Here is a 57,671-nt window from a genome sequence, read left to right as displayed (position 1 = left end):
AGGCTACATATTGATATGGCTTATATGGAAATAATATAAATGGTTATTTTAAGATAGCAGTGAATTACCGCAAGGCTAGAGGGAGAAATTTCACCCTCTACTCTTACTGTTGTTGATGCTGTCTTAAGGTAAATAGATAATATTAATATTTAAGGAGTCGTAATTTACGACTCCTTAAATATTGCAGTTATATGACTTCCAGGTATAGACATGAACAAGCAATATGGTATAAAGTGTATATTATAATAAAATTAACTACATAAAATAAGTTTTAAGAGGTGGTAGCAATGAAAAAAATAAATATTGGTAATAGTACATTAAACGCTTCCCAGATTTCACTTGGCTGCATGAGAATAGCAAACATGCCTATTAAGGAAGTGGCTAAGCTTATAGACACTGCTTTGGAAAACGGCATAGATTTTTTTGATCATGCAGATATTTATGGCGGGGGAAAGTCTGAAGAGGTTTTTGCTGAAGCTGTTAATATGAATCCTAGTGTTAGAGAAAAATTCATCATACAAACAAAGTGTGGAATTAGAAAGGGATTTTTTGATTTTTCCAAGGAGCATATTTTAAATTCAGTTGATGGAAGTCTTAGAAGACTAAAAACTGATTACATAGATGTACTTCTTTTGCATCGCCCAGACACACTTATGGAGCCGGAGGAAGTTGCTGAGGCTTTTGATATTCTTCATAAAAGCGGAAAGGTTAGACACTTTGGAGTAAGCAATCAAAATCCAATGCAGATGGAGCTTTTAAACAAATATCTAAAACACAAAATAATAATAAACCAGCTTCAGTTCAGCATAATGCATACTGGAATGATTGATGCTGGTCTTAATGTAAATATGAAAATAGAGCCTTCAATAAATAGAGATGGAAGCGTGCTTGAATACTGCAGGCTTAAGGATATAACAATACAAGCTTGGTCTCCTTTCCAATATGGCTTCTTTGAAGGACCGTTTTTAGATAATGAGAAATTCCCAGAGCTTAATGCAAAAATAAATGAAATAGCAAGTGCTAAGGGTGTTATTAACACAGCTATAGCTGTAGCATGGATATTAAGACATCCGGCTAAAATTCAAACTATTGCAGGAACTACAAACAGCAGTCGTTTGAGAGATATATGCAAGGTCTCAGAAATAAGCCTTACAAGAGAAGAATGGTACGAAATCTATAGAGCGGCTGGAAACAAACTTCCATAATGTCGAAAAAAACTAGCCTCTTTCAATGCGAACGAGTGTTTACTTTTTGAAATTATAGCAGTATAATAAATATACGAACAAGCGTTCAATATTGTATTTTAGCTATAATTTTTTACATACAGAGTACACATTTGATGTAGCCAATGAACTAAAAAGGGGATAGGTAAATATGACAAAAGGTTTAGTAATGAACACTGAAGAACTAAAAATACTGGCTGCTTTTTTTAGAAAGCAAGGTATTTCACCAACCATTAAGGAACTATGCAGCAGGACTCTGTATTTCAATCATTTTAGTAAAAAAGCATCATAAAATAAAGCCGGCGCAAATATATAAAATAGGCTTAAGACTTCTTTCGGGGTCATGAGCCTAGGAAGATATTTTATGTATTTGCGCGGTGATTTTAGTATAAAGTTTTTCCTAACATAATGCTATAGTTTACTAAAAAGCTTGATTTGAGCACTTATACACTCTTTTTCAAGCTCAAGAACTATAACTGAATACCAGCGTTCCTTTCTTTTGCTTGTGGCAGAGCCGGGATTAATCATAAGAATTTTATTTACTGTCTTTATGATTGGTATATGACTGTGTCCGAATATTATTACATCAACCTTGTCTTCTTTAAACAGGTTGTATGCCTTATCTATTGTGGTCTTGCCTTCTACTTCGTTATGACCGTGGCATATGCCTATTTTATAGCCGTTAACTTTTAAAATTTCCTTTTCCTTTATCATTTCTCTTACTTCAGCTCCATCGTTGTTTCCCCACACACCAGCAAATTTTTTCCGGCTTTTTATAAGTTCAATGACCTTTGGGTTCTTAAAGTCTCCTGCATGTATAATCATGGCTACATCTTTTAAATACTTTTTTATAAGCTCATCTATTTTATAAATGTCCTTTGATATATGAGTGTCTGATACTATTCCAATCTTTATTTTGCCCACCTCCAAAATAAGTCTCTATATATAAGGTATTCTAAATAGAAGCTTAATGACCTATGCAAATGTTAATATTATTTATTATTCTCTTAGTTTAAACTAATTCCTTTTGGATAAAATAAAGATGAAAATAAAAGTTCAGAAAACTTAACATTAAAATTGTTAGGTTGAAAACAGCAATGCAGGAGGGTCAAATATGATCGAAAACATGGTTGAAACTGATATTATTGGTACTAACACTGTCTATTTAAGCATACCTGAGGAAGACTATTTTTTTAGCTATGATAGTGTTACTGTTGATGCTGCTGAAGAGATTACTAGAAATTATTTTTTGATGAGAGGAAGAGAAGGAAGACCTACTGTAAAGGACATAAGCTTTGATGAACCACTGCACAGAGTTAAAATTACTCTTGAGGTTGAACAGGATTACGAAACCGACAAGAAGGGTTATGCAGTTCCTACCCATTTGAACATAACTAGAAACAATGAAGTGAACCATGATCCCGAATAAACCCATAGTCTTTTATGCTGTCAGTTTCTATATTTCATGTATAAGCTATGTAGTTTTTGACAGCAACAGTTTATTAGGTGCAGTAACAGCTGCATCTTTTTTAATTATAATCCTTCTTACAGTAGATAAAAGATTTTCTGTAATCATTGGAGGCTTTTTCATAGCTGGTGTAGTTGCAATTCATGCTTATTACAGCTTTGCTGTTATGGATAAGCTTGAAACCATTAGAATAAGCAAAATAAAGGATTATTATTCTGTGGGAAGTGCAAAGGGAAGAAATATAATAATCAAAGGAAATCTGGAGGGCTTGGAGGAGGGGGACAAAGTACTTGCTAAGGGCAAGTTTGAAAAGCAGACAGACTACAATAGGGGGACTATTGGAAGTTTTTATGTAGAGGATTTTAGGCTTTATAAGCCTGATATGGTTTCAAGACTTCAGACAGTAAAGAGAAATGCCTATGAGAAATTTGAAGAGCACTTAGGCAAAGAAAAAGCTGCTTTAGTAATGTCTATGTGCTTTGGGGAAACTGCCTACCTTTCAGAGGAACAGAAGTATGATTTTCAGGAATTGGGTGTGGTACATGCAATAAGCGTATCAGGCTTTCACATGGCTGTTATATATAAAATTTTAGAAGGAGTAATGGGCCTTTGGCCATCTATACTTGTTTCTTTATTATATATGATTTTTACAGGAGCTCAGTCTGCTACCTTGAGAGCATTTTTAATGATTTTAACCTTAAAGCTTTCTAAAAAGTTTTTTAGAAACTACGACAGCTTATCGGCATTAAGCACCTCTGCACTAATAATTTTAGTATTCAGGCCTTACTATGTGCTGGATGTAGGTTTTATACTTTCATATCTTGCAACCTTAGGAATAATACTGTACTACAATAAAATAAGGAGAGCTTTGTTTAAGCTTCCTAAAATTATTAATGAAAGCTTAAGCTTAACTCTAAGCGCTCAGACTTTTTCAATGGCTTATTCAGGCATGGTTTTTAACAACATAAGCTTTGGCTTTTTACTTGGAAACATAGTTCTTCTACCTATGTATACAGTCTTAGTTGCAGCAGGAAACATGGCCTTACTTCTGCTTAAAACAAATTATATTTTTGGTTTAGTGTGCAGAGGTATAAATTTTATAAGCACTGCTATAGAGGGTGCTTCCTATTTGCTTTTAAAGCTTGTTCCACCTGTTGCAGATATATCCTATTTAAGCAGTCTTGCTCTTCTAATTATAATAGCTTGCTTTATTTTATCTAAAAAGGGCTTTGAAAAGTGTAAATTTGTACCTATTTTTGTGTTAGGCATAGTAATGCTTGAAAATTATAATTTTTTTCCTAGAATTGATTACCTTAATTTAGCAGGTAAAGATGGTATAATACTAAGCTACAAGGATGAAAGAGTGCTGGTTCATAATTTAAACGAGCCTATAAGCGAAAAGGATAAATTAAAGTTTAGCAAGGTTATTGAAAATACAGGCGGAGAGTTTGTAATAAGGCTTGGAAAAAACTATAGCGTGAAGCTAATAAATTCAAAAGGTTATAATAGTAAATCCGTTGATTTAGAGGTTGTTGGGCATAATAGAAAAACTGTTTTAACCAGAAATACAGAGAATTTTATGGATATGGATTTGAAAAAATATGATATAATAAAAATGCCCAAGCAGGAGTATTATCCTTTCAAGGGCAAACTTACAAATAAAATTCCTAAGGATAGCTACACTGTAGTTTTTACTAAGGTTTATGCCTTACATAAGGATTAAAAGCAAGGGGGAGCCCAGTTGATAGAATATATTGAACTTGAAGAAAAAATTAAAAGCTCTAAATTTGATAATTGCTATGTATTCTGCGGTGCAGATGAAGCTTTGATGAAGGAAAAGGTGAAGGCTATTCACGGCAAGGTGCTTCAGGGAGCTTTTGCAGATTTAAATTATATGCAGTTTGACGGTCTCACCGCCGACATGGAGGCTGTAGTAAATGCCTGTGAAACTATACCTTTTATGGATGAGAAAAAGGTGGTTGTGGTATTTAGAGCAACCTTTTTAGGTGAGGGAGAGGACAGAGATTCGGCAAAGAAGTATGCAGCTGTTTCAAAGTATATTGAAAACCCTGCAAGCCACTGCATTTTTATAATGTATCATGTATTTGAAAATGATAGAGAAAAGCCAAGCAGCAAAATAAAAAAGCTTGAGAAAAAGGCTTGCGTAGTTAAATTTGACAAGCTAAAAGGATTTAATCTTGAAAAAAAGGTAAAATCCATGTTTGAGGAAAAGGGAAAAAACATAGGAAAGATTGAACTAAAGCTTTTTTGCGACAATCTTGAAAACAATATGCACATAGTTCAAAATGAAGTTGAAAAGCTATGTACCTATGCCTACGACAGAGAAATAACCAAAGAAGACATACTGCTTATGCTTCCTCAAAAAAGCGACAACGACATTTTTAATTTAGTAGACACCATATCTCAAAAGAAGGTGGAAAAGGCTATAGATATTCTAAATGAGCTTATCTTCAAAGGAGAGAAGGTACCATATATTCTATATATGGTAGAAAGACAGTTCAACCTTATACTTCAGCTTAAATACGGTCTTGAAGAAGGCAAGAACAAGGATGCCTTGGCAAAAGAACTCAAGCTTAACCCATATATCTGCGAGAAAATGATAGCCCAAAGCAGAAAATTTACCATGAAAGGCATAAAAAAAGCCGTTCAGTACTGTCTAAACACCGAAGAAGCCCTAAAAAGCTCTTCAGTAAACAGCAAAACAGAAATGGAGCTATTAATATTAAATACAATAACTGCATAAAATATAAGCTAGGTTTGAAACAGTGATAATATTCCTAGGTATCATAGAACCTGAGTTGCTTAACGCTCTTATTAAATATATCAACAAAAAAATAAAAAACCGGTTTTTATAACCGGTTTATTTATTATGCGTTTAGCGCATTTAATTTTACAGCAAGTCTTGACTTCTTTCTTGAAGCCATATTCTTGTGGATAACTCCTTTAGAAGCAGCCATATCAAGTTGCTTAACAACGTTAACGTATGCTACTTTAGCTTCTTCAGCGTTTTTGCCTGCAAGAGCAGCTTCAAACTTCTTTATTGTAGTCTTAAGTGATGACTTTATCATTTTGTTTCTAAGAGTCTTTACTAGTGTAACTTTTATTCTCTTTTGTGCTGACTTTATGTTTGCCATGGTTTTTCACCCCCTTATAATATTATAGGGTCTCAGCAGTTTGGGGAAATCTGCGTTCGAGTTCTATATTAACAAAGGTTATTATAGCACTAATTTTTAGGCACTTCAAGTAGAATTTGCAAAAATAGTGCTAATAGTAGACTATTTTGCATTTATTACCTTAAAAATAATAGCTATTTATATTATAACTCAAATCCTGTCTGTATAGTATGTGCTTTAGTGGAAAAACTATTTTCAAAGAACTGATAAAGGAGTGAAATGCTCTAATGAGAAATGTAAGAACTGACTTAGCTATAGAAGCAAAGGAAATATATCAAAAAGAGAGCAACGGTAAAATTCAAGGAGTAAAGGTTGAAGAATATGAAGAAGGAGACGTTAGAATCTCCAAGGTCAGAATTACTGACGAGGTTGCAGAAAGGGCGATGGGCAAACCTATAGGCACTTATGTAACCATAGATATTCCACAGGTTACACACTACGATGGAGATACTATGGACGAAGTAAGCGAGGCCATGGCAAAGGTTTTAACGCCTATGGTAAAGCTTCAAAAAAGCATGACTGCATTAGTAGTAGGGCTTGGAAACTCAAATATTACCCCAGATGCTTTAGGACCAAAGGTTATCTCAAAGCTTATGATAACAAGGCATTTAAAGGAGCTTGTTCCTGACAGCATAGATGAAGATATAAGGCCTGTAGCTGGAATATCTCCAGGAGTTCTTGGAACAACAGGTATTGAAACTGGAGAAATAATTAAAGGCGTAGTGGAAAAAATTAAACCTAATCTTATAATATGTATAGATGCTCTTGCTTCAAGAAAAATGGAAAGAGTTAACAGAACAATACAAATAGGAGATACAGGAATATCTCCAGGTTCAGGAGTAGGCAACAGAAGAATGGAGATAAGCGAAAAAACCTTGGGCATTCCTGTAATAGCTATAGGAGTTCCGACTGTTGTAGATGCTGCAACTATGGCAAATGATACTATTGACTTGGCTATAGATGAAATGGTTAAGCAGGCTACAAGAGGTGGAGACTTCTACAATATGCTTAAGTCCATAGACAAAAGTGAAAAGCAGAGGATGATTGAGGAAATCTTAAATCCATATATAGGGAACCTGATGGTAACTCCAAAGGAAGTGGATTTAGTTGTTGATTCTTTGTCTAAGGTAATAGCAAATGGTATTAACATAGCTCTTCAGCCAGCTCTAGGACTTGAAGATATAAACAGGTATATGAACTAACATAGAATATATGGTAATAATTGAATAAAAAACATAAAAAAGTACATCCTTAAAATGAGGAGGTGCTTTTTTATGCGTAGAAAACTAGGTCACTTAACAATATTTATACTGTTTTTGGCTATCTTAGCCTGCGGTTTTGTTAAGGTCGCCAATGAGATAACCCCATACGTAAAGGAAAAGTCTGCCGTTAAGGTTTACTATACATCTAAACCCTTTGATGTTACTATAGACATAGGAAATTATATTATTTATATTAACGATAAGTTTTTTTCAAATTTAAAGAATTTTATTAAGGAATTATAGTATTTATTGACAGGTTATGAGATTGTTGTGGTATAATCTATTCTGATTTATTATATATCGGGGGTAAAAGTTATGCAGACGGATAGGCAAAAACATATAAGAAATTTTTCAATTATTGCACACATAGATCACGGAAAGTCTACTCTTGCCGACAGATTACTTGAAAGAACAGGAACTTTAACCCAAAGAGAGATGGAAGAGCAAGTTCTTGACAACATGGAGCTTGAAAGAGAAAGAGGAATAACTATAAAAGCACAGGCTGCAAGACTTGTGTATAAGAGAGAAAATGGCGAGGAATACATTCTTAATCTTATAGATACTCCAGGACACGTAGATTTTAATTATGAGGTTTCAAGAAGCTTGGCTGCCTGTGAGGGTGCTATACTTGTTGTGGATGCAACTCAGGGTATTCAGGCTCAGACTTTGGCTAACTGTTACCTGGCAGTAGACCACAATCTTGATATTGTACCTGTAATAAATAAAATAGACCTTGCAAGTGCAAGACCTGATGAAGTAAAGCAGGAAATTGAGGACGTTATAGGAATAGAAGCTCATGAAGCGCCTATGATATCAGCAAAGTCAGGCTTAAACATTCAGGATGTATTAGAAGCTGTAGTAGAGAAGGTTCCTGCACCAGAGGGAGATGAAGAAGCTCCTTTAAAAGCACTGATTTTTGACTCCTATTATGATTCCTATAAGGGTGTTGTTTGCCATATAAGAGTTATGGAAGGTACAGTGAAGGCTGGAACTAGGATTAAGCTTATGATAAGCGGCAAGGCTTATGAAGCTACAGAGGTAGGGGTGTTTGTTCCTCAGATGATTCCTATTAATGAGCTTAGAGCTGGAGATGTTGGATATTTGGCAGCTTCAATAAAAAATGTAAGGGATGCTAGAGTTGGAGATACCATAACAGAGGCAGACAGACCTGCAGCAGAAGCTCTAGAAGGCTACAGACCAGCAGTACCTATGGTATTCAGCGGTATTTATCCAGTAGACGGTGCGGATTACGTAGAGCTTAGAGAAGCTCTTGAAAAGCTTCAGCTTAATGATGCTGCTCTTAATTTTGAGCCTGAAACCTCTATAGCCTTAGGTTTTGGTTTTAGATGCGGCTTCTTGGGACTCCTACACATGGAAGTTATCCAGGAAAGAATTGAGAGAGAATTTAATTTAGACATAATTACAACCGCTCCATCTGTTATATATAAAATAACAGGTACAGATGGGGAAACAATTGAGCTTACAAATCCTACAAACATGCCTGAGCCTTCAAAGATAGATTATATGGAGGAGCCTATTGTTAAGGCTTCCATAATAACTCCTACAGATTATGTTGGAGCTGTAATGGAGCTTTGTCAAAACAGAAGAGGCGTGTTTAAGGATATGCAGTACATGGAGGCTACTAGAGCAGTACTTCATTACGAGATACCATTAAATGAAATAATCTATGATTTCTTTGATGCGCTTAAATCAAAAACAAGAGGTTATGCTTCACTGGATTACGAGTTAATAGGTTACCAAAGAAGCAAGCTTGTTAAGCTGGATATTCTTCTAAATGGAGACATAGTAGATGCTTTGTCTATGATTGTTCCTGAAGAAAGAGCTTATTCAAAGGGAAGAAACATGGCTGAAAAGCTTAAGGAAATAATACCAAGACAGCAGTTTGAAATTCCTATACAGGCTGCTATTGGGGCTAAGGTTATAGCAAGAGAAACTGTTAAAGCGCTTAGAAAAGACGTTCTTGCAAAGTGCTACGGTGGAGATATTTCAAGAAAGAAGAAGCTTCTTGAAAAGCAGAAGGAAGGAAAGAAGAGAATGAGACAGGTTGGTTCCGTGGAAGTTCCACAGGAGGCTTTCATGTCAGTATTAAAGGTTGACTAGTAAATTGTTTAATTCTTAACTTTTTAACTTCTTAAATTTTAAAATTGTTAACTTTTTATATTTTTAAATTTTTAATTGTGAGGAAAACAGTATGGATAAAAATACAGCACTATATATACATATACCCTTTTGCAAAAGAAAGTGCGCCTACTGTGATTTCCCATCCTTTGCAGGCAAGGAAAGCCTGATGCTGGACTATACAAAAGCTTTGTGCGAGGAAATAGATTATAGAGTGGACAAAAAAATAGACACTATATTTATAGGTGGGGGAACTCCCACCTATTTGTCTTTAGAGGCACTAAAGCTTTTGAAAAACTCTATGGATAAACTTGATAAATCTAAAGATTTGGAGTTTACTGCAGAAGGCAATCCAGAGAGCTTCAGCATAGAAAAGCTTCAGCTTTTTAAAGAGATGGGAGTAAACAGATTGAGCATTGGTCTTCAAGCCTCTCAGGATACTCTACTTAAGGCTTTAGACAGGGTACATAATTTAGAGCAGTTTCTTAAAGCTTATAATTCTGCAAGGGAATTGGGTTTTAAAAACATAAATGTAGATTTAATGTTTGGGCTTCCAAACCAAACAGTGGAGCAGTGGAAGGAAACTTTAGAAAAGGTAGCTGACCTAGGAGTGGAGCACATATCCTGCTACAGTCTTATAATTGAAGAGGGAACACCATTTTATAAAATGAATTCAAAGGGAAAGCTTTTGCTGCCTGAAGAGGAAAGCGAAAGGCAGATGTATGAGTATGCAATTGAATTTTTAAAAAGCAAAGGTTATGAGCAGTATGAAATTTCGAACTTTGCTAAAAAAGGCTTAGAGTGCAGACATAATATGATTTATTGGAATTTGGAAGACTATTATGGCTGCGGTTCAGGAGCAAGCTCTTATCTAAACAGTATAAGGTATAGAAATACTGACAGTATAGAAAAATATATTTATATGATGGAAGAAAAGAATAATGCTTGTATAGAAGAACATAAAAATTCCACAGAAGATGATATGGAAGAGTTTATGTTCATGGGGCTTAGAAAGCTTAAAGGTATAAGTGAAAAAGAATTTGAAGAAAGATTTAGTGTACCAATAGAGTATATATACAATAAAGTTATCAATAAATTTACAAACAATAAATTACTGATAAGAGAAAAGGGAAGATTGTACTTGTCTAAGGAAGGCATACAGCTTTCAAATCAGGTTATGTGTGAATTTATATTGTAAGAGCGAGTAATGAAGAGAAAATCAGAGTAAACACAATCTAAAAAAATATATTGAGCTAATAGGATTTATTTATAGGCTATATGCTAAATTGACAAAAAACAATCATAATGGTATGTTTTAATCATGATGATTAGCACTCATCGATGGTGAGTGCTAACAACGTCAAAGTAGCGATGGGAGGATAGTATGGATATGGATGAAAGAAAAATAAGAATACTTCAGGCAATCATCAATGATTATATAAATACTGCTGAGCCTGTAGGGTCCAGAACCATAGCTAAGAAGTACAATCTTGGTATCAGCTCGGCTACTATAAGAAATGAAATGGCTGATTTAGAAGAAATGGGATACCTTGAACATCTACATACTTCTTCTGGAAGAAAACCTTCCGACAAAGGCTACAGACTCTATGTTGATAAGCTTATGCAGCTGCCTCAGCTTACTTTGGAAGAAGAAAACCTGATAAAGGGACAGCTTTTAAATGCTGCACTTTTTGAGGTGGATAAAATAGTAAAGCAGGCTACTCAGCTTTTATCAGAGCTTACGAAGCTGACCTGCATAGTTAAAACTCCTTCTGAGAGCTTCAGCTATATTAAGTCAATTCAGCTTTTAAATGTTGACAGCAGCAATGTTTTGGCTGTTATCATTACGGACACCGGTTTTATAAAAAACACTATAATAAGAGTGAAAAAACCTGTAAGTACTGATATGCTTGTTAAGCTTTCCAATATATTGAATGCAAGACTTAATAATCTTACTGTGGAAGAGATTAATCTTTCGGTAATTAACAGTCTTAAGAATGATTTAGCTAACCACGAAGAAATATTCGATGCTATAATACCAGCTCTTTATGAGAGTTTAAGCACTCCGCAAAGCTCAGAGGTTTACCTTGAAGGAACAACAAATATCTTCAATTATCCTGAGTATAACGATATCGAAAAGGCAAGAGAGTTTCTTTACCTCTTAAACAATAAAGAAAGTGTTAGAGGCTTACTTGCTAATACTAATAACATTTCAATAAGCATTGGCGGAGAGAATGATATTAAGGGTGCTAAGGATTTAAGTATTGTTTCAGGTGTGTATAGTATAGGCGGCAGACCTTTAGGAGCTATAGGGGTTATAGGCCCAACTAGAATTCCTTATTCCAAGGTAGTTTCAGTACTAACTAAGATTGTTAAGGAAATTAACGACTCGCTTAATCAAGCCTACCTAGATGATAGATAAGCTATGTTTACAATTAGCTTTTATATAACCAAGGATTTACATTTGAAGGGAGAATAAAGGCATGGAGATGAATAAGGAAAATAACAGAGAAGAAACTCTAGAGGATGCAGAAATACTAGAGGATCAAGAGTTTGAAGGTATTGATAAAGAGCAGATAGCTTCTTTGGAGGGGCTTTTGGAAGAACTTCAAGCTTCAAACAAAAAGCTTCAGGAAGAAAAAGCTAAGTTTGAAAATGAAGCTGATGCTTATAAGGATAAGCTTTTAAGGTTAAATGCAGAATATGACAATTACAGAAAAAGAACTGCAAAAGAAAAAGAAGGAATATATACAGATGCCTGCGAGGATGTTCTTAAGCATATGCTGCCTGTTTTAGATAATCTAGAGAGAGCAGCAGTTGTTAATGGAAGTGCAGAGGACATTAAAAAAGGTATTGAAATGACAATAAGACAGTTTAAAGATAGCCTTGAAAAGCTTCTTGTTGAAGAAATACCTACAGAAGGCTTTGACCCTAATTTGCATAATGCAGTAATGCACGTTGAGGACCCAAACTTTGGTGAAAAAGCTGTAGTTGAGGTTTTCCAAAAGGGTTATAAAAGAGGAGACAAAGTACTTAGACACAGCATGGTAAAAGTTGCTAATTAACAATTATAGTATAGAAAGATTGTATTGATTTTAAGGAGGAATAAAAATGGCTAAAGTAATAGGTATTGACTTAGGTACAACAAATTCATGTGTTGCGGTAATGGAAGGTGGAGAACCGGTTGTTATCCCTAACGCAGAAGGAGCAAGAACTACTCCATCAGTAGTATCCTTCCAGGCAAATGGAGAAAGATTAGTAGGTCAGGTTGCAAAAAGACAAGCGATTACTAACCCAGACAAGACAATAATATCAATAAAGAGACATATGGGAACTAACCATAAGGTTACTATAGATGGTAAGGATCATACTCCACAAGAAATATCAGCAATGGTTCTTATGAAGATTAAGGCTGATGCTGAAGCTTATCTAGGAGAAAAGGTTACTCAAGCAGTTATAACTGTTCCTGCATATTTTAATGACAGCCAAAGACAAGCAACTAAGGATGCTGGTAAAATAGCTGGTCTTGAAGTATTAAGAATAATAAACGAGCCAACTGCTGCATCACTAGCTTATGGTCTTGACAAGCAAGACGAAAGCCACAAAATATTCGTTTATGACTTAGGTGGAGGTACTTTCGACGTATCAATACTTGAGCTTGGAGACGGAGTGTTTGAAGTTAAGGCTACAAACGGAAACACTAAGCTAGGTGGAGACGACTTTGACGAAAGAATAATGAACCATATAGCTGATACCTTTAAAAGAGAAAATGGAATAGATTTAAGAAATGACAAGATGGCATTACAAAGATTAAAGGAAGCTGCTGAAAAAGCTAAGATAGAGTTATCAGCATCACTTCAAACAAACATCAATCTTCCATTTATAACAGCTGATGCAACAGGTCCAAAGCACATAGACATGACTCTTACAAGAGCTAAATTCAATGAACTTACACATGATTTAGTTGAAGCTACAATAGAGCCAATGAGAAAGGCGCTTAACGATGCTGGTCTTTCTTTAAGCGAAATCGACAAAATTATATTAGTTGGTGGTTCAACAAGAATACCTGCTGTTCAAGAAGCTGTTAAGAACTTTACAGGAAAAGAGCCTTCAAAGGGAGTTAACCCAGATGAGTGCGTTGCTGTAGGTGCTGCTATCCAAGCTGGTGTTTTAACTGGAGAAGTTAAGGACGTTCTTTTACTTGACGTATCACCATTAACACTTGGAATTGAAACAATGGGAGGAATAGCTACTCCATTAATACAAAGAAATACAACTATACCAACAAGAAAGAGCCAAATATTCTCAACTGCTGCTGATGGCCAGACTTCCGTTGAGATAAACATTGTTCAAGGTGAAAGACAAATGGCTGCAGACAACAAGTCACTTGGAAGATTTACTCTTTCAGGAATAGCTCCAGCTCCAAGAGGAATTCCTCAAATAGAAGTTACCTTTGATATAGATGCTAACGGTATAGTTAACGTTACTGCTAAGGATAAGGGAACTGGAAAAGAAGCCAACATTACAATTACTGCTTCAACTAACTTAAGTGATGACGAAATTGATAAGGCAGTTAAGGAAGCTGAAAAGTATGCTGAAGAAGACAAGAAGAGAAAAGAAGCTATCGAAGTTAAGAACAACGCAGACCAAATAGTTTACCAAACTGAGAAGACTTTAAAAGAGCTTGGTGACAAGGTTTCTGCTGAAGACAAGGCTAAGATTGAAGATAAACTTAAGGCTGTTAACGAAGTTAAGGATGGAACTGACATAGAAGCTATAAAGAAGGCTACTGAGGAATTAACTCAAGAGTTCTATGCAATTTCTTCAAAGCTTTATCAGCAAGCTGGCGGACCAGAAGGTGCTGGGTTTGATCCAAACAACATGGGCGGTGCAAATGCAGGCCAAGGTCCTCAAGATGACAATGTTGTTGATGCAGATTTTAAAGTAGAAGATGACAAATAATAATATTTCTGTATAATATATAAGGGATGGGTAAATTGCCCCTCCCTTAATTTAAGTTCGATGAACTATTTATTATGTATCAAGTTTTAAAGCAAGGCAGCTATTAGGATTTCGAATTCACATTCATTCTAATATCATTTGCTGGTTAAAATTATGTAGGTGGTGAGGCAAGGGATGGCGAAAAAAGATTATTATGAAGTGCTTGGATTACAAAAAGGCGCAAGCGATGATGATATAAAGAAAGCATTTAGAAAATTAGCTATAAAGTATCACCCTGACAAGAATCAAGGTGATAAGGAAGCTGAAGAAAAGTTTAAGGAAATAAATGAAGCCTATCAAGTTTTATCTGACCCTGAAAAGAAAGTAAATTATGATCAGTATGGAACAGCTGATTTTAATGGAGGCGGCTTTGGAGGCGGAGGCTTCGACTTCAATGATATGGGCGGCTTTGGAGATATATTTGAGAGCTTCTTTGGTGGCGGCTTCTCTTCAGGAAGAAGGAGAAACGGACCTGAAAGAGGCGCGGATATTGAATACAATTTAAGCTTAACCTTTGAAGAAGCTGTTTTTGGAGTTGAAAAGGAGATTTCTGTAACGAAGCAAGAGCGCTGCGAAACCTGCTCTGGTAGCGGAGCTAAGCCTGGGACACATCCAAAGACTTGTGACAAATGCGGTGGCTCAGGACAGGTAAGAGTTCAAAGAAATACTCCTCTTGGAAGCTTTGTAAGCGTAAATACCTGTGACAAGTGTGGTGGAAAAGGAAAGCTTGTTTCAGACCCATGTCCAACCTGCAGAGGAACAGGCAAGGAAAGAAAGAATAGAAAGATTAAAATAAACGTTCCTGCTGGTGTAGATACTGGAAATGTAATTCCTTTAAGAGGACACGGTGAGCACGGTGCTAATGGAGGGCCTCCAGGAGATTTATACGTAAATATAAAGGTTGCAGCTCATCCTCAGTTTAAGAGAAAAGGCTTTGATATATATATTGACAGGCATATTAGCTTTGCAAAAGCAACTCTTGGCTGTGAACTTAAAGTTCCTACTGTGGATGGTGAAGTTAAGTATGATGTGCCAGCTGGTACACAGCCGGGTACAGTATTCAGACTTAAGGGTAAAGGTGTTCCAAGAGTAAACAGTTCAGGCAGAGGAGATCAGTATGTTAATATCATAGTTGATGTGCCAAAGAGTCTTAATGAAAAGCAAAAGGAAGCCTTAAAAATGTTCATGGAAGCCAGCGGTGAAAGTAATCATGGCGAGGATGGCAAAAAATCCTTTATGAACAAGATAAAAGATAGTTTTAAATAAGCTCTAAACTTCGTTTTGCTCAGGAAGTAAAACGAAGTTTTTTAATGTTTTTAAATATGTAAGTTTACTAAATGTATTGTTTTGGTATAATAAATAAAGAAAATATAATAATGAAAAGCAAAAGTTAATGGAAGGATTGAAATTAATGAACGGAAAATGGATTGAAGTTAAGATAGTTACAACTAGTGAAGCAGTAGAGCCTATATCAGGAATTTATTACGGACTTGATGTTAAAGGCGTTGCAATAGAGGACCCTAGAGATATATTAGAAAGAGAGCAGGGCCCCCTAAGCTGGGATTTTGCTGATATAAACATATTTGAATACGGTAAGGATGCTGCTGTAGTAAAGGGCTATTTTAGCCTGGAAGAAAATATAGATGAGGTTCAAAAATACATAGAAGAAAAAATTCAAGATTTAAGAGATATGGGGATAGAGGTTGGTGAAGGAAAAGTTGTTATTACGCAGGTTCACGAAGAAGACTGGGCTAACAACTGGAAGAAATACTATAAGCCGACAAAAATAGGTGGGAAAATTGTTATTAAGCCTATATGGGAAGAATATGAGGCTATGAAAGAGGATATTATAGTTGAGATGGATCCAGGCATGGCCTTTGGAACTGGAACACATGAAACTACAAGAATGTGCATAGAAGCCTTAGAAAAGTATGTAAGCCCGGATAGCACTGTTTTTGACATCGGAACTGGCTCAGGAATATTAGCTATTACAGCAGCCAAGCTTGGAGCAAATCATGTTGTTGGAGTAGACTTAGACCCTGTAGCTGTAGACTCTGCAAAAAGCAATGTAGGCTTTAACAAGCTTGATAATATTGAAATACTTCACGGAAACCTAATGGATGTTGTAGAAGGAAAGGCAAATATAGTTGTAGCTAATATTATTGCTGAAGTAATTATATTCCTTACTGATGACGTTAAAAGCTTCCTTAAGCCAAATGGTTACTTTATTACCTCAGGAATTATTAAAGATAGAAGAGAGGATGTTATAAACAAGCTTATTTCTTCTGGATTTAAAATTATTGAGGATAACACTCTTGGCGAGTGGTGCTGCATAGTGGCTGCTATTTAAGGAGAGAAATCATATGCATAAGTTTTTTGTTCAAAAACAAAATTTTTCTGATGATAGAGCTTTTATAGAAGGCGATGATGTTAAGCATATATATAAGGTGCTAAGGCTTGAAGCTGGGGAAAACGTAAGCATAAACGATTGTCAGGGCAAGGAATACCTTGGTAAAATAGAAGACGTAAATAAGATTAAGGTTACAGTAAAGCTTCTTGAAGAGCTTCCAGTTAATAATGAAAGTCCTGTAAATATATTTTTATATCAAGGACTTCCAAAGTCAAGCAAGATGGATTTGATTGTTCAAAAAGCTACAGAGCTTGGAGTTAAAGAAATAACTCCTGTAATTACCGAAAGAGTAGTGGTAAAGTCAGAGCTTGGAGAGTTTAAAAAGGTTGACAGATGGAATAGAATAGCTTTAGAAGCCTGCAAGCAGTGCAAGAGAACTTTAATACCAAGCATAAATACTCCGATTGAATTTGAAGAGCTTATGAGTAAATTACAGTCTATGAATTTAATTGTAGTACCCTATGAAAATGAAACTGGTTTTGGTGTAAAGAATTTAATTAATGAAGTAAAGCATGAAGTTAAAGATATAGCAATTATTATCGGTCCAGAAGGCGGCTTTGAAGAAGACGAGATAGAAAAGCTGAAGGCTTCTGGTGCATACATAGTAACCCTTGGACCTAGAATACTTAGAACAGAAACAGCGGGCTTTGTATGCGCTTCTTTATTGATGTATGAATTAGGAGATATGGGCGGCTTTGGAGGAGGTTTTAGCTAATGAAGGTAGCATTTTCTACTTTAGGCTGCAGAGTTAACCAATATGAGTCTGAGGCTATGACTGAAAAGTTTTTAAGAGAAAACTATGAGGTTGTTTCCTACGACAGCTTTGCAGATGTCTATGTTATAAATACTTGTACGGTTACAAATATGGGAGATAAGAAGTCAAGGCAGATGATTAGTAGGGCAAGAAGGCAAAACCCTGATGCTATTATTGCTGTTGTAGGCTGCTACTCTCAAATAGCTCCTGATGAGGTTTCTCAAATAGCTGGAGTTGATGTGGTTTTAGGAACTAGAAACAAAGGTGATATTATTTACTGGGTTAACAGAGCAAGAGAAGAGAGAGCACAGATGATTGAAGTAAATGATGTGCTTAGAAACAATGTGTTTGAAGAACTCAATATTGAAGAATACCAAACAAAGACAAGAGCTTTTCTTAAAATCCAGGATGGCTGCAACAGATTTTGCTCCTATTGCCTTATTCCTTTTGCAAGGGGTGCGGTGTGCAGCAAGAAGCCTGAAAAGGTAATGGAGGAAGTAAAAGAGTTAGCTAAAAACGGCTTTAAGGAAATAATTTTATCAGGAATCCACACGGCTTCCTATGGCGTTGATTTAGAAGGAAGAATAACTTTGGTTGACCTTCTTGAAGCTATAGATAAAATTGAAGGCATAGAGAGAATTAGAATTGGTTCTATTGACCCTACATTTTTTACTGATGGAGTTATAGATAGAATAGTTAATCTTAAGAAACTTTGCCCTCACTTCCATTTATCTCTTCAAAGCGGGTGTGATGAAACTTTAAAGAGAATGAACAGACACTATAAATCGGGGGATTACAAAGAGGTTGTAGAGGCGTTAAGACAGCATATACCTGATGTTTCTATAACTACAGATATAATAGTTGGCTTTCCTGGTGAAACAGAGGAAGAATTCAATGCGACCTATGAATTTTTAAAGGATATTAAGCTTTCAAAAATGCATATATTTAAATTCAGCCCAAGAAAAGGCACAAGGGCTGCTGAGATGAAGAGTCAAGTAAATGGTGAAGTTAAAGACGATAGAAGTAACAAGCTTATAGCTTTAAGCAGCAAGAATGAAACTGAATTTATGGGAAGATTTCTTGGTAGTGAAATGAAGGTTCTTTACGAGCAGATTCATAATGGAAAAACAAATAGTTTTGAAGGTTATACTCCAAACTATATCAAGGTTGTAAGTGAAGCTTGCAAAGATATAGAAGGAGAAATACTAAATACCAAACTTTTTACTGCAGAGCAGGAATTTATTTTAGGTAAAATAAATTAATCTAATAAGAAATTTATAAGGAGGTGAAACTATGGATAATTGTATTTTTTGCAGCATTATACAAGGGAAAATCCCAAGTCAAAAGGTGTATGAGGATGATCAGATTTTTGCTTTTAAGGATATTAATCCTGAGGCTCCGGTGCATGTTCTTATAATACCTAAAAAGCATATTGCAAGCATAAATGAACTTGATGAGGATAACTCTCAGGTAATTGGGCATATTTATGGTGCAGCTAAAAAAATAGCAAAGGAACTTGGCATAGCAGAAAGTGGCTATAGAGTTGTTGCAAACTGTGGAAGTGATGCTGGTCAGACAGTATTTCATATACATTTTCATCTTTTAGGCGGGAGAAGTTTAAATTGGCCTCCAGGCTAATATAAAACCTTAAAATGAAATTGTTGACAGTTAATTAGTGTATATTGTATAATAGAAAATGTGCTATTTAGCCCATAGATGCTGCATTTAATTTTTATTATTAAATTGTGCTAGCGGAGGGAGGGATAAGATATGTCAGAAATTAGAGTTGGAGAAAACGAATCATTGGATAGTGCGTTAAGAAGATTCAAGAGAAAATGCGCTAGAGCTGGGGTTCTTTCAGAAGTTAGAAAGAGAGAACACTACGAGAAACCAAGTGTTAAGAGAAAGAAGAAATCTGAGGCTGCAAGAAAGAGAAAATTCAAATAGAATTCTTTGAAAGAAGGTACTAGAGATGTCTCTTAAAGAAAGACTGCAAGAAGATTGGAAGCAAGCTTTAAAGGCTAAAGATAAGTTTAGAGCTGATACGATAAGTATGGCTAAAGCTGCTGTTCTTCAGGTTGAAAAGACCGATGGTGTAAAGCTTGAGGACGAACAAGTCATCGAAGTTTTAGCCAGAGAAGTTAAACAGAGACGGGAAGCTATACTGGAATTTGAAAAAGGAAACAGACAGGATTTAGTTGATAAAAACAACACTGAAATAGAAATCTTGTTTGAATACCTTCCTCAGCAGTTAACAGAAGAAGAAATTTTAGTTATGATCCAGGAGGCAGCTGTTGAAGTTGGTGCAAATAGCATTAAGGATATGGGTAGAGTCATGCAGGTATTGGCTCCAAGAATTACAGGTAGAGCCGATGGCAAACTTGTAAGTCAAATGGTAAGAGAGCATTTAAATAAATAGCGAAAGTAACAAAAGGTTCAGGAAACTGAACCTTTTTTATTTTGTCTGCAACTGTCATTTATTAGCTTTACATCACATAAATTAAGTATGAAAGTATTATCTAGAGGTGTAGAGTGTGGAAAGTAAACTGACTAGAACAAAGGAAACTTTAGCTGAAAAATTAGATTTACCAAGGGATGTAATATTGAATATACCTAAGATAACAATAACAGGAAATAATGAGATAATAGTAGAAAATCATAAGGGAGTAATACTCTTTGAAGAAAAGGAAATAAGGATAAATTCTAATGTAGGTCTTATAGCTATATACGGGAGTGGATTTGAAATATTATTCATGGGCGGAAGTACTCTTACGGTAAGCGGAAAGTTTAAGTCGGTGGTGTATGAAGGCAATGAATAGATTTAGCAAATATAAAAGTGGAATTATAACTATAGAAATTCAATCCCATATCCCAGAAAAATTTATAAACCTGCTTTGGAAAAATGGAGTGCAGATAAAGAACATAAGAAAAGAAAGTATTACTACTATGTACATGGATATAAGTCTTAGAGATTACGGAAGCGTTGAAGATATAGCGCATAAGACCAGAACTAAAGTAAAGGTTGTTAGCAGAAAGGGAATTAGCTTCTTCCTAATAAAGATGAGAAGAAGAGCGGCTCTTGTTGGAGGGGGTGCGGTTTTTGCATTTATGCTTTATTATTTGTCAGGCTATGTTTGGAAAATTGATATTCAAACAGAAAGCAATCTTTCACCCTATGAAATAAGACAGCAGCTTACTGCCTTTGGAATAGTGCCAGGAATTAAGAAAAACAAAGTTGATGTCTATAAGCTTCAGGAAAATATGATCAAAAATAATGAAAATGTTATGTATTTTAAGGCTAGAATTGATGGTGCCAGGCTTTATGTAAGCGCTGTTGAAAAGGTTACTCCCCCTAAAGTTGTACAAGAAAATAATCCTGCAAGCTTGGTTGCAAAGAAGGATGGCCAGATAGCAAGGGTGTATACTTCGGCAGGTACTCCTGCAGTAAAAACAGGAGATATAGTTAAAGCGGGACAAGTTCTAGTTAAAGGAGAACAAGGTAAAGAAGGAAGTACATATGTGGTGCATGCAAAAGGAAAGGTTTTTGCAAATACTTTTTACGAAGAGATGAAAATTGTTCCTATTAAAGGGGTAAAAAAAGAAAGAACCGGAAATGAAATTCAAAATATTTATATTAATATACTCGGTAAAAAGCTTTATTTGAAAAATAGTTTAAATAAGTTTAAAAGTTATGATAAAATAGTAGAAAAAGATAGCTTCATAAAAAAAGAAATTTATTATGAAGTGAGGGAGAAAAGCTACGGTCTGGATATTCAAGAGGTAGTTAACGCAGCGTCAAAGGAGCTGTATGATAAAATACTGCAATCCTTAGATAAGGCTGTAGTTGTTAAAGATAAAAAAGTAGAGTCGGAACCTATTGAAGATAATTTGAAGGTTCGAGTTCTCGTAACAGCAGAGGAAGATATTGCGGTTTCAGAATAGCTTCAGCAGAAGCAAGTACTGCATATAAATAACAAAAGGTGGGGGTAGTGTGGGTACACTTAATTTAAAGGAGTTTCTATCAGTCAGCAAGTTAAAGCATTTTATTATATATTTATGCACATTTTTGTTTATGTACTTTATCTTAATAACTGCTTTAGTTACAAAAACCTATGACTTAAAGGTTGGAGATATTTCAAAGGTTACAATTAAGGCTCAGAGGGAGATAAAAGACGAGGCAAGCACTAAGGCTAGAATTGATGAAGCATTAAAGATAGTAGGCCCTCAATATTCCATTAACTCTGAAGTAAAAAGTAAGGTTATAAATACTATTGATAACTTGTTTTTAAAGGCCCTGCAGGTTAAAAATCTAAATGCAGAGGATAAAGAAAAAATAGCGCAGCTATCAGCCTCGCCAGGGATATCTCTATCTAATGACGATTATTCAAGTTTGGTAAAAATGAATGAGCAGGAGTTAAAGAGTCTTCAAGATTTTTTAGTTAAAACCATGTCTGAAGTTTATGACTTTGGAATTAAAAAAAATTCTGAACTGACTCCAGAGGAAAACAGTGAAAATATTAAGCGAGCTCAAGACAGTGTACAAATGAAATTTAACAATTCTGTACTGCCTAAAAATGTTAGAGAATTAGGAACCACTATAGGCATGAAGCTAGTAGAGCCAAATTCTTTTTATGATAAAGAGAAGACTGATCAGAAGAAGAACGAAGTGATCGAAAAGACTGCTCCTGTGATGGTTAAGAAGGATCAAAACATAGTTACTGAAGGAGAACAGATCACACCGGAGAAATATGCACTTTTAAATAGTTTAGGACTTTTATCTTCAAATACAAGATCAGAATGGTATGTTTATATAAACTTAGGGATACTATTAGCCTTAGTGCTATTTTTAGAAAGCTTTTATTTGTATAAGTATCAAACAGATATTTACAGAGATTGGAGCAAGCTTGCTTTAATAAATATTATTAACTGTATTATGCTGGTTCTTGCGAGAGTGTTGTCCATTGTTTCGCCTTTTCTTATACCTCTTGCATTTGCACCAATGCTTTTAACTCTGCTTTTAAATTATAGGGCTTCTTTAACTATAAGTGTTCTTAATGTAATACTTATCAGTGCAGCAGTTAACTTTAATGTTGAAATAGTTGTTATTGCTTTGTTAAATGCTGTGGTTGGAGCTTTGATACTGCAGAAGCTTCACCAGAGAAATGATATATTATATTCCTGTTTATATATTTTTGTAATAACAGTACTTGCTACTCTATCGATAGGATTTTTACTTAGCAGCAATTCAGGGGATGTCTTTATAAAAGTAGCTTTTTCTATAGCGGGAACGGTGCTTTCCGGAATATTAACTATTGGACTTCTGCCATTCTTTGAGACTACCTTTGATATTGTAACAACCATTAAGCTTTTAGAACTTTCAAATCCAAACAGCCCGCTTCTTAAAAAACTTTTAATGGAGACCCCTGGAACTTATCATCACAGCATTCTTGTTGCTAATCTGGCTGAAGTTGGGGCAGAGGCAGTAGGCGGAAATCCTGTTCTAGCAAGAGTATGTTCCTACTACCATGATGTAGGGAAAATTAAGAGACCGTATTTCTTTAAAGAGAATCAGGTAGGAAATGAGAATCCTCATGATAAAATAACGCCTAATTTGAGTGCTCTAATAATAACATCTCACGTAAAGGATGGATTGGAGCTTGCTAAGGATTATAAGCTTCCAAAGGTTATAAAGGATATAATAGAGCAACACCATGGAACTTCATTAGTAAAATATTTTTATGTAACAGCAAAAAATGCAAGCGATAAGCCTGAAGAGATTCTAGAGGAAGATTTTAAATACCCAGGACCTATTCCTTTCACAAAAGAAGCTGGGATAATTATGCTTGCAGATAGTGTAGAAGCAGCTGTAAGGTCAATATCGGAACCTACCCAGACTAAAATTGAGAATATGGTAGATAATATTATAAAGTCTAGGCTTAATGAAGGTCAGCTCGATAATTGCGATTTAACGCTTAAGGATTTAAATAAAATTAAGGAAGCATTTATTAAGTCTTTGATGGGAATTTATCATCAAAGAATTGAGTATCCGGTAGATAAATGGGAAATGAACAAAAGCAGCCATGAGGCAAAACTTTAAGAGGAGTTTGTAGTATGATATTTTTAGATAATAGGCAAACTAAAGTAGAAAATACAAAAGAATTAGAAGATATTTTAACACATATAATCGATTATGCCTTAAAAGAAGAAAAGGTAGATATAGATTATGAAGTTAGCGTTGTTTTTGTAGACAATGAAGAAATTAGAGAGCTTAATAAAAATTTTAGGGAAATCGATAGGGAAACTGACGTTTTATCCTTCCCTATGCTGGAGTTCCCTTATCAAAAGGTCTACAAAGATGTTTATACAGGAAGAAGCTTTGAAGACAGCTATTTAAACGAAGGCCGGTTAGTAATTGGAGATATTGCCATTTCTCTTGAAAAAGCCTTAGAACAAAGCGTAGAATATGGCCATTCATTCCTAAGAGAAGTTGCTTATCTAACAGTTCATTCAGTACTTCATCTTCTTGGGTATGACCATATGCAGGAAGACGAGAAGGTTTTGATGAGAAAAAGAGAAGAGGACATCCTAGCCAAATTTGATATTGTAAGACAGATAGACCTATAGCTTTAGGAGAGAGTGTTATGAAAGTTAGAAAGCTTATAGATAGTTTCAATTATGCCATAAATGGTATTATACATGCAGTTAGAACCCAAAGGAACATGAGAATTCATATGATTGCAGCTCTCCTTGTGTTGACTGCATGTTTTTTTTACGATTTATCCAAGTACGAAATATTACTTCTTACAATTACAATAACTATGGTTATAGTTGCAGAAATGATTAATACTGCAATAGAATGCGCTATAGATTTAACAGCTAATTATTATCATCCGCTGGCTAAGGTTGCCAAGAATACTGCTGCTGGTGCTGTGCTTATAACTGCAATAAATGCAGTCATTGTTGGATACATATTGTTCTGGGACAGATTTCATGACATAAGCTTAGTGGTTATAAGAAAGATTAAAGGGTCAGATCCTTATATGATATTCCTTATCTTGATTTTTGTTTCTATAGCTACACTTGTAATCAAGGCTGTGTTTGGAGAAGGTACGCCTTTAAGAGGCGGTATGCCTAGCGGACACAGTGCTATAGCATTCTGTCTTGCCACAACTATAGCTTTAATTTCAGAAGAGCCGATTGCTATACTGTTAAGCTATCTTTTAGCTTTTATAGTAGCTCAGAGCAGAGTGGACTCCCATATACATTCTGTAATTGAAGTTCTGGCAGGAGCGGCTTTTGGAACCTTGATAACCATCCTGCTTTTTAAGATTTTTGGTTGATATTAGCATTATGCCATTGAAATGCCAGGAAATAGTGATATAATTTATATACAAGTTTTAGTATAACTTGGAATTTGGAGGTTGTTTTTATGGAATATAAAGATTTGATTTCTACAGCTTTAAAATTTAGAGAACAAGCTTATGTACCTTATTCAAACTTTAAAGTTGGCGCTGCTGTACTTACAGAAGACGGTTCTATATACGGAGGCTGCAATATTGAAAACGCTTCTTATGGAGCTACCAACTGCGCTGAAAGAACTGCTATATTCAAAGCAGTATCGGAAGGCCATAAGGTTATAAAAGCTGTTGCTGTAGTAGGAGATGTTTCAACCTATACTTTTCCATGTGGGATTTGCAGACAGGTTATTGCTGAGTTTGCGGATACTTCAATTCCTATTATTTTGATAAAAAATGAAAAAGAATATATAGTAAAAACTTTGGAGGAAGTACTGCCTGGCGCCTTTACCAAGCAGGATTTGAATAAATAAAAAAGCTTTTCAGCTTATAAGGAGTGCATAACTAACTATGTTTAAATCAGGATTCGTAACAATTATTGGAAGGCCAAATGTAGGTAAATCAACGCTAATGAATCACTTAATGGGTGAAAAGCTGTCTATAGTTTCTAATAGACCTCAAACAACAAGAAATAATATACAAACAATCCTAACTAAAGAAAATTATCAAATTGTGTTCGTAGATACACCTGGAATTCATAAGCCTAGACATAAGCTTGGTGAATATATGGTTAAGGTTGCTCAGGAAACATTAAGAGAAGTAGATTTGGTGCTTTTTTTAACTAATCCAGAGGTTGAAGTTGGAAAAGGTGATCAATATATACTCGAACAATTGAGAGGGAAAGGCGTTCCTGTATTTTTGGTTTTAAACAAAATAGATGAAAATACAGAAGAAAGAGTGGCAGCCACACTAAAAAATTATGCTGAGCACTTTGATTTCACAGAAGTAATACCAATTTCAGCTATAAAAGGAAAAAACACTGACAGGCTTGTTGATTTGATGGTTAAACATTTGCCTGAAGGACCAAAGTTCTATCCTGAAGATATGATTACTGACCAACAGGAAAGATTTATAATATCTGAAACTATAAGAGAGAAAGCTTTAAAATTGTTGTCACAGGAAGTTCCTCATGGTATTGCAGTAGAAATAATAACTATGAAGAAGGATGAAAAGGATATTTACAATATAGAAGCAACTCTACTTTGCGAAAAGGACTCTCATAAAGGAATAATAATAGGCAAGGGTGGAGAAACTCTTAAAAAAATATCCACCTATGCTAGACAAGATATGGAAAAATTCTTGGGTGCTAAAGTTTACCTGAAGCTTTGGGTGAAGGTTAAGAAAGAATGGAGAGATAACGTAAGTCTCTTAAGAGAACTTGGCTATAAATAAATAAGAAATAATTTTTATATTAAGGATATAATATATATAGGAGATGGTTTTCTGTCAATTTTTAAAACAAAAGCTATTGTAATTAAGACTTCAGATCTTAAAGAAAATGATAAACTGGTATGGTTGTTTACAGAAAAGCTTGGCAGAATCTCGACAGTTGCAAAAGGAGCCAAAAAGAGCAGAAGTAAGTTTCTATCTTTAACCCTTCCATTTTCTTTTGGAGAATTTGTGGTTTTTAAGGGAAAAAGCATGTATACCATTAATGAGGGTGAAGTAATTAATTCATTTCAATCCTTATTAAATGACCTGGATAGCCTGACTTACGCTTCTTATATTTGTGAGCTTGTAGATATTGCACTTCTTGACGAAGAAAGCAACAGGGAGCTTTTTAAGGACTTTGTAAAAGTGTTTTACTTAATGGAAAACAAAGCCATAGATTTAGATCTGTTATGCAGAGCTTTTGAAGTGAAATTACTGCTTGCTTCTGGATATTATTTTAATTTGGAACAGTGTGCAGTATGCCGCAAAAGTATAAATACCTCGAACTATGTTGATTTTCAGTACTTGGGCGGAGTATGCAGTGATTGTGAAAAATCAAGAGGAATGAGTATAAGCTTTGCAGCTTACAATGCACTAAAATATTTATCTAAAGTCTCTATAGAAAATGTTTATAGAGTAACTTTAACTAAAGAGGTCAAAAGTGAATTATATAAGCTTTTAACTAATATTATTGCAGAGAATTTTGGTAAAAAACCAAATAGCTTGCAGGCATTAAATTATATTAAAGGGGTTGAATAGTATGAGTGAAATTACATTAGAAAAAATTGATTTGGTTAGAGAACGTACTGGTGCAAGTTATGCTGATGCAAAACAAGCGTTGGAAACTTGCGAAGGCAATGTGGTTGATGCCATAATATATATGGAAAAGAATAAAAAGAGCACTCTCGATAATATTTACAGCTCAAAGGATGAGTTCCTTACTTGGATAAAGGAGCTTATTAACAAAGGCAATATTACAAAGATAAGAGTAAAGAAAGATGATAAGGTGCTTGTAGATATGCCTGTTAATGCTGGCATAGCTGTAGGTATAGTTGCTTATGCAATATGGGCACCGCTGATTGCCATAGGAGTTATTGGTGCAGTGGTTACCAATATAACTGTTGAGCTCACTAAGAAAGACGGTTCTGTTGAAGTAATTAACAAGGTTATAAAATCAACTGTGCATGATGTAAAAGAAAAAGTAAGTGATGTAGTTAGCGAAGCAAAGACAAAAGTATCAGATGTAGCTTCAGATGTTAAGGAAAAATTTAATGTTAAAAAGGATGACGAGCAAGAAAAAGGAAACGAAACCGTTTACACTTATACAGTTAAATTTGACGATATAGATAATAACGATACAAAATAAATTACAGCCAGCAATTTAATTGATTGCTGGCTTATGTTATGCATTATTTTGTTGATAATTAAATGTTAACTATAAAAATTATTATTGAAATTATTTCAAAACTTAGGTAAAATATCATAAGTATGATAAATTTTATCCATTATAACAATAATTAAATTATAAAGAAAAAAAGCGCAATCTGAAGAAATATATATTATTATAGGAATATTTTATGAATTCGGAGTAAAAATAACTGGAGTAATGTATTATTTATTTGTTTATCATGCTATAATATCGGTGTAATAAAGGGAAAGAGGGTGAACAGCATTAAGCTTACGCTAAGACAAGAAGAAATAATAAGGTTAGTTAAGGAAAATGGACCTGTAACAAGCGAAGCCTTAGCAGAAAAGTTGAATGTTACTAGAGCAGCTCTAAGACCTGATTTAGCAATACTAACTATGACAGGCATACTTGAAGCCCGACCTAAAGTTGGATATATATATTCTAAGAAACCTTCTTATAGTTTAGTGTATGATTACATAAGAAACATCAAAGTAAGCGATGTAATGTCAAAGCCTATAGTAGTAGATGAAAATATGACAGTCTATGATGCCATTGTTCATCTTTTCTTAAATGATGTTGGAACATTATTTATACAAAATAATGAAATATTGGTTGGGGCTGTTTCGAGAAAAGATTTTCTAAAGATAGCTATGGGTGGAACTGATATGCACAAGGTTCCTGTTGGTGTTATAATGACCAGAATGCCAAACATAATTTTTGTCGAAAAAGAAGATACTGCTTATCTAGCTGCTCAAAGGATTATGGAGCATGAGGTTGATAGTCTTCCTGTTGTTGAAAGAAGTTTTGACGGACTAAAGGAAAATTTAAAAATAGTCGGGAAGATATCAAAAACTAATATCACAAAGTTATTTGTTAAATTAGGTGAGAATAACTAAATCACGATCTAATCGGGATACATTAACCCGTTAGTATATAAATATTTTACAAAGGAGTGTTACATACATGCAAAAAAAGTATGTTTACCTTTTTAGCGAAGGTAGTGGTAAAATGAAAGAACTCCTTGGTGGAAAAGGTGCTAACCTAGCAGAAATGACTAGCTTAGGAATTCCAGTTCCACAAGGATTTACTGTAACTACAGAGGCTTGCAATAAGTATTATGAAGACGGAAAGGTTATAGCTCAAGAAATAATCGACGAAATTCATGAAACTATGGCTAAGCTTGAAGAGATATCTGGAAAGAAATTTGGAAGTGTAGAAAATCCACTTCTTGTATCAGTAAGATCTGGAGCTAGAGCTTCAATGCCTGGTATGATGGATACTATACTTAACCTTGGATTAAATGATGATACAGTAGAAGCTATGGCAAAACTAACAAACAACCCAAGATTTGCTTATGACTCCTATAGAAGATTCATCCAAATGTTTGCCGATGTTGTTATGGAAGTTGAAAAGAGAAACTTCGAAAATATATTAGATGAAGTTAAAGAAGCTAAGGGAGTTAAGCTTGATACTGAGCTTGATGCTAATGATTTGAAAGAAGTTGTTAAAAAGTTCAAAGCTTTTTATAAAGAAGCTAAGGGTGAAGAATTCCCTTCAGATCCAAAACTTCAATTAATTGAATCCATTACAGCTGTATTTAGATCATGGGATAACCCAAGAGCTATTGTTTATAGAAGAATGAACGATATACCTTCAAGCTGGGGAACAGCTGTTAACGTTCAAGCAATGGTATTTGGAAACAAGGGAGAAACTTCAGGTACAGGAGTTGCTTTCTCAAGAAACCCATCTACTGGAGAAAAGAAAATATATGCTGAATACTTAATGAATGCTCAAGGAGAAGACGTTGTTGCTGGTATAAGAACTCCAGAAGACATATCAACACTTGAACAAAGAAATCCAGAAGTATACAAGCAATTTATGGATATAGTACACACATTAGAAAACCACTATAGAGACATGCAAGACATGGAATTCACTATAGAAGATGGTAAGCTATACTTCCTACAAACAAGAAACGGTAAGAGAACAGCTCAAGCTGCTCTTAAGATTGCTGTTGACTTAGTTGAAGAAGGAATGTGTACAAAAGAAGAAGCTATTCTTAAGGTTGATCCAAAACAACTAGACAGCTTGCTTCACCCAGCATTTGATGCTGCTGATATGAAAGCTGCTAAGGTTATAGCTAAAGGTCTTCCAGCTTCTCCAGGAGCTGCTTGTGGTAAAATAACATTTACTGCAGAAGAAGCTAAGGAAAGAGCTGAAAAGGGTGAAAAGGTAGTTCTTGTTAGACTTGAAACTTCACCAGAAGATATTGAAGGTATGGTAGCTGCTGAAGGCATATTAACTGTAAGAGGTGGAATGACTTCTCACGCTGCAGTTGTTGCTAGAGGAATGGGAACTTGCTGCGTAGCTGGCTGCGGAGATTTAAAAGTTAATGAAGAAGCTAAAACTGTTGAAGTAAATGGTTTAGTATTAGGTCAAAACGACTATTTATCAATAGATGGAAGCACAGGTAATGTATACGGTCAAGCAATAAAGACTGTAGAACCAGAAATTTCTGGTTACTTCGGAACTTTCATGGCTTGGGCTGATGAAATAAGAACACTTAAGGTTAGAACTAATGCTGATACTCCAAGAGATGCAGCTCAAGCTGTTAAATTTGGAGCTGAAGGTATAGGTCTTACTAGAACTGAGCATATGTTCTTCGATGAAAACAGAATAGCTGCTATGAGAGAAATGATAGTTGCTAAGAACGAAGCTGAAAGAAGAAAAGCTCTTGAAAAATTACTTCCAATGCAAAGAGAAGACTTTGTAGGAATCTACGAAGCTATGGAATACAGACCAGTTACTATAAGATTCCTAGATCCACCACTACACGAGTTCTTACCTCATGAAGATGAGGATATAAAAGCATTAGCTACTGAGATGGGATTAACTTTTGAAGAGTTAAAAGCAACTGTAGAATCACTACATGAATTCAATCCAATGATGGGACATAGAGGATGTAGATTAGCAGTTTCCTACCCAGAAATAGCTGAGATGCAAACAAGAGCTGTTATAGAAGCTGCTATAGACGTTAAGGCAAGAAAAGGCTACGATATAGTCCCAGAAATAATGATTCCTCTTGTTGGAGAAATAAGAGAATTAAAATATGTTAAAGATGTAGTTACAAGAACTGCAGATGCTATCATCAAGGAAAAGGGCGTTGACCTTAAGTACATGGTTGGAACAATGATAGAAATACCAAGAGCAGCTTTAACTGCTGATGAAATAGCTAAAGAAGCTGAATTCTTCTCATTTGGAACAAATGACTTAACTCAAATGACATTTGGATTCTCAAGAGACGATGCTGGTAACTTCTTAAAGCACTACTATGACAAGAAGATATACGAGTTTGATCCATTTGCAAAACTAGATCAAACTGGTGTTGGTCAGCTTGTACAAATGGCTGCTGAAAAAGGAAAAGCTACTAGACCAAACATTAAGCTTGGTATATGCGGAGAGCATGGTGGAGACCCATCATCAGTTGAATTCTGCCACAATGTAGGATTAAACTATGTATCTTGTTCACCATTCAGAGTTCCAGTAGCTAGACTTGCTGCTGCTCATGCTGAAGTTAAGAATCCAAGAAAGAAATAATCTAATATAAAAAATCACCAGAGCAATCTGGTGATTTTTATTTGAGTAAATTGTTAAACAAGTTTTGTATTAAACTTTTTCTCTATATATTCTGTAAATCCATAAATAAATTGAAGCTGATAATCTGATTTAGCACAGGTCTTACTTAGTAGTGTAATAAACGAATTTTTATTACACTTTGAAATGTTATTGTAATAATCTCTAGATATTTTCCAGAATTTCTGTGGAAAAGCTAAATACACAAGTATAGACTTATATTCATCTAGATTAAGGGGATAAGTTCTTTCGTATAGGTCTAAGGTGTTTAAGGTCAATTCTAGATCCCACCTTGTATTATCTCTCTTTAATAACCTTCTCAGGAAATAGGAGATATCATGAACTCTATAATCTAATTTACATTTGTCAAAATCAATAAGCCATATATCCTTATTAGCATCAAAAATTATATTTTTGTTTACGTAATCAAGGTGGCAGAGACATTTATTCAAGTTATTATTGTTTATTGTAGCCGCAATGTTTACTGCAGTTTGTGCTAATAAAATATTTGTATCGAAATATTGAAGAAATAACTTAGAAAACTTGTCTCCATGTTTAAAGGCTAAATTTGAACAAAGCAGCATTTGCTGAAAATGTTTTTGCAAGGACAAATATTGATCCTCAAAGCCTGTCCTATCACTGCTTCCATCTATTGGTTTAAAGTTTCTTGTACAGCTATGTAACTTTGATAAATTTACGCTTGAAGCTAGAACATGATCATTATTATCATAGCTGCATTTTTCACCATCAATCCAAGGAGTAAGAATAAACAGCATATTTGAGTAATTTACAAATCTACTTCTACTTTTGGTTGGAAGTATTCTTGGAACTTTAATCCCATTTCTATAGAGCCATTCCACAGCTGAATATACAAAAAGTAAATCTTCAAGTGAGAAATATATTTTCTTTAAACAATAAGATTTATCCGGTGAACTTACTTTGTAAACAGCCCTTTGCTTATCTGTATCCTTGAATTTTATCTGAGTGATTTCAGAACTTTCTAATCCATAATAAGGCAATACATTATTTTTTACATTTTCCTCAGATAATAAGTTTAAATTATATGACGTTGCCTGCTCAGGCATAATAACACTCCTTAATAGCGATATCAATATATGATATTAAAAAAGTTTTTATAATATACATAATAAATAAAAAAAGGGATTTTTATAATAATATAGAATTATTATTTATAGACAAGATTGTTAAAACATAATTAACAATCATATACCAAACTTTGTAATTTATAAAAAATAAAAGGAATAATTTTTCCTGTTAATTGGGTAAAATAATATTTGTCTGAATAGGAAGGATTTTAGTTTTCTTTACAGAATATAAATATTAAAGAAAAAATAAAAAAAAATTATTTTTAGAAGGAATATAGTTATTTTTGTCGAATATAATTTATCTTGTCGGAAAAATATTTTGAGTAGGAGGATTTCCTTGAATATTCCAGATGAAATCATCCAAAAAATAAAAGATAGCAATGATATAGTGGAGATAGTTTCAGAAAAAGTTAAATTAAAGAGAGCGGGACGTTATTATACAGGCTTATGTCCTTTTCACAGTGAAAAATCTCCATCCTTTACGGTAACACCCGAAAGGCAGATATATAAGTGTTTTGGCTGTGGTGAAGGTGGAAATGTAATAACCTTCGTTATGAAAACCAAAAATATGGACTTTTTTGAAGCTGTTAAATATCTTGGTGAAAGAGCCAATATACAAATTGAAACTAATAATGCAAACACAATTAGACAAAGGGATGCAAATGAAAAACTTTATAAGATAAATACTGAAGCGGCTAGATTCTTTTTTTCTAAGCTGCGAGTAAATAAAGCTGCTATGTCTTACTTTACAGGAAGAGGCATATTAGAAAGAACTATAAATAGTTTTGGGTTAGGGTTTGCGCCCAAAAGCTGGAATGAACTTATGAACTATTTAAAATCAAAGGGATACTCTGAATTAGATATGCTTAATGCAGGTCTTATAATAAAAAGTCAAAAGGAAAATGTCAAAGCTACATACTATGATAGATTTAGGAATAGAGTTATATTTCCTGTATTTGATTTTAGGGGGAAGGTTATAGGTTTTGGCGGGAGAGTTTTAGATGATGCTAAGCCGAAGTATTTAAATTCTCCTGAAACTCCAGTGTTCAAAAAGGGAACCAATCTTTATGGATTAAATTTTGCAATAAAAAATCTCAAGGAAAGAATGCTTATAATAGTTGAAGGGTATATGGACTGCATATCATTGCATCAATTTGGTATAACTAATGTAGTGGCTTCTCTTGGAACAGCGTTGACACCAAATCAGGCAAAACTTTTAAAAAGATATGCTGATAAAATAATAATATCTTACGATGCTGATTTAGCGGGTCAGAATGCTACATTAAGAGGGCTGGAAATATTAAGAGCAGAAGGATTTGATATTAAAGTGCTTACTGTTCCGCAAGGCAAGGATCCCGACGAATTTATTAAGAGCAATGGAAGAGAGGCTTTCTTAAAACTTGTTAATGAGGCACTTCCTCTCATAGATTATAGAATAAAGAAGGTTAGAGACGTCATAGACTTTAGTAGACCTGAAATGAAGGCAGAATATGCTAAAAATGCTGCATTGATTGTTTCAGACCTTAATCCTCTTCAAAAGGATGTTTACATAAAAAGGATATCTGAAGAAACAGATATAAAAGAAGAGGCAATATATGACTTAATCAGGGGAGAAATACAAAAAAATGTAAATAAAACTGACAATTTGAATATAGTGGAAAATTTTGGACAAAAATTATATGTAGACCCTATATATCTTAAGGCAGAAAGAAATATTTTAAGGCTTATACATGAGCAAAGAGAAACTTGGGAATATTTTAATGAACATTATAACGAAAATATTTTCACACTGGAGAGTCACAAGAAAATTTTTAAGCTTATATCTGAAAACATTGATAGTGATGTTAATCAAAGAAAAAAGCATATTGAATTAAAGTGTGATGATGTGGATAGTTCAAAAGAATGGCTCGATATAATTGAGCTCGATTTGCTAAATGAGAACGGGGATTATATAAAATTTATAGAAGATTGTATTAAAGAAATAAAAAAATTTAAACTGGAAGAAACTAAAAAAGATATATTAAGAAGAATTAAGCAGCATGAGTCAAGAGGAGAGATGCAGGATTCGTTGAAATTAACACAGCAACTTATGAACATTGAACAAGAAATAACTAGATTGTAAGGGTTTTGGAAGGAGGCAATATTATGAAGGATAAGGGCGCAAAGATGCAGTTGGTTAAAAGGCTTATTGAGAAAGGTAAGAAAAGCGGCACTTTAACCTATAAAGAAATTATGGATGAACTAGAAGAAATAGATTTAAATCCAGAACAAATAGAGAAAATATATGAAGTTCTTGAAAACATGGGTATTGATGTTATAGGTGATATGCAGGAGGCTGAAGTTGCAGAAGAAGACTTGGACTTATCGGTTCCAGAAGGCATAGCTATTGATGACCCGGTTAGAATGTATCTTAAAGAGATTGGTAAAGTACCTCTATTATCGCCAGAAAATGAAATAGAACTGGCTCTTAGAATAGAAAACGGAGATCAGGTTGCTAAAAAGAAACTTGCAGAGGCGAACCTAAGACTCGTAGTAAGTATCGCTAAAAGATATGTCGGAAGAGGTATGCTTTTCCTCGATTTAATTCAAGAAGGAAACCTGGGACTTATAAAAGCAGTAGAAAAGTTTGATTACAGAAAGGGGTTCAAGTTTAGTACCTATGCCACTTGGTGGATAAGGCAGGCTATAACTAGAGCTATAGCAGATCAAGCTAGAACTATTAGAATACCTGTGCATATGGTTGAAACAATTAATAAGCTTATTAGAGTTTCAAGACAACTGCTTCAAGAGCTTGGAAGAGAACCTCAACCAGAAGAAGTTGCTAAGGTAATGGAAATGCCTGTAGACAAAGTAAGAGAAATCATGAAGATTGCTCAAGAACCTGTATCTCTTGAAACTCCAATCGGAGAAGAAGAAGACAGTCATTTAGGAGATTTTATACCAGATGATGATGCGCCAGCACCAGCTGAGGCAGCTGCCTTCACAATGCTGAAGGAACAGTTAATAAATGTATTGGATACACTAACACCTAGAGAAGAGAAAGTTTTAAGATTAAGATTTGGACTTGATGATGGAAGAGCTAGAACACTTGAAGAAGTAGGTAAAGAATTTAATGTTACGAGAGAAAGAATAAGACAAATTGAAGCTAAAGCATTAAGAAAACTAAGACATCCAAGCAGAAGTAAAAAACTTAAGGATTATTTGGATTAAGCACCCAATCATTTTGGTGCTTTTTCTTTTTAATTAAAGTATGTTATAATATCAAGAAAGAGAGGAAGTGATAATTTGATAATTTATAAGCCAAGAAGGGGCAGTGGACTGTATCATTTATTAGGAAGCACGATACTATATAATGCACTTATTGGTATAATGTACTTTTTTATAAATTCATATGTGCTTTCAAGTCTCATAAAGCTATTTCTTATAATTTTCAATGCTTATCAAATTTATTATATTCTTGTATTTAGTACTCTAAAATACGGCATTGACAATGAATACATATACATTTTAAACGTTTTTAGAAAAATTAAAATTCAAATATCAAAAATTGAAGCATATCAAATATTAAACGAAAAAATTAATGGTATAAAATTGTCTGGATTTTGTACTAATGATTTCGCTTTAGGAAGATCCTTTATCAAAAGTATCGGTACAACCAGTATGTATGTTACTGATAATAATAAAATTTTCTACTTAAAGTATGGTGAGAAAAACTACGCAGTGTCTCCTGAGTATGATGAGGGATTTGCAAAGCAATTAACAGAAAATCGTATACCAATAATAGAATGGGAATACAAATGGGATAAAGAGGTAAGCCTGCACAAAGATAAGTCTTTTATGATGCCTTTCTTTGTGGTGACTATAATAAATATTATATTAACCTTAAATCCATTTATACTGTACTTGATGAACAAACTACCTGATACAATGCCTCTTAGCTTTGATTCATCATTTATGCCTTTGGAGATTGGGAAAGGGAAGCAGTTTGCTTTTAGTCAAATGGTATATGGGGCGCTAAATATGTCTATACAATTTTGCATGTATTATGCTTCTCACTTTTATGCAAAATATGATAGAAGATTAGCAAATAGATTTATATATGTAGCTTTGGTTATCGCTGCTGCTTTTTTATTAATTCAATTTAGAATTGTGTACACCTTTAAATAGATTTACTAATTCGTTTGAAATACTAATCGGAGGGATTATGGAACTTGGGATAAGACTTAAAAAGATAGCCTCAATGGTTGATGTTTGCGATAAAATGGCTGATATAGGTACTGATCATGCCTATATACCAATTTATTTGATCAAGAATGGAATTTGCATAAGAGCGGTTGCCTCTGATATAAATAAGGGACCTGTTGAGAAAGCAAAGAAAAATGTTAAGCTTGAGAACCTGCATAAGAAAATAGATTGCAGGCTAGGGGGAGGATTTTCCACCATTGCGCCAAAAGAAGTGCAAGCTGCTGTTATAGCGGGAATGGGCGGGAATCTTATTAGAGATATAATAGAAGAAGGTATGGAAGTGTTCAAGAACCTGGAAAGCTGCATACTTCAACCTGTTCAAAATCCAGAAGTTCTTAGAGCCTATATTTATGAAAGAGGCTTTGAAATACTGGAGGAAGAATTGTGCTTTGAAGAGGGAAAATATTATGAAATAATTAAGGTGCGCTATGGTAATAAGTTTTTAACGGTTGATTCTATGTATTATGAGATAGGCAAAAGACTTATTGAAGATAAGCATCCCATGATTTCAGAATATATATCCTATAAGCTTGATAAGTACTGTAACATATACGGCAATCTCAATGAAGATACTGAAAACGCTAAAGAAAGAAAAAATGAGCTTAAAATTAAAATTGATAAGCTAAAGGAGCTGCGGGGACAATGTCATTAAAGGTTAGGGACATAAGAGATATTATGGAAAGCTATGCACCTTCTTATTTAAAGGAAAGCTATGACAATGTTGGACTAATGGTTGGAGATTTAGATTCTGAGATAACAAAAATATTGATTGCCTTAGATTGTACATTAGATGTTATAAAAGAAGCTGTAGATAAGAACTGCAACCTTATTGTTTCTCATCATCCACTGCTATTTTTGAAGCCTAGTACAATAACAAATGATACTCTTCAAGGAAAGAAGATTATAGAATTAATAAGAAATAATATAAATCTATATTCAAGCCATACAAATCTGGACGTTGCAACAGATGGAATGAATGATATAATTACCAAGCTGCTAGGTTTTAATGAATGGACTGTCCTTGAACCTTGTTCTTTAGCTTCAGAGGGCAAAGAACAAGGAATTGGAAGATTGGTTGAATTAGAAGACGCAATTACACTTATTAGTTTATGCAAGAAAGTTAAAGAAAAGCTAAAAATTGATTCCTTAAGATATTCTGGTGACGGGGAGAAGTTAATTAACAAAATTGCAATTGTTAACGGAAGCGGAGAAGATTACTTTAAACAAGCTTTTAAGGCTGGGGCAGAATGCATAATAACTGGAGATACTTCATATCATTATGTAAGCGATTATTCAGAAATGGGAATAGGAATAATTGATGCTGGGCATTTTGAAACAGAATGGCCGTCTATGATTGTCGTTTCTGAGAAACTTAAAAGAGTACTTAATGAAGAAGGATACAGCAATGAAGTAGTTGTATCAGATAAATGCAAACCAGTTTATAAATTTTTTTAATAAAATATTAGTTATAAACTAACTGCTAAATATGGAATAAAAAATAATTTGATTTATTATACTTAGTGTGCTATTATAATACTCGTTGAGTAAGCCAGACGGTCGCTGCCTGAAACTAAGTTATTAGTATTCAGGGAGAGGAAAGTCCGAGCTCCATAGGGCAGGGTGCTGGGTAACCCCCAGTGGAGGCGACTCTAAGGAAAGTGCAACAGAGATATACCGCCATATAGGAACAACCTATGTGGTAAGGGTGGAAAGGCGAGGTAAGAGCTCACCAGCGCAATGGCGACTTTGCGGCTATGTAAACCCCACTTGGAGCAAGACCAAATAGGAAGGCCTCATCTGAAACAGGATGAAGGAGTTGCCCGCTCCGCCTTCGGGTGTGTCGCTTGAGCTTATTGGTAACAATAGGCCTAGATAGATGGCTGTCAAATACAGAACTCGGCTTATAGACTTGCTCAGCAACAATATGAAAGACACCAGGTAAAACCCTGGTGTCTTTGTTTTAAAATTTATGTTATGAGAGGAAGGTCTAAAAGATGGAACAGAATTTAAATCAGGAAATATTAGATAAATTAACTAAGGTATGTTTATGTAAAGCAATTCCTAGATCTACTATAAAAAAGGCTATTAAAAATGGGGCTAAAACATTAAAGGAAGTACAGGCAGCAACAGGAGCCGGGTCAGGAGGCTGCTGCGGAAGAAGATGTACTCCTAAGATAGAACAGCTTTTAGTGGACGCAGAAGAAGGTATTTTTTAGAAGATTGTATAATCTCTGAAAATATGGACATAATATCAGCCGAGGAGGGATATTATGTCCAACAAAAAAGTAATTTTAATTGTTTCTTCGGTAATATTTTTGGCTTGTGCCTTTATAATAAGCTTTAATTGGGGTATGAATAAATTCGACAAAAGTAAAAATGGAAAGATAAATAGTGCGGATCAGGCTGGTGTTGATAATGTAACCTCTGTTCTGAAGGCGCAAGAAACTATATCCCCCAATGCAAAAGTAACGCTTAAAATACAATATGTAAAAGCTGCAAAGACAGATGAAAAGGAAATGAAAGCCTCTGAGTTTACAGGCAAGACTAAAAAAGAACTTGAGGATAGCGGGTATACTATTGAGAACTTTACACAAAGCGAAGTTGTTTTAAGCAGGAAAATAGACAGTTATGAACCAAATAAATATGTATTAGGTGTAAAAAACGACTGCTTGGCAATATATAAGACAGATAATGAAGGAAATATGTATATTGAGGATGAAAGTACTGATATTACTGATATTGAAGTACCTACTAAAAGTGATTATGATCTCTTAGAAAAAGGATCAAAATATTTGCAATTCGATAGCAAGGAAGAAGCTGAGGAAAAACTTGGGGAATATAGTTCATAGCCCCAAGTTTTTTTGTTGAATAAAATTTGTTATGATGGTAAAGTATTATATGAATTGACAAATTAATATAGAAAATGCAAAATAGAGTTTATATATTGGATGGTGATTTTTTTGTACGAATACATAAGAGGAATATTTGCTGGTGTAAGCAAAGATTATATAATTATTGAAAATAATAATATTGGATACAAAGTATTGACTTCTGGTACTACTCTTGCTAATATGCCATCTATTAATGATAATGTTCTTTTATATCTTCAGCAGATTGTTAGAGAAGACTTTATTGGTTTGTACGGATTCCTTACTAGAGATGAACTTAGTATGTTTAATTTACTGCTAAGCGTAAGCGGAGTTGGTGCAAAGGCTTCTTTATCACTTCTATCAATCAGCAGCGTAGCTAACCTGAAATATGCCATATTGACTGGTGATGAAAAGACCTTGACAAGGGCACCAGGCATAGGTAAGAAGACTGCGCAAAGGATAATACTTGAGCTGAAAGATAAATTTAAAAACGATGATATAATGCCAGCAAATTTCACTGGTTCGGAAAGCATGGAAACTAATAGAAATCTTTCTGAAGCTCTAGAGGCACTTGTAGCTTTGGGTTACACTGAAAAGGAAGCGGAAAGGGCGATCAAAAAGGTAAACCAGGAGGATGCTGTAGAAAATATAATTAAGAATAGCTTGAAGCATTTACTTGGTTAAGGAGAAGAGTTTATGGATGATAGAATTATTACGTCGATAAATATAGAAGAGGATACTGAGATTGAATACAGCTTAAGACCTCAAAACCTTAGGGAATATATAGGACAAAGCAAGGTTAAAGATAAGCTTCATATATTTATTGAAGCCGCAAAAAAGAGGAAAGAGGCACTGGACCATGTTTTGCTTTATGGACCTCCTGGTCTTGGAAAGACAACTTTGGCAAATATAATTGCAAAAGAGATGAAAGGAAGCCTTAAGATAACTTCCGGTCCTGCTATAGAAAGGGCGGGAGATTTGGCAGCTATACTTACTGGTTTAAGCGACTTTGATGTTCTGTTTATAGATGAGATTCACAGATTAAACAGAAATGTAGAAGAAATATTATATCCTGCTATGGAGGACTATGCTCTTGATATAGTTATAGGAAAGGGAGCTTCTGCTAAATCTATACGAATTGACTTGCCTAAGTTTACCCTTATAGGTGCTACTACAAGGGTAGGTCTTTTAACTGCTCCTTTAAGAGACAGGTTTGGAGTTCTTTGCTCTATGGAATTTTATGAAGACAGCGAACTTAAAGAGATTATCACGAGATCTGCAAACATATTAGATGTTCCAATTGAGGAGGATGCTGCCTATGAAGTGGCTAGAAGATCAAGAGGAACTCCTAGAATAGCTAACAGGCTTTTGAAAAGAGTTAGAGATTATTGTGATGTAAAGGGTAATGGTGTTATTAATCTGCCAACAGCTAGGGCTGCTTTAGAACTTTTAGATATAGACAGTGAAGGCTTTGATAGAATCGACAATAGGATATTGGAAGCTATTGTTGATAATTTTAATGGAGGACCTGTTGGACTTGAGACCCTAGCATATTTTATAGGAGAAGAGCTGGACACTATTGAAGATGTGTATGAGCCATATCTTCTTCAAAAGGGTTTTATCATAAGAACACCAAGGGGTAGAATGGCCACGGATAAAGCATATAAGCATATGAAAAGACCTAGAACTAGGAAAAATGAGCAATTTACGCTATTTGATGAATAATTTATTAGAACAACAGAAGAAGGTGACATGATTGGAAGTAAAAGATTTTTATTTTGATTTGCCGGAGGAACTTATAGCTCAGCACCCTCTGGAAAAAAGAGATGAGTCCAGATTAATGATAGTAGATAAGAATTCCGGCAGCATAGAGCATAAGAAATTTAAGGATATTTTAGACTATTTAGAACCTGGAGACTGTCTTGTGCTAAACGATACAAGGGTTCTTCCTGCAAGGCTTATTGGAAGTAAGGAAAATTCAGGCGGAAAGATGGAATTCCTGCTTTTAAAAAGATTAGATAAAAAAAGATGGGAAACCTTAGTCAAGCCAGGTAAAAGAGCACAGCTGGGGGCTAAATTTGTCTTTGGAAATGGAGAACTAAAAGCAGAAGTGGTTGGTATGGCTGAAGAAGGGAGCCGAGTTGTGGAGTTCCACTATGAAGGCATATTTGAAGAGGTACTTGATAGACTTGGACAAATGCCTTTGCCACCATATATAAAAGAGACTTTAGAGGACAAGGAAAGATATCAGACTGTTTATTCTAAAGAAGTAGGTTCCGCTGCGGCTCCTACAGCAGGCCTCCATTTTACACAAGAACTTTTGGATATGATAAGAGAAAAGGGCGTAAAAACAGCTTTTGTAACACTTCATGTAGGACTTGGAACCTTCAGGCCTGTTAAAGCTGAGAAAATAGAACAGCATATAATGCATGCAGAGTATTATATAATGAATGAGGAAACTGCAAGGCTTATAAATTCTACAAAGGAAAAAGGAAAAAGAGTAATAGCTGTGGGTACAACCTCAAATAGAACGCTTGAAACTATTGCTGATGAAAATGGGAGAGTTAGAGAGCAATCCGGATGGACTGATATATTCATATATCCAGGTTATAAGTTTAAGATAGTTGATGCATTGATAACAAACTTCCATCTTCCAGAATCAACTCTTATTATGCTCGTAAGTGCTTTTGCAGGGCGTGATACAATTATGAAGGCTTATAAAACGGCTGTTGAGGATAAATATAGATTCTTTAGTTTTGGAGACGCTATGTTTTTAAAATAACCTAATACAAAAGGATGTGTGAGACTTGTATAAATTGCTAAAGAAAAGTGGAAAGGTTAGAAGAGGAGAATTTACAACCCCCCATGGTGTAATACAGACGCCGGTTTTTATGAATGTAGGTACTTTGGCAGCAATTAAGGGCGCCGTATCTTCTATGGATTTGAAGGAAATTAACTGCCAGGTTGAACTTTCTAATACATATCATTTGCATTTAAGACCAGGAGACAAGGTTGTAAGAGAACTAGGCGGTCTTCATAAATTTATGAACTGGGACAGACCGATACTTACAGACTCAGGAGGATTTCAGGTCTTTTCCTTATCAGGTATAAGAAAGATCAAAGAAGAAGGCGTTTATTTTAACTCTCACATAGATGGAAAGAAGATATTTATGGGTCCTGAGGAAAGTATGCAGATTCAAAGCAATTTGGCATCAACCATAGCTATGGCTTTTGACGAATGCATTCCTAACCCATCAGCAAGAGAGTATGTTGAGCAGTCTGTAGCTAGAACTACAAGATGGCTGGAGCGATGCAAGGCGGAAATGGATAGACTAAACACATTGTCTGATACCATAAACAAAAGGCAACTGCTTTTTGGAATTAATCAAGGCGGCGTTTATGAAGATATAAGAATTGAACATGCCAAGACCATAACAGAGATGAATTTGGATGGATACGCAATAGGCGGCTTGGCTGTTGGGGAAACTCATGAAGAAATGTATAGAATAATAGATGCAGTTGTTCCTCATCTTCCTCAGGATAAGCCTATATATTTAATGGGAGTAGGAACGCCCGAAAATATACTGGAGGCTGTTTCAAGAGGAGTAGACTTTTTCGACTGTGTTTTACCTGCTAGAAATGGAAGGCATGGACATGTATTTACTAAACATGGTAAGATAAATATAATGAATGCTAAGTTTGAATTGGATTCAGCTCCAATTGATGAGGGATGTCAGTGTCCGACTTGCAAGCATTATACTAGAGCTTATATTAGACACTTGTTTAAAGCAAAGGAAATGCTTGCAATGAGATTATGCGTACTTCACAATTTGTATTTCTATAACAAACTTATGGAAGACATAAGGAAGGCTATAGATGAAGACAGATTTGAGGATTTTAAATCAGAAAAACTAGCTGAATGGAGCAATAATAAATAACTATGCTATTAGTTAAAAATATAAATGTATAACTAGATATCTGGTTATATAATTGTATATATTTTATATTTAAAGAAAGGAGGAATTATAATGCAATACATATCAACTTTAGTACCATTTATATTAATGATTGGTCTTTTTTATCTTTTCATATTTCTTCCGGAAAATAAGAGAAAGAAGAAGTATAGTCAAATGATAAGCGGTTTAGAGGTTAACGATGAGGTTATGACCAGAGGTGGAATAATAGGAAAGCTTACAAATATTCAAGATAAGCATGTTATATTAGAAACCGGGCCTGACAAGATGAGAATCAAGCTTGACAAAAATGGTATATCTCATGTTTTAACCACAAAGTCTGAAGAAAATAAGTAAATAAGATAAAAACAATCATAAAACATCTCTTGTCTACATAAATAATAGTAGATAAGAGATGTTTTTTTACAATAATTTTATGGGGGTGCCAAAGTTTGGAGGGGTTTAAAAACAATTCCATGTACATCGGAAAAGGGGTCTTAAGAGGATGCGTGCTTACTGTAATCATTGCTTTTATATTAGCACTTATTCAGACTTTTAGCAGCATAGGAGAAAGTGCATTATCAGTATGTATTCTGATAACATCTATGATAAGTATAATGTATGCATCTATTTATGCAACTAAAAAGATAAATAACAAAGGATGGTTTATAGGACTTCTAGTAGCATTATTATATATGTTAATACTGTACATAACAGCAATAATTCTGGGCAAGGATGGCCTAGCGGTTAAGGATTTATGGAGAGTTCTATTGGCCTTAGTAACAGGCGCGCTGTCGGGCATGCTTGGAATAAATCTATAAAATACTTTATTTTGTCTCTAATATATGTTATAATTTGTTTGGAATGTTTTAGGAATGGAGGAACTAGAATGAAACATATTAGAACAATAAACAAGACAAATATTAAAGACAGCTTAAAGAAACCTGGCTGCAAGGAATGTGCTAACTCCTGCCAGTCAGCATGCAAAACTTCCTGCACAGTTGCAAACCTAGCTTGTGAAAATTAATATAAAGCTCAAGCAGTAACGTAAAGTTACTGCTTTAAATTTATAGAGGATTTTTTACTTATTCTTAACAATGATGGGGAGGAGAACTAAAATTGTCATTAATACATAAATTTAATCAAGGCGATGATCGTTATTTAATAGATGTGAACTCTGGAGTAGTACATGCTGTAGATGAACTGGTTTATGATTTGTTAGAGGAAAATAGTTTAATAACTAAAGAAAAAGCTTTAGAGATATATAAGAATAAATACAGCAAGGAAGAACTTCTAGAGGCTTACACTGAATTGGAAGAACTTATAGATGAGGGGCTTTTATATACTGAAGACCTATATGAAGATATAGCTATGAATGATAAATCAAAGTCATTTATAAAAGCACTATGCTTAAATGTAGCTCATGATTGTAATCTTAAGTGTAAATATTGCTTTGCAGATGAAGGGGAGTATAAAGGCTGCAGAAAGCTTTTAACACCTGAAGTTGGAAAGAAAGCAATAGATTTTGTAATAAAGAAATCTGGACCTAGAAAAAATATTGAGGTAGATTTATTTGGTGGCGAACCACTTATGAACTTTGAAACCATTAAGGAAATAGTTGATTATGCAAGAGAGCAGGAAAAGCTTCATAATAAGACTATTAGATTTACAATGACCACAAATGCTACTTTGCTTAATGATGAAATTATGGAATATATAGATAAACAGATGGGCAATATAGTTTTGAGTATTGATGGAAGAAAAGAAGTAAATGACAGCGTAAGAGTACGTGTTGATGGAAGCGGAAGCTATGAAAGAATTCTGCCTAAGATAAAAACAATGGTAGACAGAAGAGACAAATCCAAGCAGTATTATGTTAGAGGAACCTTTACAAGAGCAAATACTGATTTTTATGAAGATGTAAAACATTTAGCTGATTTAGGTTTTAAAGAAGTTTCCATTGAACCAGTTGTATTGCCGGATGAACATGAGCTTTCATTAAGAAGAGAAGATCTGCCTGTTATATTTGAACAATATGACAAGCTGTATGAAGACCTTCTTCAGAGACATAAGGAAGACAGAGATTTTAAATTTTATCACTTTAATATTGATTTGCAGGGCGGACCATGTGTTTATAAAAGGATATCCGGCTGTGGTGCAGGTCATGAATATGTAGCAGTTACTCCAGATGGAGATATTTATCCATGCCATCAATTTGTAGGCAACGAAGAGTTTAAAATGGGTGATGTGTTTAATGAGAATATAAATATGGAAATCTCTGATACATTTAAAAAAGCTCATATATATAACAAGCCTAAGTGCAGAGAATGCTGGGCAAGATTTTACTGCAGTGGTGGTTGTCAAGCCAACAACTTCAACTTTAACGGCGATATGAATATTCCATACGATTTGGGCTGCGAAATGCAGAAAAAAAGAATAGAATGTGCTATAGCTTTAAAATCCAAAGTTATGGAGGAATAGAAACATATTTACCTAAAGTTGACTAATATTTGTAAAAGTTATATAATTAACTCTATGAATTATAACGAAGGGGGATAACCATGAGAACAAAAGGTAAAAGTACGGCATTATTTTTAGTTAGTTTGCTTGTAATTGCCTTTCTGGCCTACAGCAGTATAAAAGGTTTAGTTATTGGCGATTATCAGATTAGACCATTTTCTGAAACTATTAAAAGAGGTTTGGATTTAAAAGGTGGTATTTCTGTAGTTATGGAAATACAACAAGATAAGATTAGTACAGAGGATAGAGAAAGAACAATAGAACTACTTTCCATGAGAGTAAACAAAATGGGCGTGGCTGAAACCACTATTACTCAGGAAGGTAACAAAAGAATAAGAATTGATATCCCAGATAAATTTGATACAAAGGAAGTACTTGATACAGTGGGTAAAACTGGTAACTTAAGATTTGTTGGACCAGATCAAACAGAGATACTTACTGGTAAAGACGTTAAGAATGCTTCAGCATATCTTGATCAGCAGGGAAGCCCTACAATAGGCTTGGAACTTAACGATGATGGAGCTAAAAAGTTTGCTGATGCAACTGAAAAGTATTTGAGACAACCAATATCCATATATATGGATGAGGACTTGATAAGCAGTCCTACAGTTCAAGCTATAATAACAGACGGAAAAGCAACTATTACAGGCAGCAAGGATTCTGCAGAGGCTAAGAGAACTGCTGGCATAATTAAATCAGGTGCACTTCCGGTTCCTGTGAAAACTGCTTCTGTTACAGTTGTAGGACCTACTTTGGGAGCAAATGCACTTCCACAAAGTATTAAAGCTGGAAAGATAGCTTTAGTATTAATATTTGCGTTTATGATTCTTTATTATAGAGTACCTGGTTTAATTGCATCTATTTCATTAGTACTTTATATGATACTTCTTTTAGGGATATACTCATCAATAGGAGCTACTTTAACCCTTTCTGGTATAGCTGGTTTCTTAATATCAGCTGGTATGGCTTTAGATGCTAATGTTCTTATATTCGAAAGAATGAAAGAAGAACTGAAGGCAGGAAAATCCATAAAATCAGTAGTTGATGCAGGTTTCCATAGAGCTATGACTTCAGTTTTAGACTCAAACATAACTACAGTAATTTCAGGAATAATACTTTACAGCCTTGGTTCTGGAACTGTAAAAGGTTTCGCGTTAACATTGGTAATCGGTGTAATTTTAAGTATGTTTACGGCTATAACCGTATCAAGATTCTTAATTAAACTAGCAGCTGGAATGGGCTTGTTAAATAAGAAGACAATTGGAACTTTTGGTGTAAGAGATGTTGTTAGGGGGTAAGGTATTATGTTAAAGATTATAGAAAAGACTAAACTTTGGTTTGCCATATCCGCTATAATTATTATTGTAGGTTTTGGAGCAATTGCAGTTAACGGACTGCAATTCGGTCTTGACTTTGTTGGTGGAACAATTGTAAGAGTTGATATGGGTAAAGATTTTAATAAAGAAGAAGCAGATGCAATAATATTGAAATATGCTCCTGACGCACAGACAAATATAGCTACAGCAGAAGGCAAAACTACTCCTCAGTTAGAAATAAAAAGCAAGGAAATAACTGGTGAATCAGTAGCTTCTATGTTTAAAGAACTTAAGGAGAAGTACAGTTTAAAGGATACTGACTTGGTATCTCAGGAAAATATAGGTGCTTCAATAGGATCTGAGCTTAAGCAGAAGGCTGTTATAGCATTGGTTATAGCAATTGTAGGAATGCTTATTTATGTGGGAATAAGATTTGAATTCAACTTTGGTATGGCTGCGCTTTTGTCACTAGTTCATGACGTTTTTGTAGTTTTAGGTTTTTATGCATTTTTTAAACTTCCGCTAAATTCAGCCTTTGTTGCTGCAATGCTTACAATAATAGGTTATTCTATAAACGATACAATTGTTGTTTTTGATAGAATAAGAGAAAATCAAAAGTTTATGAGAAGATCTGATCCTGCTGCACTTGCTAATGCAAGTATGACTCAAACTATGGCAAGATCTATAAATACAGGGATGGCCGTTATAATTACTCTTATTGCAGTGTATTATTATGTTCCAACGGTAAGAGAATTTACAATACCTTTGTTGGTTGGAGTAATATCTGGTACTTATTCATCAGTATTTATAGCCACTCCATTCTGGGTTATATTTAAGAATAGAGCTAAAAGAGTTAAAGCAAATAGTCTTGCTTAACTTTTAGATAAAACTTTGGGTAAAACCCAGAGTTTTATTTTTTTATTAAAATGTTATAAAATCTTGAATATTTAAGAACATTTAAGGTATAATGTAATAGTGTCACGATGTTTATTTGCAATTACAAGGTGCTTGAACACTTGATTTTTGGATTTGTTGTAAATGTATAATAGCATAGCTATAATTTTAAATGTTCGTAATAGTAAAAGTTCAAAGGGGGAACTAAAGTTGGATTTAAAAGAAAAAATTAGAGTTGTTGAAGGGTTTCCTAAGGAAGGTATAAGTTTTAAAGATGTAACTACACTACTTCAGGATAAAGAGGCATTTAAGTATACTGTTGATAGTATAGCTTCATATTTGAAGGATAAAAAAATAGATGTTGTTGTTGGTCCAGAAGCAAGAGGATTTATTTTTGGAACACCTGTTGCATATGCAATAGGTGCGGGCTTTGTACCTGTTAGAAAAAAAGGAAAGCTTCCTTTCGATACTATTGGTGTAAACTATGAATTAGAATATGGAAGCGATGATCTGGAAATACATAAGGATGCAATTATTCCTGGTCAAAGAATTGCAATTGTTGATGACTTGTTAGCTACAGGAGGAACAGTTGCATCGGTTGCCAAGCTTGTGGAACACGTTGGTGGAGAAGTTGTTTCACTTAATTTTGTTGTTGAGTTAACTGGACTTAATGGAATAGATAAGTTAGAAAGATACGATGTGATGTCATTAGTTAAGTATGAGTTCTAATTTAGGCTGCGCTATGATTTATATCAAATTTTAAATTGCAAAATTCTACACAATATTATATAATAGATATAAAAATAACGGCTGGTTTAATTAACCAGCCTTTGATTTTAGGAGAGTAGCGCAAATGCTTAGCAAATTAATGGAGAAAATAGATAAAAATTGTAATAATGTGAACAAAGAATTTATTACTAAAGCATATAACTTTGCATTTGATGCCCATAAAGAACAGAAAAGAGAATCGGGAGAGCCCTATATTACGCACCCTGTTGAGGTGGCGGGTATATTGGCTGAAATGGGATTAGATACAAATACTATTGCTGCAGGACTTCTCCATGATGTTATAGAAGATACTATTTATAACTATGAAGATGTAACTCGTGAATTCAATATAGAAGTTGCAGATTTAGTTAGCGGAGTAACTAAATTAGATAAGATAAAATTCAAGTCGAAAGAAGAACAGCAAGCCGATAATGTAAGAAAAATGCTGTTAGCTATGGCTAAGGATGTAAGGGTTATTCTAATTAAGCTCGCTGATAGGCTGCATAATATGAGAACGTTAAAATACAGACCTATTGAAAAGCAAAAACAGACTGCGAAAGAAACCTTTGATATATATGCCCCTTTGGCACATAGACTTGGTATATCTAAGATAAAGTGGGAGCTTGAAGATTTAGCTTTTAGATATACTAATCCTAATGAATACTATGATTTAGTTCAGAAGATTTCTGAGAAAAGAGTTGAGAGGGAAGCTTATATAGCCCAGATTACAGAAGAACTAAAAAGTAATTTGCTAAAGACAGGCATTGCTTCAGATATAGATGGAAGACCTAAGCACTTTTACAGCATATATAGAAAAATGATAAATAAGAATAAAACATTGGATCAAATTTTTGATTTAACAGCAGTACGTATTCTTGTGGGAAGTGTAAAAGACTGCTATGCATCATTAGGTATAGTTCATACTATGTATAAGCCAATACCAGGAAGATTTAAGGATTATATAGCAATGCCTAAGCCAAATATGTATCAGTCGTTGCATTCAACTGTAATAGGACCTCAAGGGAAACCTTTCGAGATTCAAATAAGAACTTTTGAAATGCACAAAACCGCCGAGTATGGTATTGCTGCTCACTGGAAATATAAAGAGGCATCAAATTCTCAAACGGGGAATTTAGATTCTAAGCTTACATGGCTGAGGGATATGCTGGAATGGCAGAGAGATACTTCAGATGCTGAAGAATTTATGGAAAGCTTTAAGATAGATTTGTTTTCTGATGAAATATTTGTTTTTACGCCTAAAGGAACTGTTATAAATCTTCCTAGCGAGGCTACTCCAATTGATTTCGCTTATAGAATTCATACTGATATCGGAAATAGATGCGTTGGTGCAAAAGTAAATGGAAGAATGGTTCCATTAGATTATAAGCTTAAAACTGGAGAAATAGTAGAAGTTTTAACTTCTACGATACCTAGAGGTCCAAGTATAGATTGGCTTAATATAACTAAGAGCAATCAGGCAAAAGCCAAAATTAGAGCATGGTTTAAAAAAGCTAAGAGAGAAGAGAATATAGTAAAAGGAAAAGAAATCTTAGAAAAGGAAACTAAGAGACAAGGGTATAACTTTGGTGAAATTGCAAAAGGCGAACCTATAGAGCAAATATTAAAGCGTTACAATATGAATGGTCTGGATGATATATTTGCTGCTGTAGCGGTTGGCGATATTATGGCATCAAGTATTGTTAGCAGGCTTAGAGAGGCCTTCGAAAAGGGAAATAAGCAAGATTCCAAGGCTGTCGAAGAGCAAATTAACAAAACCATCAGCAAAAATACTGATAATGTGAGCAAAGTTAAAAATCTAGGGCACAGCGTTGTTGTTAAAGGTATAACCAATATTCTTGTGAGGTTTGCTAAATGCTGCAATCCTGTTCCTGGTGATGAAATAATAGGTTACGTAACTAAGGGTAGAGGAGTATCCATACACAGAAAAGACTGTACAAATGCAGCTCTATTGCTTTCCGATACAAATCATAAGCTTGTTGAGGTTCAGTGGGGTTCAGCTAAGGGTGCAGATTATACTACTGAAATTCAGGTTAAGGCAGATGACAGAGAAGGACTTTTATCTGAAATTATGGAGCTTATAATAGAAACTAAGACCTATTTATGTGCTGTAAATGCTAAAGCGATAAAAAACAACATTGCAATCATAACTATTAAATTAAAGATATCAGACATAGAGCATTTAAAGGAACTTATGAAAAAGATTAAAAAGCTTGCAGGAGTTCTTGACATATATAGAACCAAATCGTAATTAAAATGTAAAAAGCTTAATTTTTATGGCATACTAAGCAATACTAGGCGTAAGGATTAATAATCCGTGCGTACTTTTTATCAATACAAGAGGGAATCAAATGAGAGCTGTAGTACAAAGAGTTATTTCTTCAAGTGTAACCGTTGATAATGAAGTGGTAGGGAAGATTGGAAAAGGAATTAATGTGCTACTTGGAATATCAAAGGAAGATACAATTGAAGATGTTAAATATTTGAGCGAAAAAATAGTAAACCTGAGAATCTTTGAAGATGAGGTGGGAAAGTTAAATAAATCTTTGCTTGAAGTAGGAGGGGAACTGCTTGTGGTTTCCCAATTTACTTTGTATGGAGATTGTAGAAAAGGCAGAAGACCTAATTTTATGGAAGCGCTATCAGGTGATGAAGCAGAACAGCTTTACGAAACTTTTGTCAGCGAATGCAAGCAGATTTTATATAAAGTTGAGACAGGGATTTTCGGAGCTGATATGAAAGTTTCAATAGAAAATGACGGCCCTGTTACTTTGATGCTAGAAAGTAAAAAGACGTTTTAAGGAATACAAGGAGTTTGAGGATTGATAATCTTTAACTATAAAAAAGAAATACAAGGAGCTTAAGGATTGCTAATCCTTAAGTGCAAAAAAGGAATACAAGGAGGAATACAATGCTTCTGAAAAGAATTCCTGCAGGAGTGTATGCTGCAAACTGCTATATATTGATGGATGAGGAAACTAAAGAATGTGCCGTTATAGATCCAGGCGGAGATGCAGAGGATTTAACTACTTATATAGATAGCATTGGAGCAAAGGTCAAGTACATATTATTAACCCACGGTCACTCTGACCACACTGGTGCAGTTGGGGCTTTAATGGAAAACTATAAGTTGCCGTCACACATAAGCAAAAGAGATGGAGAGTTTATTCTAAATGGTGAATTTATGTTTGGACCTTTAAGATATAAGGGGCAGTCAGTGACTTTAAACATGGATCTTCAGGAAGATAATATCTATAAGCTTGGAAATTTAGAAATTAAAGTTGTTGAAACACCGGGTCACAGCCCTGGTGGAGTTTGTTTTTTAGTTCAGGATAAACTTTTTACAGGTGATACCTTGTTTTTGAGATCAATTGGAAGAACCGACTTAAGCGGTGGAAACTTTGAAACCTTGATAAGCAGCATAAGAAACAAGCTTTTAGTGCTGGATGAAAGTATAACTGTATATCCAGGACATGGACCTCAGTCCAGTATAAAATATGAAAGGGATAACAATCCTTTCCTTTAAAAATTGAAGGAGCTGCTTATGATTAAAGTTTTTTTAAATAATTTATATTTCAGATATGACGTATATCAGATAATTAATTTGTTTTATGCTTTAGAAGACATAAAATTTGTCGAAGAAGATGAAGATGTTCGTATATTAGTAGAACAAGATGATATACTTATTAGTTTCAATGACGATCAGCTTAGTTATCTGTTTAATATTGAATTTAATAAAAAAGAAACTGTCAAACTTGCAGTTTTTAATTATTTGAAAAATAAGACGGGCAAGGACTTTCCTTGGGGAACATTAATTGGTATCAGACCTAGCAAAATTGCACTGTCACTTTTGAATAAAGGCAAAATGGAAGAAGATATAGTTGAGTATTACAAGGAGCACTTTAATGCAAGTTCTGAAAAAGCTCAGTTATGTATTGATGTTGCTAAGGTAGAAAATAAATTTATAAACAAAGACAAGAATACTGTTAGTGTCTATATTGGAATGCCGTTTTGTCCAACAAGATGCTCATATTGTTCTTTTGCAGCTAATCCAATTGCAGGCTTCAAATCATTAGTTGAGCCATACTTGGAGGCTCTAAAAAAAGAGATAGAAAGCACAAGCAGATACATAAATGAAAAAAAATTAAAAATTGAGTGTGTTTATTTTGGCGGAGGCACTCCAACCTCGGTAAATGATAATCAATTTGAAGATATTATGACATCTATATACTATAACTTAGTTGCGGATAAAGATGTAAAAGAATTTACTGTAGAATGTGGAAGGCCAGACAGCATAAGTTTTTTAAAGCTTCAAACTATGAAAAACTATAATGTTCATAGAATAAGCATAAACCCTCAAAGCATGAATGAAGAAACCCTAAGAAAAATAGGAAGGCGTCATAGCATTGAGGATGTTGTTGAAAAATATAATATGGCTAGAAGTATAGGCTTTGACAATATAAATATGGATGTAATTGTTGGCCTTGATGGAGAAAGCTTGGTTCAAATACAAAAAACCTGCAGTGAAATATTTAAGCTTGATCCAGACAGTATTACAGTGCATGGCTTATCTATAAAAAGAGCTTCGAAGCTTCATGAAAATATCATTAATGAGATGCCTTTGGAAGAACTGAGCCAATCAGAAATAAACAAGATGTATAATGAAACTTTTGACCTTGCTAAAAAATTAAATATGAAGCCTTACTATATGTACAGACAGAAAAACATGTTTGGAAACATGGAAAATGTAGGTTACTCTAAACCTACTAAACAAGGAATATACAATATTCAAATGATTGAAGAAAAGCAGACAATAATAGCCTGTGGTGCAGATGCAGTTTCTAAAGTAATTTTTCTTGACGAAAATCGAATAGAAAGATTTGCAAATGTTAAGGATGTAAAAGGATACATAAATAGAATTGATGAAATGATAAGCAAAAAAATACAGCTATTAAATAGCTTATATTAATATTTTTTATTGAATTGGGAGGAAGACAAATGGGAGAAGCCCTTTTAGGACAAAAAAGAACGATAATGTGCGGTGAACTCAGAGAGTCTCATATAGGCACAAATGTAACCGTCATGGGATGGGTACAAAGAAGAAGAAATCTTGGAGGCTTAATATTTGTTGACTTAAGAGATAGAAGCGGATTGCTTCAAGTTATGTTTGGAGAAGAAATAAATAAAGCAGCTTTTGAAAAAGCGGATTTACTAAGAACTGAATACTGTATATCTGTATCAGGTGAAATAGTTAGAAGAGAATCTCCAAATCCAAACATGCCAACAGGTATGGTTGAACTTAAGGGAAGCAGCATAAAAATTCTTTCAGAAGCTGAGACCCCACCAATATATATAAAGGAAGATTTGGATGCTTCAGAACATATAAGAATGAAGTATAGATATCTTGACCTTAGAAGACCAGATATGCAGAAGATATTTGTTATTAGATCAAAAGCAGCGAAGTCTGTTAGAGACTATTATGCGGACAATGGATTTTTAGAAGTTGAAACTCCAATGCTAACAAAGAGTACTCCAGAAGGTGCTAGAGACTACCTTGTTCCAAGTAGAAACTATCCTGGAATGTTTTATGCACTTCCGCAGTCACCACAATTATTTAAACAGCTGTTAATGGTTTCTGGCTTCGATAGATACTATCAAATAGTTAAGTGTTTTAGAGATGAAGATTTAAGGGCTAACAGACAGCCAGAATTTACTCAAATTGATATAGAAATGAGCTTTGTTGAGCAGGACGATGTTATTGCTATGAACGAAGGCTTAGTAAAGAAAGTATTTATGGATGTTTTAGGAGTAGAAATTGAAACACCATTTAGAAGAATGCCATACAAGGAAGCAATGGAGAAGTATGGTTCAGATAAACCTGATTTAAGATTTGGCATGGAAATAACTAATATAAGCGATGCAGTTAAAAACAGCGATTTTAAAGTATTTAGAGATGCTTTAGATAATGGCGGAAGTGTAAGAGCTATAAGAGTTGATAATTGTGCAGGCATGGGAAGAAAAGACTTAGACAGACTTGGAGAGTTTGTAAAGACTTATAAAGCTAAGGGACTTGCATGGGTTGCCTATAAGGAGGAAGAAATAAAATCTCCAATAGCTAAATTCCTTAAGGAAGAGGAAATGAAGGCAATTTTAGATACTATGAATGCAAAGGCTGGAGATTTGATTTTAATACTTTCTGACAGCGATAAGGTTGTGCTTCAGGCTTTAGGTGCCCTGAGACTTGAACTGGCTAAGAAGCTTGAAATATTAAAGGACAATAACGAGTTTAACTTCCTTTGGATTACTGAATTCCCTCTTGTTTCATACAATGAAGAGGAAGGAAGATATCAAGCTGAGCATCACCCATTTACGGCACCTCTGGATGAGGATATTGAATACTTAGATACTAATCCTATAAAGGTAAGAGCTAAGGCTTATGATATGGTGTTAAATGGTGAAGAACTTGGTGGGGGAAGTATAAGAATACATGATTCAAAGCTTCAGGAAAAGATGTTTAACGTTCTTGGGTTTACAAAGGAAAAAGCATGGGAGAGATTTGGTTTCCTACTAGAGGCATTTAAATATGGACCACCTCCACATGGTGGATTGGCATTTGGTTTTGACAGACTTATAATGTTCTTAAGTGGAACAGATAACATTAAAGATGTTATTGCCTTCCCTAAAAACCAAAATGCATTTGATCCAATGACAGAGGCTCCAAATGTAGTAGATGAGGTTCAGCTTAAGGAGTTAGGGTTATCTATAAATCAAGATGGAAACATTGAATAGACATATATCATTATCTGTGCTCACTAATGAGCACAGATAGACTTTTAAAAAAAGCTTAAAAGCTTTGGGAGTGAATTTAGATGGATGTTAAAAAGGATCTTCAAAACAGATTGAGAAGGATAGAAGGTCAGGTAAAGGGCATTGAAAAGATGATAGAGGCTGATGTAAATTGTAAGGATGTGCTGATACAAATAGCAGCTATAAGATCAGCAATAAATAAAGTAGGAGGCATAGTTCTTGAAAATTATGCCAAGGACTGCATAGACTCAACGGAAGGAAACTGTTTTCCAAAAGACAAAATTGATAATATGATGGAAGCTCTCTTAATGTTTATGAAATAAAAACTTCTAGTGAATTCTAGAAGTTTTTTTTCTTTCTATTATTAAAATTACCTTTGTTACTGAAGAGGCAAGCAATATGCCCACTGCAATAGCACCTGCATTGGAAAGAGTATCAAGACCTGTACTTAGAAATTTATTTATGTTGCCCTGAACTGACTCAAGCATTGTATAATACATGCCGCCGCCAGGAACAAGAGGAATTATAGAACAAATTGAAAAAGTTGTAACCGGACTTTTAAGTATCCTAGCTAAAGCTTCTGAATATAGCCCTGCTGCTAGTGAAGCAACAAATAGTCCTAACAGATTAGAAGCACTAAGATTCAGAATAAGCAAATATACATACCAAGTTAAAAAACCTCCTATGGAAGCAAATACAAGATTTTTTCCTTTGATATTAAAAAGAACTCCAAAACCTAGACTAGCTAAAAGTGCATATAAAGATTTCAAAATCATTTTACATACCTCCAAAAAAATTAAACCATAGCTTTAATGTAACACCGGAGCCCACAGCTATGGCCACAGCAACTAAAAAGGCCTCAAGTGCTCTGGATATTCCTGCAACTAAGTCTCCTGCAATAGTATCTCTAATGGCATTTGTTATAGCAAGACCTGGAACAAGGAGCATAATGGAGCCGATTATGATTTTATCCATATTAAAAGCTAATTGAAAGTTTACTGCTATAAGAGCAAGTAATGCGGCTATTGCTCCACCCAATACATTGATAAAGAATTCATTTATCTCAATTTCACTTAAAAATATAGAAATTGATTTAATTATAATTCCTATAAAAAAGGATATTATAAAATCATATATATTTCCACCAAATAAAAGTGTAAAAAATGAAGCTGCTACAGCTGAGAAAAACAAAGTTATTTTCATGTTATATCGTGGCTCTTTGGATATTTTCTCAAGTTCGTCCTTAACATACTCAACTGTGAGTTTTTTTGCTCTTATATTCCTAGACAAATCATTTACCTTTGATATCTTTTCTAAGTCTACTGTTCGTATCTTTATTCTTTTTACGAGAGATATTATCTGACCATTTATATCAGAGGCTGATATAATAATTCCTGTCGGAGTAACAAAGCTTTCAGCATGGGTAAGACCATAGGCATTGCAGATACGTATAATTGTTTCTTCTACTCTATAGGTCTCTCCGCCGCTTTCTAATATTATTTTACCTGCATCGGCAGCAAGATGGATAATGCTGTTAATATTCAAGATATCACCTTCAATCTAAATATTGTATATAGCCTTTTATAACTTTTATATAACTTCAACAGTAATAATTAGTTATTATATCATAAATTTCTCTTAATTATAAATATCTTAATATTGTATAAATGATTAATTTTAGGTTTAATTTATTGAATATTGTGGTAAGTAGGGTTATAATCATATACAATGGATAATATTTCGCAAGGAGTGATAATATGGACTTTAACAATATGAAAAAGCAGGATGTTGAAATTTATAGTATTTTACAGAGAGAGATAAAAAGGCAGGAGGACAATATTGAACTTATAGCTTCAGAAAACTTTACAAGCAAATCTGTAATGGAAGCCATGGGAT

At 34.4% G+C, this 57,671-nt stretch carries 61 protein-coding genes and 1 other RNA gene (2 of these 62 running past the window's edge); 57 read left to right on the top strand and 5 right to left on the bottom strand.

The window, feature by feature from the left end:
• The 3 genes from NBE98_RS10700 to NBE98_RS10690 all read left to right on the top strand — a co-directional run.
• On the top strand, positions 1–34 hold the final stretch of the coding sequence (locus NBE98_RS10700) for an ArsB/NhaD family transporter (protein ID WP_250814932.1). It extends 1,235 nt beyond the left edge of the window; only the last 34 of its 1,269 coding nucleotides appear in the window; the start codon falls outside the window, past its left edge; it ends in the stop codon at positions 32–34.
• Between the two features lie 253 nt (positions 35–287).
• Positions 288–1,205, top strand: a complete 918-nt coding sequence (locus tag NBE98_RS10695; protein ID WP_250814931.1) for an aldo/keto reductase — start codon at positions 288–290, stop codon at positions 1,203–1,205.
• Between the two features lie 169 nt (positions 1,206–1,374).
• Complete coding sequence (locus NBE98_RS10690) at positions 1,375–1,515, top strand: hypothetical protein (protein ID WP_250814930.1); 141 nt, start codon at positions 1,375–1,377, stop codon at positions 1,513–1,515.
• 119 nt (positions 1,516–1,634) lie between these two features.
• Here the strand turns inward: NBE98_RS10690 and NBE98_RS10685 are convergent, their stop codons facing one another.
• Complete coding sequence (locus NBE98_RS10685) at positions 1,635–2,147, bottom strand: metallophosphoesterase family protein (RefSeq protein ID WP_250817545.1); 513 nt, start codon at positions 2,145–2,147, stop codon at positions 1,635–1,637.
• A gap of 190 nt (positions 2,148–2,337) precedes the next feature.
• On the opposite strand from NBE98_RS10685, the gene NBE98_RS10680 reads away from it, so the two are divergent.
• Genes NBE98_RS10680 through holA form a run of 3 tightly spaced genes read left to right on the top strand, consistent with a single transcriptional unit; the run spans position 2,338 to position 5,455 of the window.
• Positions 2,338–2,652 (top strand): hypothetical protein, encoded by a 315-nt coding sequence (locus tag NBE98_RS10680; protein WP_250814929.1) that lies wholly within the window; start codon positions 2,338–2,340, stop codon positions 2,650–2,652.
• Entirely contained in the window at positions 2,639–4,414 is a 1,776-nt protein-coding gene (locus NBE98_RS10675) for a ComEC/Rec2 family competence protein (RefSeq protein ID WP_250814928.1), read from the top strand. Before NBE98_RS10680 ends, NBE98_RS10675 begins: the two co-directional genes overlap by 14 nt.
• Positions 4,415–4,432: 18 nt before the next feature.
• Positions 4,433–5,455 (top strand): DNA polymerase III subunit delta, encoded by a 1,023-nt coding sequence (gene holA, locus NBE98_RS10670; RefSeq protein WP_250814927.1) that lies wholly within the window; start codon positions 4,433–4,435, stop codon positions 5,453–5,455.
• Positions 5,456–5,579: 124 nt separating this feature from the next.
• Here holA and rpsT read toward each other — a convergent pair whose 3' ends face one another.
• On the bottom strand, positions 5,580–5,846 hold the full coding sequence (rpsT, locus tag NBE98_RS10665) for a 30S ribosomal protein S20 (RefSeq protein WP_250814926.1): 267 nt from the start codon (positions 5,844–5,846) through the stop codon (positions 5,580–5,582).
• Between the two features lie 266 nt (positions 5,847–6,112).
• Here rpsT and gpr point away from each other — a divergent pair, with 266 nt between their 5' ends.
• The 25 genes from gpr to ppdK all read left to right on the top strand — a co-directional run bounded on the left by gpr (position 6,113) and on the right by ppdK (position 31,242).
• On the top strand, positions 6,113–7,087 hold the full coding sequence (gpr, locus tag NBE98_RS10660) for a GPR endopeptidase (RefSeq protein WP_250814925.1): 975 nt from the start codon (positions 6,113–6,115) through the stop codon (positions 7,085–7,087).
• A gap of 72 nt (positions 7,088–7,159) precedes the next feature.
• Complete coding sequence (locus NBE98_RS10655; RefSeq protein ID WP_250814924.1) at positions 7,160–7,390, top strand: hypothetical protein; 231 nt, start codon at positions 7,160–7,162, stop codon at positions 7,388–7,390.
• Between the two features lie 72 nt (positions 7,391–7,462).
• Entirely contained in the window at positions 7,463–9,268 is a 1,806-nt protein-coding gene (lepA, locus tag NBE98_RS10650; RefSeq protein WP_250814923.1) for a translation elongation factor 4, read from the top strand.
• 91 nt (positions 9,269–9,359) lie between these two features.
• On the top strand, positions 9,360–10,484 hold the full coding sequence (gene hemW, locus NBE98_RS10645) for a radical SAM family heme chaperone HemW (protein WP_250814922.1): 1,125 nt from the start codon (positions 9,360–9,362) through the stop codon (positions 10,482–10,484).
• Between the two features lie 186 nt (positions 10,485–10,670).
• On the top strand, positions 10,671–11,708 hold the full coding sequence (gene hrcA / locus NBE98_RS10640; RefSeq protein ID WP_250814921.1) for a heat-inducible transcriptional repressor HrcA: 1,038 nt from the start codon (positions 10,671–10,673) through the stop codon (positions 11,706–11,708).
• 61 nt (positions 11,709–11,769) lie between these two features.
• A complete protein-coding gene (grpE, locus tag NBE98_RS10635; RefSeq protein ID WP_432432665.1) occupies positions 11,770–12,351 on the top strand; it encodes a nucleotide exchange factor GrpE in 582 nt (193 codons plus the stop codon).
• Positions 12,352–12,397: 46 nt separating this feature from the next.
• Positions 12,398–14,248 (top strand): molecular chaperone DnaK, encoded by a 1,851-nt coding sequence (gene dnaK, locus NBE98_RS10630; protein WP_250814920.1) that lies wholly within the window; start codon positions 12,398–12,400, stop codon positions 14,246–14,248.
• A 174-nt stretch (positions 14,249–14,422) separates the two neighbouring features.
• The gene (gene dnaJ, locus NBE98_RS10625) at positions 14,423–15,553 is read left to right on the top strand and encodes a molecular chaperone DnaJ (RefSeq protein ID WP_250814919.1); all 1,131 of its coding nucleotides are present in this window, start codon (positions 14,423–14,425) and stop codon (positions 15,551–15,553) included.
• Positions 15,554–15,698: 145 nt separating this feature from the next.
• Entirely contained in the window at positions 15,699–16,637 is a 939-nt protein-coding gene (gene prmA, locus NBE98_RS10620; protein ID WP_250814918.1) for a 50S ribosomal protein L11 methyltransferase, read from the top strand.
• Between the two features lie 13 nt (positions 16,638–16,650).
• On the top strand, positions 16,651–17,412 hold the full coding sequence (locus tag NBE98_RS10615; protein ID WP_250814917.1) for a 16S rRNA (uracil(1498)-N(3))-methyltransferase: 762 nt from the start codon (positions 16,651–16,653) through the stop codon (positions 17,410–17,412).
• Positions 17,412–18,713: a tRNA (N(6)-L-threonylcarbamoyladenosine(37)-C(2))-methylthiotransferase MtaB gene (mtaB, locus tag NBE98_RS10610; RefSeq protein WP_250814916.1), complete on the top strand. Its 1,302-nt coding sequence runs from the start codon at positions 17,412–17,414 to the stop codon at positions 18,711–18,713. Before NBE98_RS10615 ends, mtaB begins: the two co-directional genes overlap by 1 nt.
• Positions 18,714–18,744: 31 nt before the next feature.
• The gene (locus NBE98_RS10605) at positions 18,745–19,089 is read left to right on the top strand and encodes a histidine triad nucleotide-binding protein (RefSeq protein WP_250814915.1); all 345 of its coding nucleotides are present in this window, start codon (positions 18,745–18,747) and stop codon (positions 19,087–19,089) included.
• A 132-nt stretch (positions 19,090–19,221) separates the two neighbouring features.
• Positions 19,222–19,398 carry a 30S ribosomal protein S21 gene (rpsU, locus tag NBE98_RS10600; RefSeq protein WP_021657240.1) on the top strand — a complete coding sequence of 59 codons (177 nt, stop codon included), beginning with the start codon at positions 19,222–19,224 and terminating at the stop codon, positions 19,396–19,398.
• Between the two features lie 25 nt (positions 19,399–19,423).
• Positions 19,424–19,870 (top strand): GatB/YqeY domain-containing protein, encoded by a 447-nt coding sequence (locus NBE98_RS10595; RefSeq protein ID WP_250814914.1) that lies wholly within the window; start codon positions 19,424–19,426, stop codon positions 19,868–19,870.
• A 115-nt stretch (positions 19,871–19,985) separates the two neighbouring features.
• Positions 19,986–20,270, top strand: coding sequence for a sporulation protein YqfC (gene yqfC, locus NBE98_RS10590; protein ID WP_250814913.1), 285 nt, complete (start codon positions 19,986–19,988; stop codon positions 20,268–20,270).
• On the top strand, positions 20,254–21,393 hold the full coding sequence (gene yqfD, locus NBE98_RS10585) for a sporulation protein YqfD (protein WP_250814912.1): 1,140 nt from the start codon (positions 20,254–20,256) through the stop codon (positions 21,391–21,393). The genes yqfC and yqfD overlap by 17 nt, the downstream gene beginning before the upstream one ends.
• Before the next feature lie 49 nt (positions 21,394–21,442).
• A complete protein-coding gene (locus tag NBE98_RS10580) occupies positions 21,443–23,548 on the top strand; it encodes an HD family phosphohydrolase (protein WP_432432664.1) in 2,106 nt (701 codons plus the stop codon).
• Between the two features lie 14 nt (positions 23,549–23,562).
• Positions 23,563–24,075: an rRNA maturation RNase YbeY gene (gene ybeY / locus NBE98_RS10575; RefSeq protein WP_250814911.1), complete on the top strand. Its 513-nt coding sequence runs from the start codon at positions 23,563–23,565 to the stop codon at positions 24,073–24,075.
• A gap of 17 nt (positions 24,076–24,092) precedes the next feature.
• A complete protein-coding gene (locus tag NBE98_RS10570; protein WP_250814910.1) occupies positions 24,093–24,791 on the top strand; it encodes a diacylglycerol kinase in 699 nt (232 codons plus the stop codon).
• 89 nt (positions 24,792–24,880) lie between these two features.
• Entirely contained in the window at positions 24,881–25,279 is a 399-nt protein-coding gene (locus tag NBE98_RS10565) for a cytidine deaminase (protein ID WP_250814909.1), read from the top strand.
• Positions 25,280–25,316: 37 nt separating this feature from the next.
• Positions 25,317–26,198 (top strand): GTPase Era, encoded by an 882-nt coding sequence (era, locus tag NBE98_RS10560; RefSeq protein WP_250814908.1) that lies wholly within the window; start codon positions 25,317–25,319, stop codon positions 26,196–26,198.
• 36 nt (positions 26,199–26,234) lie between these two features.
• Complete coding sequence (gene recO, locus NBE98_RS10555) at positions 26,235–26,996, top strand: DNA repair protein RecO (protein ID WP_250817538.1); 762 nt, start codon at positions 26,235–26,237, stop codon at positions 26,994–26,996.
• A 1-nt stretch (position 26,997) separates the two neighbouring features.
• Complete coding sequence (locus tag NBE98_RS10550; RefSeq protein WP_250814907.1) at positions 26,998–27,603, top strand: DUF4342 domain-containing protein; 606 nt, start codon at positions 26,998–27,000, stop codon at positions 27,601–27,603.
• A 296-nt stretch (positions 27,604–27,899) separates the two neighbouring features.
• Entirely contained in the window at positions 27,900–28,541 is a 642-nt protein-coding gene (gene ccpN, locus NBE98_RS10545) for a transcriptional regulator CcpN (protein WP_250814906.1), read from the top strand.
• Positions 28,542–28,608: 67 nt separating this feature from the next.
• Positions 28,609–31,242 (top strand): pyruvate, phosphate dikinase, encoded by a 2,634-nt coding sequence (gene ppdK, locus NBE98_RS10540; protein ID WP_250814905.1) that lies wholly within the window; start codon positions 28,609–28,611, stop codon positions 31,240–31,242.
• 53 nt (positions 31,243–31,295) lie between these two features.
• Here ppdK and NBE98_RS10535 read toward each other — a convergent pair whose 3' ends face one another.
• Positions 31,296–32,363 carry a CotS family spore coat protein gene (locus tag NBE98_RS10535; protein ID WP_250814904.1) on the bottom strand — a complete coding sequence of 356 codons (1,068 nt, stop codon included), beginning with the start codon at positions 32,361–32,363 and terminating at the stop codon, positions 31,296–31,298.
• 358 nt (positions 32,364–32,721) lie between these two features.
• On the opposite strand from NBE98_RS10535, the gene dnaG reads away from it, so the two are divergent.
• The 25 genes from dnaG to NBE98_RS10410 all read left to right on the top strand — a co-directional run bounded on the left by dnaG (position 32,722) and on the right by NBE98_RS10410 (position 56,098).
• The gene (gene dnaG, locus NBE98_RS10530) at positions 32,722–34,506 is read left to right on the top strand and encodes a DNA primase (protein ID WP_250814903.1); all 1,785 of its coding nucleotides are present in this window, start codon (positions 32,722–32,724) and stop codon (positions 34,504–34,506) included.
• A gap of 23 nt (positions 34,507–34,529) precedes the next feature.
• The gene (rpoD, locus tag NBE98_RS10525) at positions 34,530–35,594 is read left to right on the top strand and encodes an RNA polymerase sigma factor RpoD (RefSeq protein WP_250814902.1); all 1,065 of its coding nucleotides are present in this window, start codon (positions 34,530–34,532) and stop codon (positions 35,592–35,594) included.
• Between the two features lie 75 nt (positions 35,595–35,669).
• Complete coding sequence (locus NBE98_RS10520) at positions 35,670–36,551, top strand: PH domain-containing protein (protein WP_250814901.1); 882 nt, start codon at positions 35,670–35,672, stop codon at positions 36,549–36,551.
• Between the two features lie 37 nt (positions 36,552–36,588).
• A complete protein-coding gene (locus NBE98_RS10515) occupies positions 36,589–37,281 on the top strand; it encodes a tRNA (adenine(22)-N(1))-methyltransferase (protein ID WP_250814900.1) in 693 nt (230 codons plus the stop codon).
• Positions 37,272–38,084 (top strand): Nif3-like dinuclear metal center hexameric protein, encoded by an 813-nt coding sequence (locus NBE98_RS10510; protein ID WP_250814899.1) that lies wholly within the window; start codon positions 37,272–37,274, stop codon positions 38,082–38,084. Before NBE98_RS10515 ends, NBE98_RS10510 begins: the two co-directional genes overlap by 10 nt.
• A gap of 86 nt (positions 38,085–38,170) precedes the next feature.
• Positions 38,171–38,549: RNase P RNA component class A (gene rnpB / locus NBE98_RS10505), an RNA gene on the top strand.
• Between the two features lie 74 nt (positions 38,550–38,623).
• A complete protein-coding gene (locus tag NBE98_RS10500) occupies positions 38,624–38,845 on the top strand; it encodes a (2Fe-2S)-binding protein (protein WP_250814898.1) in 222 nt (73 codons plus the stop codon).
• Between the two features lie 54 nt (positions 38,846–38,899).
• The gene (locus NBE98_RS10495) at positions 38,900–39,478 is read left to right on the top strand and encodes a hypothetical protein (RefSeq protein WP_250814897.1); all 579 of its coding nucleotides are present in this window, start codon (positions 38,900–38,902) and stop codon (positions 39,476–39,478) included.
• 111 nt (positions 39,479–39,589) lie between these two features.
• Positions 39,590–40,183 (top strand): Holliday junction branch migration protein RuvA, encoded by a 594-nt coding sequence (gene ruvA, locus NBE98_RS10490; RefSeq protein WP_250814896.1) that lies wholly within the window; start codon positions 39,590–39,592, stop codon positions 40,181–40,183.
• A 12-nt stretch (positions 40,184–40,195) separates the two neighbouring features.
• A complete protein-coding gene (ruvB, locus tag NBE98_RS10485) occupies positions 40,196–41,224 on the top strand; it encodes a Holliday junction branch migration DNA helicase RuvB (protein ID WP_250814895.1) in 1,029 nt (342 codons plus the stop codon).
• Positions 41,225–41,255: 31 nt separating this feature from the next.
• A complete protein-coding gene (gene queA, locus NBE98_RS10480) occupies positions 41,256–42,281 on the top strand; it encodes a tRNA preQ1(34) S-adenosylmethionine ribosyltransferase-isomerase QueA (RefSeq protein ID WP_250814894.1) in 1,026 nt (341 codons plus the stop codon).
• A gap of 25 nt (positions 42,282–42,306) precedes the next feature.
• Complete coding sequence (tgt, locus tag NBE98_RS10475; protein ID WP_250814893.1) at positions 42,307–43,437, top strand: tRNA guanosine(34) transglycosylase Tgt; 1,131 nt, start codon at positions 42,307–42,309, stop codon at positions 43,435–43,437.
• A gap of 90 nt (positions 43,438–43,527) precedes the next feature.
• Positions 43,528–43,809 (top strand): preprotein translocase subunit YajC, encoded by a 282-nt coding sequence (gene yajC / locus NBE98_RS10470; RefSeq protein ID WP_250814892.1) that lies wholly within the window; start codon positions 43,528–43,530, stop codon positions 43,807–43,809.
• A 95-nt stretch (positions 43,810–43,904) separates the two neighbouring features.
• On the top strand, positions 43,905–44,273 hold the full coding sequence (locus tag NBE98_RS10465) for a TIGR04086 family membrane protein (protein ID WP_250814891.1): 369 nt from the start codon (positions 43,905–43,907) through the stop codon (positions 44,271–44,273).
• Positions 44,274–44,341: 68 nt separating this feature from the next.
• Positions 44,342–44,479, top strand: a complete 138-nt coding sequence (gene scfA / locus NBE98_RS10460; RefSeq protein ID WP_250814890.1) for a six-cysteine ranthipeptide SCIFF — start codon at positions 44,342–44,344, stop codon at positions 44,477–44,479.
• 92 nt (positions 44,480–44,571) lie between these two features.
• Positions 44,572–45,933, top strand: a complete 1,362-nt coding sequence (gene scfB / locus NBE98_RS10455; RefSeq protein WP_250814889.1) for a thioether cross-link-forming SCIFF peptide maturase — start codon at positions 44,572–44,574, stop codon at positions 45,931–45,933.
• An 80-nt stretch (positions 45,934–46,013) separates the two neighbouring features.
• Positions 46,014–47,270: a protein translocase subunit SecD gene (gene secD, locus NBE98_RS10450; RefSeq protein ID WP_250814888.1), complete on the top strand. Its 1,257-nt coding sequence runs from the start codon at positions 46,014–46,016 to the stop codon at positions 47,268–47,270.
• A gap of 6 nt (positions 47,271–47,276) precedes the next feature.
• Positions 47,277–48,164 (top strand): protein translocase subunit SecF, encoded by an 888-nt coding sequence (gene secF / locus NBE98_RS10445; RefSeq protein ID WP_250814887.1) that lies wholly within the window; start codon positions 47,277–47,279, stop codon positions 48,162–48,164.
• Between the two features lie 228 nt (positions 48,165–48,392).
• The gene (locus NBE98_RS10440) at positions 48,393–48,911 is read left to right on the top strand and encodes an adenine phosphoribosyltransferase (RefSeq protein WP_250814886.1); all 519 of its coding nucleotides are present in this window, start codon (positions 48,393–48,395) and stop codon (positions 48,909–48,911) included.
• A gap of 124 nt (positions 48,912–49,035) precedes the next feature.
• Entirely contained in the window at positions 49,036–51,219 is a 2,184-nt protein-coding gene (locus NBE98_RS10435) for a RelA/SpoT family protein (RefSeq protein WP_250814885.1), read from the top strand.
• Positions 51,220–51,319: 100 nt separating this feature from the next.
• Positions 51,320–51,769, top strand: coding sequence for a D-aminoacyl-tRNA deacylase (gene dtd / locus NBE98_RS10430; RefSeq protein ID WP_250814884.1), 450 nt, complete (start codon positions 51,320–51,322; stop codon positions 51,767–51,769).
• Positions 51,770–51,879: 110 nt separating this feature from the next.
• Entirely contained in the window at positions 51,880–52,494 is a 615-nt protein-coding gene (locus NBE98_RS10425) for an MBL fold metallo-hydrolase (protein WP_250814883.1), read from the top strand.
• Between the two features lie 18 nt (positions 52,495–52,512).
• Positions 52,513–53,937, top strand: a complete 1,425-nt coding sequence (locus tag NBE98_RS10420; protein WP_250814882.1) for a coproporphyrinogen III oxidase — start codon at positions 52,513–52,515, stop codon at positions 53,935–53,937.
• A 29-nt stretch (positions 53,938–53,966) separates the two neighbouring features.
• Entirely contained in the window at positions 53,967–55,757 is a 1,791-nt protein-coding gene (gene aspS / locus NBE98_RS10415) for an aspartate--tRNA ligase (protein ID WP_250814881.1), read from the top strand.
• An 80-nt stretch (positions 55,758–55,837) separates the two neighbouring features.
• Positions 55,838–56,098 carry a metal-sensitive transcriptional regulator gene (locus NBE98_RS10410; protein WP_250814880.1) on the top strand — a complete coding sequence of 87 codons (261 nt, stop codon included), beginning with the start codon at positions 55,838–55,840 and terminating at the stop codon, positions 56,096–56,098.
• Between the two features lie 6 nt (positions 56,099–56,104).
• Here the strand turns inward: NBE98_RS10410 and NBE98_RS10405 are convergent, their stop codons facing one another.
• On the bottom strand, positions 56,105–56,551 hold the full coding sequence (locus tag NBE98_RS10405; protein ID WP_250814879.1) for a threonine/serine exporter family protein: 447 nt from the start codon (positions 56,549–56,551) through the stop codon (positions 56,105–56,107).
• 1 nt (position 56,552) lies between these two features.
• Positions 56,553–57,320 (bottom strand): threonine/serine exporter family protein, encoded by a 768-nt coding sequence (locus NBE98_RS10400; protein WP_250814878.1) that lies wholly within the window; start codon positions 57,318–57,320, stop codon positions 56,553–56,555.
• Between the two features lie 212 nt (positions 57,321–57,532).
• Between NBE98_RS10400 and glyA the strand changes: the two genes are divergently transcribed.
• Positions 57,533–57,671 carry the start of a serine hydroxymethyltransferase gene (gene glyA, locus NBE98_RS10395; protein ID WP_250814877.1) on the top strand. 1,094 nt of this gene lie beyond the right edge of the window, so only the first 139 of its 1,233 coding nucleotides appear in the window; the start codon lies at positions 57,533–57,535; the stop codon falls past the right edge of the window.

Origin of the sequence: Clostridium swellfunianum, assembly GCF_023656515.1 — a bacterium.
Classification (GTDB): Bacteria; Bacillota; Clostridia; order Clostridiales; family Clostridiaceae; genus Clostridium_AT; species Clostridium_AT swellfunianum.
This window is presented reverse-complemented; position numbering and strand designations above follow the sequence as displayed.

What these genes read in the sequence shown, in the direction of transcription:
- aspS (WP_250814881.1), top strand. Translation starts at nt 53,967, where the DNA reads ATGGGAGAAGCCCTTTTAGGACAAAAAAGAACGATAATGTGCGGTGAA.
- NBE98_RS10500 (WP_250814898.1), top strand. Translation starts at nt 38,624, where the DNA reads ATGGAACAGAATTTAAATCAGGAAATATTAGATAAATTAACTAAGGTA.
- ybeY (WP_250814911.1), top strand. Translation starts at nt 23,563, where the DNA reads ATGATATTTTTAGATAATAGGCAAACTAAAGTAGAAAATACAAAAGAA.
- yajC (WP_250814892.1), top strand. Translation starts at nt 43,528, where the DNA reads ATGCAATACATATCAACTTTAGTACCATTTATATTAATGATTGGTCTT.
- NBE98_RS10410 (WP_250814880.1), top strand. Translation starts at nt 55,838, where the DNA reads ATGGATGTTAAAAAGGATCTTCAAAACAGATTGAGAAGGATAGAAGGT.
- NBE98_RS10570 (WP_250814910.1), top strand. Translation starts at nt 24,093, where the DNA reads ATGAAAGTTAGAAAGCTTATAGATAGTTTCAATTATGCCATAAATGGT.
- lepA (WP_250814923.1), top strand. Translation starts at nt 7,463, where the DNA reads ATGCAGACGGATAGGCAAAAACATATAAGAAATTTTTCAATTATTGCA.
- NBE98_RS10615 (WP_250814917.1), top strand. Translation starts at nt 16,651, where the DNA reads ATGCATAAGTTTTTTGTTCAAAAACAAAATTTTTCTGATGATAGAGCT.
- secF (WP_250814887.1), top strand. Translation starts at nt 47,277, where the DNA reads ATGTTAAAGATTATAGAAAAGACTAAACTTTGGTTTGCCATATCCGCT.
- rpoD (WP_250814902.1), top strand. Translation starts at nt 34,530, where the DNA reads ATGAAGGATAAGGGCGCAAAGATGCAGTTGGTTAAAAGGCTTATTGAG.
- yqfD (WP_250814912.1), top strand. Translation starts at nt 20,254, where the DNA reads ATGAAGGCAATGAATAGATTTAGCAAATATAAAAGTGGAATTATAACT.
- gpr (WP_250814925.1), top strand. Translation starts at nt 6,113, where the DNA reads ATGAGAAATGTAAGAACTGACTTAGCTATAGAAGCAAAGGAAATATAT.
- scfA (WP_250814890.1), top strand. Translation starts at nt 44,342, where the DNA reads ATGAAACATATTAGAACAATAAACAAGACAAATATTAAAGACAGCTTA.
- NBE98_RS10495 (WP_250814897.1), top strand. Translation starts at nt 38,900, where the DNA reads ATGTCCAACAAAAAAGTAATTTTAATTGTTTCTTCGGTAATATTTTTG.
- secD (WP_250814888.1), top strand. Translation starts at nt 46,014, where the DNA reads ATGAGAACAAAAGGTAAAAGTACGGCATTATTTTTAGTTAGTTTGCTT.
- rpsU (WP_021657240.1), top strand. Translation starts at nt 19,222, where the DNA reads ATGTCAGAAATTAGAGTTGGAGAAAACGAATCATTGGATAGTGCGTTA.
- ruvB (WP_250814895.1), top strand. Translation starts at nt 40,196, where the DNA reads ATGGATGATAGAATTATTACGTCGATAAATATAGAAGAGGATACTGAG.
- prmA (WP_250814918.1), top strand. Translation starts at nt 15,699, where the DNA reads ATGAACGGAAAATGGATTGAAGTTAAGATAGTTACAACTAGTGAAGCA.
- NBE98_RS10405 (WP_250814879.1), bottom strand. Translation starts at nt 56,551, where the DNA reads ATGATTTTGAAATCTTTATATGCACTTTTAGCTAGTCTAGGTTTTGGA.
- ppdK (WP_250814905.1), top strand. Translation starts at nt 28,609, where the DNA reads ATGCAAAAAAAGTATGTTTACCTTTTTAGCGAAGGTAGTGGTAAAATG.
- hrcA (WP_250814921.1), top strand. Translation starts at nt 10,671, where the DNA reads ATGGATATGGATGAAAGAAAAATAAGAATACTTCAGGCAATCATCAAT.
- NBE98_RS10515 (WP_250814900.1), top strand. Translation starts at nt 36,589, where the DNA reads ATGGAACTTGGGATAAGACTTAAAAAGATAGCCTCAATGGTTGATGTT.
- dnaJ (WP_250814919.1), top strand. Translation starts at nt 14,423, where the DNA reads ATGGCGAAAAAAGATTATTATGAAGTGCTTGGATTACAAAAAGGCGCA.
- NBE98_RS10420 (WP_250814882.1), top strand. Translation starts at nt 52,513, where the DNA reads ATGATTAAAGTTTTTTTAAATAATTTATATTTCAGATATGACGTATAT.
- NBE98_RS10535 (WP_250814904.1), bottom strand. Translation starts at nt 32,363, where the DNA reads ATGCCTGAGCAGGCAACGTCATATAATTTAAACTTATTATCTGAGGAA.
- NBE98_RS10675 (WP_250814928.1), top strand. Translation starts at nt 2,639, where the DNA reads ATGATCCCGAATAAACCCATAGTCTTTTATGCTGTCAGTTTCTATATT.
- NBE98_RS10695 (WP_250814931.1), top strand. Translation starts at nt 288, where the DNA reads ATGAAAAAAATAAATATTGGTAATAGTACATTAAACGCTTCCCAGATT.
- NBE98_RS10605 (WP_250814915.1), top strand. Translation starts at nt 18,745, where the DNA reads ATGGATAATTGTATTTTTTGCAGCATTATACAAGGGAAAATCCCAAGT.
- era (WP_250814908.1), top strand. Translation starts at nt 25,317, where the DNA reads ATGTTTAAATCAGGATTCGTAACAATTATTGGAAGGCCAAATGTAGGT.
- NBE98_RS10595 (WP_250814914.1), top strand. Translation starts at nt 19,424, where the DNA reads ATGTCTCTTAAAGAAAGACTGCAAGAAGATTGGAAGCAAGCTTTAAAG.
- NBE98_RS10655 (WP_250814924.1), top strand. Translation starts at nt 7,160, where the DNA reads ATGCGTAGAAAACTAGGTCACTTAACAATATTTATACTGTTTTTGGCT.
- dnaK (WP_250814920.1), top strand. Translation starts at nt 12,398, where the DNA reads ATGGCTAAAGTAATAGGTATTGACTTAGGTACAACAAATTCATGTGTT.
- mtaB (WP_250814916.1), top strand. Translation starts at nt 17,412, where the DNA reads ATGAAGGTAGCATTTTCTACTTTAGGCTGCAGAGTTAACCAATATGAG.
- NBE98_RS10510 (WP_250814899.1), top strand. Translation starts at nt 37,272, where the DNA reads ATGTCATTAAAGGTTAGGGACATAAGAGATATTATGGAAAGCTATGCA.
- NBE98_RS10550 (WP_250814907.1), top strand. Translation starts at nt 26,998, where the DNA reads ATGAGTGAAATTACATTAGAAAAAATTGATTTGGTTAGAGAACGTACT.
- hemW (WP_250814922.1), top strand. Translation starts at nt 9,360, where the DNA reads ATGGATAAAAATACAGCACTATATATACATATACCCTTTTGCAAAAGA.
- NBE98_RS10425 (WP_250814883.1), top strand. Translation starts at nt 51,880, where the DNA reads ATGCTTCTGAAAAGAATTCCTGCAGGAGTGTATGCTGCAAACTGCTAT.
- NBE98_RS10690 (WP_250814930.1), top strand. Translation starts at nt 1,375, where the DNA reads ATGACAAAAGGTTTAGTAATGAACACTGAAGAACTAAAAATACTGGCT.
- rpsT (WP_250814926.1), bottom strand. Translation starts at nt 5,846, where the DNA reads ATGGCAAACATAAAGTCAGCACAAAAGAGAATAAAAGTTACACTAGTA.
- dtd (WP_250814884.1), top strand. Translation starts at nt 51,320, where the DNA reads ATGAGAGCTGTAGTACAAAGAGTTATTTCTTCAAGTGTAACCGTTGAT.
- NBE98_RS10680 (WP_250814929.1), top strand. Translation starts at nt 2,338, where the DNA reads ATGATCGAAAACATGGTTGAAACTGATATTATTGGTACTAACACTGTC.
- NBE98_RS10435 (WP_250814885.1), top strand. Translation starts at nt 49,036, where the DNA reads ATGCTTAGCAAATTAATGGAGAAAATAGATAAAAATTGTAATAATGTG.
- NBE98_RS10565 (WP_250814909.1), top strand. Translation starts at nt 24,881, where the DNA reads ATGGAATATAAAGATTTGATTTCTACAGCTTTAAAATTTAGAGAACAA.
- grpE (WP_432432665.1), top strand. Translation starts at nt 11,770, where the DNA reads ATGGAGATGAATAAGGAAAATAACAGAGAAGAAACTCTAGAGGATGCA.